The sequence below is a fragment of the Nitrospira defluvii genome, assembly GCF_905220995.1.
Classification (GTDB): Bacteria; Nitrospirota; Nitrospiria; order Nitrospirales; family Nitrospiraceae; genus Nitrospira_A; species Nitrospira_A defluvii_C.
This window is the reverse complement of record NZ_CAJNBJ010000016.1, coordinates 571,462-627,015: the sequence shown is the minus strand read 5'-3', so window position 1 is coordinate 627,015 and position 55,554 is coordinate 571,462. Positions and strand designations below refer to the sequence as shown.

Here is a 55,554-nt window from a genome sequence, read left to right as displayed (position 1 = left end):
ACGGTGCTCGGGGCGATTTTCTGGCTGGGGAAGACGGATTATCGCGGCATCTACGATCGGTATTACGTCTATACGAGGGAATCGGTCGCCGGGCTTAGCGTGGATTCGACCGTGAAATATCGCGGTGTGGATGTCGGACGGGTGAAAGCCGTGGTGCTGAATCCGGAGAATCCGGAAGAGGTACGGGTCACGTTGGACATCGTCGCCGGCACACCGGTCAAGACCGACACCCAGGCGGTCTTGGTGACGCAAGGCCTCACGGGGTTGGTGACGCTGAATTTGACAGGAGGCACGCGGGAGGCGCCTCCGCTGTCGCCGGACGCCGGGCAGGCTTATCCGGTCATCAAGAGTGTGCCGTCACTCTTCGGACGATTGGACGGCACGCTGGCGAAATTGTTGTCCGATCAGGGGCTGGCGAATCTGGTCGTCCATCTCAACGGTCTGGCCCAGAATGCCTCCTTGATCGTAGACGAGGAGAATCGTACGCTGGTCAAGCACGTGCTCAAGGATCTGTCTGAGGTGACCAAGGTCTTGGCGGCCCACAGCAGCCACCTGGATCGCGGCATCCAGGGCGCCACGCTGGCGGCCGAGCAGGCGGCGAAAGTCACGGAACGGCTTGGGACGCAGTTGCCGGCCGTGCTGGACCGCATCGGCAAGAGCGCGGTCGGACTCCAACAGCTGACGGAAGAGTTGTCCCGAACCAGTCGCTCGGTCGGCGACATGGTGGGGAGCAGTAAGCCGGGTGTCGAACAGTTTACCCGGCAGACCCTGGCCGATGCCGGGTTGCTGGTCACGGAGTTGCGGCAATTGACCGCCACCCTGAATCGCGTGGCCCAACAGATTGAACGACAACCGAATCTGCTGGTGCTTGGCCGTTCGTCTCAATCCAAGGGACCGGGGGAGTGAGGGGCGTATCGTGGCCGATCTTTACGCGCGAAGCAGGTTGATGGTGGTCTTGGCGGCATGCACGTTGACGGCCTGCGTGTTGCCCCGGCCGACGGACAGCCCGGTCCATACCTTCGTGTTGACGACGGAGGAGCCGGAACGGGGCCTTGTCGCTCCGCTTTCCCGAGCGAACACTCAAGGCGTCTTGCTCGTCGGCGTGCCGCAGGCAGCGGCCGGATTTGAGCAACCACGGATGGCCTATCTGGAGCGTCCGTCGGAAGTAAATTACTACGCCACCCATTTCTGGGTTGACGCTCCGTCCAGGATGTTGGCGCCGTTACTCATCCGGGCGCTCGAACAGTCGGGCTACTGGCGTGTGGTGGTGCCCATGCCGTCGGCCCTCCGTGCGGACCATCAACTGGATGTGTCGGGCCTGGTGGTGCAACAGGAGTTCCTGCAGAAGCCGAGCCAGAGTCGAGTGCGGTTGCGCGCGCAACTGACCGACCTGAAGACTCAGCGTGTGATGGGCGCCAGAAGTTTTGACAGGCTGGAACCGGCACCGAGCGAGGACGCCTACGGCGGGGTCCTGGCGGCGAACCGTGCGATGAGTGCGGTGCTGGCCGCGGTGAATGACTGGATTGCAGGTTGTCTGCGGGAAGGCGGCAAAGAGGTCTGTTGACCGGCCCTCCGTTGATGGTGGTGATGCCGCCGGATGGTCTGTCGGGAGACGAGATCGGGCATGCGCACCGCACTGAAAATCGGGTTCAGTTTCGGGCTCACATCCGGAGTGATCACGACTCTGGGGCTGATGGTCGGCTTGCATGCAGGCACCCATTCCATGCCCGCCGTCCTGGGAGGGATTCTCACGATTGCGGTGGCCGACGCCATGTCCGATGCCTTGGGGATCCACGTGGCCGAAGAATCGAAGAATCATGGGAATACCCATGACATCTGGGCGTCCACGGTTGCCACGTTTGCCGCGAAGTTCGTCATCGCCGGGACTTTCGCCGTGCCGGTGCTGTTCCTGCCGCTGGACCTGGCTCTCGTCGTCAGTCTGCTCTGGGGCCTGTCGCTGCTGGCCGTGCTGAGTTATGCGCTGGCGCTGGCGCAACGGGTGCCCCCGTGGAAGGTGATCAGCGAGCATGTGCTCATCGGGCTCAGTGTCGTGGCGATGACACATTATCTCGGAGAATGGGTGCGGGCGACGTTCGGTTGACGGATGCAGATGAAGGAAAGGCAGGACGGATGGATATACAGACGCAGTTACCGAAAGTGGGCGTCGGCCGACGGTGCGGGGCGATCCTGGCGAATCTGGGCGGCTACCGCGGTCTTCTCAGCGAGGAGATGTACGAGGAGCTGACGGCGCTTGCCAAAAGTGTGCAGGGAGCCAGAATTTGTCATGTGAATTCGACGGCCGCGGGCGGGGGAGTGGCGGAATTGTTGGCGCGGTATATCCCGATGCTGCAGGCGCTTGGGGTGCAGGCCGATTGGCGATTGATCCACGGAGAACCGGAATTTTTTGCCATTACCAAATCGTTCCATAACGCGCTGCAAGGCGGCCACTATGGTTTGGGAAAGGCCGAGCAGGATCTGTATCTCACGGTCAATGAGCGAAGCGCGAAGGCACTCGGCAACGACTATGATCTCTACATCGTGCACGATCCGCAGCCGGCCGCCATTCGCCATTTCGCAGGACCACGTGGCGCCAAGTGGATCTGGCGCTGCCACATCGACAGCTCGGCGCCGGACAAGGACGTCAGTCATTTTCTGAGACCTCTGTTGGAAGAGTATGAAGCCGTCGTGTTCACGATGGATCAATTCGTGTTGCCGCAACTGGCCTCCAAGCGCATCGCGTTCATCGCCCCCGCCATTGATCCGCTCGCGACCAAAAACATGGAGTTATCGGCTGACTTGTGCCGCCGCGTGATTGTGGACTCCGGTGTGGACCCGACCAGGCCGTTGCTGTTGCAGGTGTCTCGCTTCGATCCATGGAAGGATCCGCTCGGCGTGGTGCGCGCCTACCGTTTGGTCAAAGAGGAACTCCCGGGCGTGCAATTGGTGTTGATCGGCGCGATGGCCGGAGACGACCCGGAAGGGTGGGAAATTCTGGATCGGGTCGAAGAGGAGGCCGCGAACGATCCGGACCTCTTTGTCTTTACGAATCTGTCCGGTGTGGGCAGCATGGAAGTGAACGCCTTTCAACGTGGCTCGGATGTCGTGATTCAAAAATCACTGCGGGAAGGGTTCGGGCTGGTGGTGTCCGAGGCGCTGTGGAAGGAAAAGCCGGTGGTCGCCGGCAACACGGGCGGCATTCCGATGCAGTTCCCCGAACCGTTCCAAAAGCATCTGGTCGACAATGTGGAAGGCTGCGCGGAGCGGGCGCTCCATCTGCTCCAGCACCCCGGCGAACGTGGAGACTTCGGGCGGGCCGGGCGTGAGCATGTCCGCCAGCATTTTCTGATGCCTCGGTTAGTTCGGGACGAACTGCGCCTCATTCGTCAGGTATTGGGGACTACATGATACGCCCAGGCCGCACTGCGCTGGTCGCCTATTTTTCGATGGAGATCGGCCTGAATCCGTTGATGCCGACGTACGCGGGTGGCTTAGGGGTGTTGGCCGGGGACACCATTCGCTCCGCCGCCGACCTGGGCGTGCCGATGGTCGGCGTCACACTGCTGCACAGACGCGGTTACTTCTATCAGCGCCTCGATCGCGAGGGCCGGCAGTCCGAGGAACCGGTGGCCTGGACGATCAGCGATTTTGCCGAGCCGCTGGAGCCGCGTGTCACCGTCGAGATCGAGGGGCGACGGGTGCAGGTACGCGCTTGGCGACATGTGGTGACCGGCATGTCGGGGCATCCCGTGCCTGTGTACTTGCTCGATACGGACCTCCAGGAGAACAGCCCCTGGGATCGGACCATCACGGATTCGCTCTACGGAGGAGATGCCCACTATCGATTGTGTCAGGAAATGGTCCTCGGGTTCGGCGGGTTCGCGTTGCTGCAAGCCTTGGGGCACGACCATATCTATCGCTACCACCTCAACGAAGGCCATGCGGCGCTGCTGGTGCTGGCCATGATCGAGGCCGCGATCGGCGCGGAACCGCGAAACGGTGAGGTGCCGCCGGAGGTGATCGAGAAGGTGCGGGAGCACTGTGTGTTCACCACCCATACGCCGGTGCCCGCGGGCCACGATCAATTTCCTGCCGACCTGGCGCATCGGGTGCTGGGAACGCGGCGGTGCGAACTCGCGCAGGCCTGCCAACATCAGGGCGCGTTGAACATGACATTGTTAGCCCTGCGCGGGTCGCGGTTTGTCAATGGCGTGGCGATGCGGCATGGCGAGGTCTCCCATTCGTTGTATCCCGGCTATCCGATCCATTCCATTACAAACGGGGTGCATGCCGTGGCCTGGGCGGCTCCGGCCTTTCAGAGTCTGTACGACCGTCACCTTCCTGATTGGCGGTACGATCAACTGTCGCTTCGCTACGCCATTAGTATTCCCGGGACGGACATTTGGGCCGCCCATCGGGAGACCAAGCTGGCCTTGGTCGATGAGGTGAATCGCGAGACCAACGCAGGCTTCGATCGGGATGTGCTCACGATCGGCTTCGCCCGCCGCGCCACCGCGTACAAACGGGGGATGCTGGTATTTCACGATGTCGAGCGATTGCAGCGCTTAGGGAAGCAGGTGGGGCCGATTCAGTTCGTGTTTGCGGGCAAGGCGCATCCGCAGGACCAGGAGGGCAAGGAGATGATCCGGCGCATTCACGCCATGCGCGGGCAACTCTCCGTGGCCTACTTGGCGAATTACGATATGACCTTGGCCAGGCTGCTGTGCGCGGGGGTGGACGTGTGGCTGAACACGCCGTTGCCGCCGATGGAGGCCTCCGGCACCAGCGGGATGAAAGCGGCGATGAACGGCGTGCCCAGCTTGAGTGTGCTGGACGGCTGGTGGGTCGAGGGGCATATCGAAGGCGTGACCGGCTGGTCGATCGGGGAGAAGGTCGAGGCCTGCGGCTCCCCACCGGAGGAGATGCAGGCCTGTCATGCGGCCGCGCTCTACGACAAACTCGAACAGCAGGTGTTGCCCCTCTTCTACAAAGACCGGGACCGATTCATCGAGATCATGACACACACGATTGCGATCAACGGGGCGTTTTTCAACACGCAGCGCATGGTCGGCCAATACCTGCGCAATGCCTATCGGTTGGTCGATCAGGCTGTGAATGGAGCCTAGCGGGATGATCTACGATCGCGAGACCATGCAGTCCGACTACAATCACCTGTTGACCTTGTGGACAGCCGGTGTCCGTGATTACCACACGATGTTGTCGGACTATCTCACGGCCAATTCGATTTTCGTCGCCGTCATCGGGTTGCTGGTTTCGCGGGAGTCGCTGGCCCTGCCGTTTACCATCGTCATCGTCCTGCTGAGCACGATCGGGATTCTCATGAGCGTACAGATGGCGATCGTGCTGGGCCGGTTTTCCGGGCAGAATGCGCTGTGGGAATGGCAGTTGCGCGGCATCGAAACCAGACCGGAGTGGCTCAACCGGAAACCGGTGAGCACGTTGTATCGATTGCGCGAGCACCGTGAAACGATTGTCGATCAGAGCAACGAACCACGCTCGTTCGAACCCTCGTGGGCGTTCCGTCAGCACCGCCAATGGTGGGCGCATCGGGCCGTCAGCTTCCCCTGGTTCTTCGGCACGGTCTATGGTCTGTTTTTGCTCTGGGGGCTGACGCAGGTCGCGCGGTCGAGCATGCTGTCGCTCGAATAAGCAGCCCCCGCCTGTCCCATGGTGTTCCATGGCCGCTGGTTTTTCGCACCCGGTGGCAGCCGTCGATCGGCAGCTTCTCCACAGCCGGTTCGGGAACACAGGCCGTGACCGGCAACAGGGCTGTCACTGCCCAGAGAATGACGCCTTCCACACGACTCACCTTCCTCGCGCTCGATAGCAGGCGAATCTGAAACCTGGATGGAGTGTGAATGAAGAACGATTCATGAAGAATTCTTCATGCACCGTTCACCGTCGATTCATGTTCCTCGACCACAGTGGCATGGTCACTGGCGGATGACGCGTGTTCCGTCTTGCACAGATCCTACAGCGTGAACGAGCAGAACACACGCCGTTGGCTGGTCGCGCCGTGCTGGTGTCGGTCATTGGTGCAGGGGGAGCCATGGTCTTCCGGGGGATGTCTTGGCAGAATCTCTCCTGGTAAGGGCCTCGTCCCCGCCTCTGTCGAGTGGGCGAGTGCAAAGAGGTGACGGCATGCTCGTGCTGTTGGCGCTGGGAGGGATTACGTTCGTGGTGTGGATGGCGATGCTGGGGTTGTCCTTCCTCGACCAAGAACAGGTCGCATCATTGCGGATGTCTGTGAAGCGCGGCAAGGACGCCGTTCGAATCGGCAAGGAATGAGCTAGGTCACGGGGAGAGGCTGTACTCACTTCGCGGAGAGGAGATCATGGTGCGGGAGCCCGGAGAATCCAGCGGACGACGGTGGTCGATTGTGCTGGCGAGCCATGACGGCCTGGGGATGCAATCGGCGATCAGGCCGGGGCTCGAACGGAGGGTTCCCAAGGAATACGGCCGGTTTCTTGGGTCTCGCTCGAAGTTCCAGCATGCGCTCGATCGCACGATGCAGGTGACGAGTCCAACGCGTACGGTCGTCATCGTGGATCGTGGGCATCATGAGGCCTGGGCGCAGATCGGCGCGCGGGATCCCGGGATGGTGTTAGTGCAGCCCCGTCATCTCGGCACGGCGTCGGAGGTGTTTCTCTCGCTGACCTACATTCGGGCGCGTGATCCGGAAGGCACTGTGCTGATTTCTCCCTCCGACCACATCCTGCTTCCCGAGGAGCGGTTCCTCAGGGAGGTGCTGTATGCCGTGCGTGCGGCGGAGCAGCTGACTACGAAGCTGGTGTTGCTCGCGTCGAGGCCGGAGGGACCGCAAGCGGAATACGGATGGATCTTGCCCGATCACCAGCTGCTCAGGTTCGGCTCTCGCACGATCCGCGCCGTCAAGACGTTTATCGAAAGGCCGGAGCCGCCGTTGGCGCAGCTGGCCTATGCGTCAGGTGCGCTGTGGAATACTGGCATCATGGCGGGAAAAGTCGAAGCGTTCTGGAACGTGGGCCGGAAAGTGCTGCCGAACGTGATGGCCCTCTTCGAACGCCTGACCGAGGCGATCGATACGCGGAAAGAGGCTGAAGTGTTGCGGACGATGTATGAGCGTATGCCGTGCCTGAGTTTTTCGCGCGACCTGCTCGAGCATGCGCCTGGCGAGACGGCGATGATGGAGATGAGCGGGTTGTGGTGGAGCGACTGGGGGAAGATTCGTACGGATTCGCCGGGTGTAGAGTCGGTTGTGCCATGGTGACACGCCGTACTTGAGCGACAGTCACGGGGTGTATTGCCTCATTGTGAAGTGGGCTCTGCAGCAAATGGCAACAGTCCGGTGTGGGGCACGTCAACCTCTGTTTTCTACCCGCTTAGAAAATAAGCGAAACACCACGCGCAAGAGCGGGAGGGCCGTTGGCATTCGTCTTGCTGGAGTGAACCGCATTAGTCTCTGATCGTCGGTTTTCAGATCAACCACCATCCACGCGCACCGCTCCGTGATCGACCCGTCGCCGCTGCCTGCCGGAGACCGGTCGTCTCCATGGGAACAGTCGCTCAACCCGCTTCAGAGGAGCTATCATGACGAAGCCACTGATCACACGGATTCTCCTGGCGACCGATTTTTCGGATGGTGCGGCCTGTGCGCAGAACTATGCCCTCTATCTCGCTTCTCACTGGGGAGCCACGTTGGAAGTGCTGCATGTGATCGAAGCGTCCCAACGGTTCAGTCCCGAGGCGGAATCCCTTGCTGCGGTGATGCAGGTACGGGCTGAGGCGGCGCAGCAGTTGGCGGAGGTGCGAGAGGATCTCGCGCGGCGAGGCATGTCCGCCAGGGTACGGTTGGTGCTGGGGAGTCCGGCCGAGCACATAGGTTTGGCTGCGAAGGACGAGGGTGCAGAGTTGATTGTGTTGGGGGTTCGGGGGCGAACCAATGTGCTGTGCGGGCTCATCGGCAGCACGGCGGAACGGGTTGTGAGAGAAGGGCCTTGTCCGGTTCTTGCGGTGCCAGGGTTGCGTGAAGCAGCGGGCGAGCCGTCTGCGGCAAATAGTCGGGTGGAGATCCGGCATATTCTGGCACCACTGGATTTTTCGAGTCCTTCGCTGGATGCCGTCGAATATGCGATTCAGCTCGCGAACGGCCTCGGCGCCGCAGTCACCTTGATGCATGTGTTAGAACCGATTTCCTACGACTTGGACTGCGGGCTGGGCGTCGTCGAACAGGAGGCGCAGAAGCGAGGCCATTGGAACAAGCAACTGGCGGAACTCCAGACCTTCGTGACCTCGTTCGGATTGGCGGCTGATGTCGAGATTGCAGGGGGTATCGCGTCCGATGCGATTCTCGCCTCTGCGTTGCGCCATCGGTCCGATCTGATCGTGATGGGGACCCATGGCCGACGCGGCCTCTCGGTGGAACGATTCGGCAGTGTGGCGGATGCCGTCTTGCGGCGGGCGACATGCCCGGTCCTCACCGTGAAGACGCCGAAATTTGCGCCGGGCCATCGCCGGGTCGTGCCGCGAACCATGAGCGAGACGGACTTGAAGGGAGCACAGCATGAACCAGCGTGACATCTATATCACCGAATTCGATTTGGCGCGCCTGAGAGATGTCCTGAAGGCTCGTATCAGCGCCGGGGGACGGGACCGGGACCATCTTGAGAGTGTGGAGCATGAGCTTGACCGGGCCCATGTCGTTGACCCATCCGCCGTTCCCCATGATGTGGTCACGATGAATTCCCAACTGAGGATCGAAGACGTCGATACAGGCCTGGAAACTATCTATACGTTGGTATTTCCGTCTGATGCCGGCATCGAGGAAAAGAAGCTGTCGATCCTCGCGCCGATCGGGACCGCGCTGTTGGGGGCACGCGCCGGGGAGACGGTGGAGTGGGTGGTGCCGGCTGGGGCGCGGACCGTGCGCATCAAAGAAGTCTTGTATCAACCGGAAGCCGCAGGGGATTATCATCTCTAGCGGGAAGCGGAAAAAATCAGCCAGCGGCATCCTCGAGATCCGTGAAGTGTGAAGCGTGTCTCGCCAGGATCCGCAACCGGGCGGGCAATCATTTATCAGGAGGGCATGATGGAGGTTCGCAGTAAGGTGTATACGTATCGCACGACCGTGACCTGGTCGGAGCAGAAAAAGGGGGTGATCGCCTGCGACGGCAAGCCGGAGATCCAGGTGGCGACACCTCCTGAATTCAAAGGGCATGAGGGCATCTGGTCGCCTGAAGATCTCTATGTCGCGGCGGCGAACATCTGCCTGATGACGACCTTTCTCGCCGTGGCGGAACGGGCCGGACTGGCATTTGCTTCGTACCAATCCGAGGCGGAGGGTCGGTTGGAGCTCGTGGACGGGAAGTTCCAAGTGACGGTCATCACGCTGCGTCCGCGCATCACCCTGCATGCCGGAGGAGATGCGGTCAAGGCGAAAGAGTTAATCGAAAAGGCCGAGGCCAACTGCCTGATCTCCAATTCCATGAAAACGCGCGTGACTCTCGAACCGACCATCCTGTGATCTCCTGCCCTGTGGCATCTTGCGCCAGCCAGGCCTATGCGCTGGGGTGATTCTCTCCACACCCCGGCGCAGTCTACAGTCATCTGTGCGAAAACCGACGGCTCTCGCGAGGTTTGTCCTTTCCCTTCCTACACATGTGATTGGCATGGGGATCGCATCCCTTGCATCCTGCATAGTTTTGCGATCTGTGCGAGGGGTACCGTCGAAAGGAGCTCGCAATGAAAGTCCGAGCGGGAGCGATTGCTGTTCTGTCGGGGATCCTCTTCTCGGCGATGGTGGGCGGCGTGTGTGCGGGGGATGGGAATACCGGAAATGCCGGGAAGGGGAAAACGCTGTATGCGAATCTCTGCATCCGGTGCCACGGGGTGGAAGGAAAAGGGAACGGTGTGATGACGTTCACGCCGCCGGTTGCCGACCTCACCGCCCCGGCCGCCCAAAGCAAATTGGACGCGACGTTGTTGAAGACGATTCACGATGGTCGGAAAAATACGGCGATGGGAGCCTGGAAGTTCGTCCTCACTGATGAGGAGATCCGTGACGTGACGGCCTACATACGCGTGCTGGGGACCGGCGCCAACCGCACACTCCCGTAACACATGGATGGGGTACTCAATGAACTGGCGTGTCCTAGGTGTCGGAACTGCGGTGTTATGGATCATCACGGCGGGCGTGGTTGCGGCGTTGTTCGTCCAGGGCCACACAAGGCCGGCGACCGACGGACGGACGGAAATTCTGCTTGCGCCGGCGGAGCGGGACCTCGTGTTGGCGGAGATGCGGGATTTGTTGAAGGCGGTGCATGGAGTCGTCACGGTGTTGGGGAGCCCTAGTCCAAATCTCAAGGAGGCGGAAGGCGCGGCTCGCGGGGCGGGCATGGCGATGGCGGCGGATGTCAACCCTGCGATCATGCTGAAACTGCCCCTGGCGTTCAAGCAACTCGGTATGTCCATCCACAAGGATATGGACCATCTGGCCGACGGTATCGCGAAGGGAGAAACGTCCCAACAGATTCTCAATCGCCTGTCGAGTATGACGGCACGATGCACCACCTGCCATGACATGTATCGTTTTGGAACAACGAAGTAGCCTTCAGCGGTCAGTGTTCAGCTGCCAGCATCAGGTATGTACGTGGAGAATCGAGAAAGCCAGTTGAGTGAAAATTGAATCCATTCCCGCTGTGATGACTCATACCCATCGAGAGAGCGAGTAGCCGACAGTCCTTGATTCTGGATGCTGATGGCTGAACGCTGGGGGCTGAGAGTGTGATTGCAACGAGGGAGGTGTCGTGATGGCATGCAACGTTGGCGGAATTGAACGACCGATTCGGATTGTTCTGGGGATTCTCCTTATCGGGATCGGTGTCTTCGGCGGATTGACCGGGGCGGCAATGGGTGCGGTGCTCGCGGTCGGCGCGATCGCGCTCGTGACTGGGGTCATCGGCTTTTGTCCCGCCTGGACCCTCTTGGGCATCAACACCTGTCCCACGCAGTCGTCTCGCAAGAACGCCTGAGGTGGGGTGCGACGGGGAGCTGTCCGTATCGAACCGGAGGTGTGCGGTGACGGATGTGCCGCTCTCTCGGACGGTGAACGGGGTGGATGATAAAAAAGGATATCCAGCATGAAAGATGACGAGCCGCCCGGCGGCGGGTTTTCCACACCGGTGGGAAGTCGGCGGACCTTCTTTCATTGGGTTACGCTCGCGGCGGCGGGAGTCGTTGGGCTGGGGTTGGCGTTCCCGCTGGTAGGGGCGCTGGTCTCACCGGCCTTCCGCCGCCGCCGCCGCGAATGGGTCGATGTGGGTGACGTGGAGGGGGTGCCCGTCGGTCGCCCTACGCAGTTGGACCATATCACCACCATCCGGGACGGGTGGATGGAGACGACCTCTCAAAAGGCCGTCTGGGCGGTGAAGCAGCCGGAGGGAGGGGTGCGGGTGTTCTCGCCGATCTGCACGCATCTCGGTTGCGGGTATCGCTGGGATGACGCGGACAAGAAGTTCCTCTGTCCCTGTCATGGTAGTTCCTTCGATGTCAACGGACGGGTGACCGGCGGCCCGGCACCGCGGCCGCTGGATGTCCTGCCCTCCAAGGTGGAAGGGGGACGCCTTCTCGTCATGTATAAAGACTTCAAGTCAGGGCTGGCGGAGAGTGTCGAGTTGTGAGTGTTGAGTCGTGAGTGGTGAGTGATATGTGTTGAGTGGTGAGTTGAGATGCTTTCATCGCCGAGATCTGGGAGTTGAATGTCTTCTCGCCTATACGATTGGTTCGACCGTCGGTTGAACCTGAGACCGGTTCAGCGCACATTACTTGACGAGCCCATCCCGGGCGGGGCCAGTTGGATCTACGTATTCGGCTCCGTCACGCTCTTCCTGTTTCTCATGCAGGCCGCCACAGGCATGTTCCTCGCGCTCTACTACGCGCCGACCCCGGATCATGCCTACGACAGTATCCAATTCATCGAACGCGACGTCCTCTTCGGCTGGTTCGTGCGCGGCCTTCATCATTGGGGTGCGTCCGCCATGGTCATTGCAATCGGCCTCCACATGTTGCAGACGTTTCTCTACGGCGCGTACAAATCGCCCCGCGAAGTGATGTGGATGATGGGCGTTGTGTTGTTCCTCATCGTGATGACCTTTGCCTTCACCGGCTATCTGCTGCCGTGGGATCAAACGGCCTATTGGGCGACGCAGGTCGGCATCAACATGGTCGGGACGGTGCCGTTGGTAGGGGATCTCCTGTCTCGGGTCTTGCGCGGAGGGGAGACGCTCGGGGCCCTGACGCTGTCCAGGTTTTTCGCCACCCATGTCTTGTTTCTCCCGGCTGTGCTGATCGGGGGGATCGCGCTGCACCTCTTCATCCTGCGACGTGTCGGCCCTGCCGGTCCCTGGACCGACGACCGCGCCTCGCTGAGTAGTGAAACGTTTGCGCCGCGACAGGTGTATATGGATGCGGTCGTGATCGCCGGCGTGTTTCTGGCTGTCGCGATCCTCGCGGTCAGCGTGCCCCTGCCCCTGACGGATAAGGCCAACCCGTCCGATACGAGTTTTGTGCCCGTCCCTGAATGGTATTTTCTCTTCTATTATGAGCTGCTCAAGTACGTGCATGGGCCGTTGGAGCCGCTGGCTACCTGGATTCTGCCGCTCTGCGTCATCCTGATTATGTTCTTCTGGCCATTCATTGACCGCAACCCTGTGCGGAACCCGATCCGGCGGCCGGTGGCCTTGGCAAGCGGACTCCTATTCCTCCTCGTCGTATTCGGCCTGCTGGGCATTTCCATCAAGAATTTATATGCGGTCCCGAGAACTGATCCTGCCGTGGCGAGGGGCAAGGCGGTGTATGCCCAGTTCGGCTGCGCCGGCTGTCACCGCATTCATGGTGAGGGGGGAGCCGTGGCGCCGGACCTGACGACCGTCGGGTATACCAGACCCGATCGCGCCTGGCATCTCAAACATTTCCCCGATCCACAATCCGTGATGCCGGGGTCATTCATGCCGAAATTCCCGCTCACGGATGCGCAGTTGAATGATTTGACCAGCTACATGCTAAGTTTGACACGCGCGACCTCGTCATGAGCGTGCGCTCGGGGAAGGAGTTTCGTGTGGAAATGGTGAATTGACGGTGAGGAGGACCATGATGCGCTCAAGATCTGGATGGGGAATTGCGACGCTGATATCGCTGGGGCTGGTTCCGTTCACTATGGCCGTCTCCGGACAAGCAAACCCCGACGCGGGTAAAAAGCTCTATATGGCAAATTGCCAGAACTGCCATGGCCCGGAGGGGAAGGGCGACAGCGAGATGGCTGCCTATTTGGCCCCGCCTCCTGCCGATCTGACGGCCAAGGCAACCAAGGTCAAGACAGATGCGCAGCTACGTAAGATCATCATGGAAGGGCGGACGGGGACGGCCATGACCGGGTACGCCGCCTCGTTGAGCGAGGCGCAAGTCGACGATGTCCTGGCCTATATCCGCTCGCTGAAATCATGATGTTCAAGGAAGACGCGGCAGCGAGCATCGACCTCCACTGACGGCTTCAACGTGGCGTCCGGGGCGGCCCGGCTTCAGGCAGGCGTTTCTGCTGGTTCAAAGAAGAGGAGAGCACACCACTGTACTTGGTGGTCGTCCCTGGGCCGGAGGGCCATCTCGAAGGGAGGCTGTCATGTCGATCACACAGAGGCTTGCGGGAGGACTGGTTGCCGCGCTCGCCCTGCTCGGAGGCTGGGGCCCCAGCTTCGCCGGCGCACCATCGGCCGGCAGTGTCCCGGTTGAAGCGGTGATGGACTATCTCCATTCCGTGCTGGAGGCCAATCGGACATTTTATACCGTCCATGTCGTGGAGCGGATGCAGCGGAGGGGCGTGATCGAGTCCTCTGAGAAATGGCGCGAACTCAGCGCCCTCCCGCTTCCGGCCCAGTTTTTTCAAGAGGCATCGAGCCTGGCCACGCTGACCGGCAGTGCCGTTCGGTATCGCTTGATCAGTCTGAATCCGATCAACAAACAAAGCGGCCCTCATAGCGACTTCGAGCGGAAGGCGCTCGAAGCGGTCATGGCACATCCCGAGCAGCCGTACAAGGGCCAGGTGACCGAGGGAGGAGTGCGATATTTTCAGGCTCTGTATGCGGATCTAGCTGTCTCGCCCGTTTGTGTGAGTTGCCATAACGCCGATCCGCGCAGCCCGAAGCGTGACTACAAGCTGCGGGATGTACTCGGCGCGGTCCTGATCTCGATTCCGATGCCCGAGTGAGCGCCGCATCACGGCGCGTATCAGGACGGGATGGGAGAGGCTGCACGGAAAGATTCGGCGAACGAAGTGAACGTCGATCGGACTCCGGTCGAGCCTGTCTATGTCGCAGGGGGTGCCTTTTGGGCATCATGCCTTGAGTGTTGGTGGGGGAGCCACGCTCACCAATCCCTGCCGGTTGAAAACACTCTGGAGTATCTCCGGGTCGCCGTGGATCACGGGAAATCATCAATTGAGTTAGGACGCATGGCCGGAATGTCGCAGGTCAAAGCCAGAATGACGGCTGTGTCGTTGTGAGCCGCGCCCGGCACGTGCGAGACCGAATTGGCGACCATGGAGGCGCTGACGTATGCGCTTCGCGTGACGGGATACATGTCCGACCACAAGTGACGGAGGGCGAGAATCCGTGCCCAGCGGCTGCCCCAAATGTGGGCGCTGTCTACCTACTGTGTGTGCGAGGACCGGTGTGACAATATCCGTTCCGCGCCGCGATTGATGATAAGGTCTGAAATGTACGAGGCCGGGTTACAGCCAGATTTGTCCGGTCATGAATTCAACGCAGTCCTGATTGGCTCGTGACGATCATGGGCCGTCAATGCAAGCCAGTTGAAATCGGGGCGACAGACCAATGGTTCGATGGATGCGGAGGGGACGATGCGTCGATGTCTCATCCTGGCAGGGGGGTGGTGGCCATGAGCGGCTGGATCGGCGTCCAGGAATTTCATGGGAACCCTGACAAAGGTGAGGCAGCATACAAGGCACAGTGCGGGCGACGTCGTGATGCGACGGATGGATTCCCTCTCTCGATAGCCTGGACCTGACCAGCACCGCTGGGCGACAGGCGGTGAGCGCCTCAGGAAAATTCGTTCAACATTCTGAATCCTTTCCCTCCATTCTGACCCTAATAGGACAGTTTGAGGAAGGGCTATTGGACAGACGGCGCTGGGGCGTGATGCCGCAGGAGTACTACTGACGCTGGGGCTTTTGTCGCCAGCTGGGCCGGCTGAACCTACTCCATCCTACGAACTCAGCAGCGTTTAGCCGGTTGGTCGCGTGGACCGGCTGGTACACAGCTTGCGAGATTGGTACGTATGCGACATTTCATGCTCGGTAGCCTTTTGGCGATAGCGGTAGTCGGCGGGTGTGTCGGCTCTCAGGGGAGCGGCGGCGTTGGGCGTTCAGGCCTCGGGCAGGCAGAGTCAGGCGGAATTGATGCGGTCTTCAGTCACCCCTCCCCCGACTCCATCCCCGGGGGCCAGCGCGGAGAGCAGATCCGGTTAGGGTATCAGCTGGTCGTCCATACCCAGGAATTTGCCGCCTCCTACGTAGGGAACGGGCTCACTTGCGCCAACTGTCATTTGGATGCAGGACTTGATCCCAATTCGGCCTCCTATGTCGGCCTCTCGCGGGCCTATCCCGAATATCGTGCGCGGGCCGGGCGTGTCGTGACGCTGGCCGACCGCATCAATGAATGTTTCGAACGCAACTTGAACGGCAAGCCGATTCCGCAAGACAGTCACAAACTGCAGGCAATCGTCGCCTATATCGAATGGTTGTCGAAGGATGTCCCGGCCGACAGCCGGATGGCCTGGCGCGGGATCCCCACCATTCAATCACCCAAGCCGCCGGACGCAGTGAATGGAGTCAAGGTCTTCACCGCCCGTTGTGCGTTTTGTCACGGAGCCGATGGGCAGGGCACGATGGCGGGGCCACCCCTGTGGGGACCTCAGTCCTACACGCTCGGCGCGGAGCTGGCCCTCGTTCCGGTGGCGGCTGCGTTCATCAAGTCGAACATGCCAAGAACCAGGGGATGGGCTCTCTCGGATCAGGATGCGTATGACGTCGCGGCTTACATCAACGCGCAACCACGCCCGGACTTTCCCGACAAGGGCCATGATTGGCCGAAGGGGGGGAAGCCGGCGGATGTGCCCTACTAAGTAGACGCAGCGGGGCTCGCGATGCAGACCGCGGCCAAGTATTGGCCGAGATGTGCCGTCAGCGACCACCGATGAGACAACGCCGATAGATGGAGGAACGATAGGATGAAGCTCAGCGTGGCCTATCAGGGCGGCGCACGTTACGACATCCTCAGCGACCGGCATCGCGTCGTCACGGATCAACCGGTCGAAGATGGTGGCGCCGACGCGGGCATGAGTCCCGTGGAATTGTTTGTGGGCTCTGTGGCCAGCTGCGTAGGCTATTTCGTGGGTAACTTTTGCGCGCGACACGACATTTCCCGTGACGGCCTGAAAGTGGAGGCGGAGTGGACCATGGCGGAGCAGCCTCACCGTGTGGGGCAGATTCATCTGTCGATCAGGCTGCCTCACCGGATCACGCCGGAATTGAAAGAACGATTGTTGAAAGTCGCTCACGGATGCACCGTGCATCAATCTGTCGTGGTGCCGGTTCGGGTGGCGATCGAATTGAATCCTCATACGTAGAGGGTGATGGGGGTAGGATGAAAGGACAAGCATGGCGGTGACGAGGCGAGCGTTGCTCGAACGGGTGCTGCAGGGGATCGGAGTGGGTGTGGTGGCGGGTGGTGTCGACCGAGCGCTCGCCGACAGTCAGGTTGAGGCGACGGGGCAGGCGAGCGGCCCGCTCACCGTTCGTGTTTCCCGGCCGTTTGACGCGGAAACGCCAGTGCGAGAATTCACCTCCTGGCTGACCTCCAACGAACGGTTTTTCGTGCGCAGCCATTTCGGGCCACCCAGTGCGGAGGCCATTCAGCCGGAGTCGTGGCGTCTCACGGTGAAGGGACTCGTGAAGGATGAGTTGACCCTGACCCTGCCCGAGCTCAAAAAGTTTGACCCGATCACCATTACCGCCGTGTTGCAATGTAGCGGAAACGGTCGCGCGCACCATCGTCCCAAGGTTCCCGGTGTCCAATGGGAACGGGGTGCGGCTGGAAACGCGCAATGGACCGGCGTTCGGCTGCGCGACGTCTTGCAGCGTGCCGGCGTGAAGCCGCAGGGACTGCATGTGCAAATGCAGGGCGCGGATCGTCCGGCTCTGCCCACCGTGCCCCTATTCACGCGAAGTATTCCCATCGCCAAAGCGCTCCATCCGGATACGCTTCTTGCCTATGAGATGAATGGTCGTCCATTACCGCTCCTGCATGGGGCACCGTTGCGGGTGATCACCCCGGGCTGGATGGCAGAATCCTGCATGAAATGGTTAACGGAGATCACCCTGCGTGCAGACGAAACGCTCGGATATTACATGCAGCAGGCCTATCGCATACCGGAGACGTCGATCCAGCAGGGGTCCGGGTTGCCGGGGAGCGTGATGGTGCCGGTCGAGCAGATGCCGGTGAAATCGCTGATCGCCGCGCCCGGTGAAGGGGACACGCTGAAAACCGGTCCGGTGACCATTCAAGGGGTGGCCTGGGCGGGTGAATCGCCGATCACCAAGGTGGAAGTCTCGTGCGACGACGGAAAGACCTGGGAGCCAGCTCGTTTGGTGGGTGAAGAGCAGCCCTATGCCTGGCGGCAATGGCAATACCTGTGGAACGCGCGCCAGGTTGGACCGACGGCGATTCTCTGTCGGGCGACGGATGCGCAGGGGATTCAGCAACCGGAAAAGAGTCCGTGGAATCCCGGGGGGTTTCTGTGGAATGGGTGGGACCGCCTGTCTGTGATGGTGGCCGCATGAGGGGCGTGATGGAGGAGGCGCGAAGGGAGCGAGGGCGATGGTCTCCGGTGGTTGGGGGCCTCGTACTGCTCCTCGGCATCGCCGCCGGGACGGCGGCTCAAGAGGATGACAAGCATACGATTGAACCGGCGCAGGCTCGCCGGGCTGTGACGTTGATTCATGCCCGTTGCGCCGTGTGTCACACGACCGATCTCATCGTGCAACAGCGGTTGCCGCCGGATCGATGGCAGGTCACGGTCGAGAAGATGATGCATTGGGGCGCGGACTTGTCCAAGGACGAAGCCGCCGCCCTGCTTCAGTTCGTGACGACCCGCTACCATCCAGGTGCGCCGGACCATTTGCCGTCTATCGAAGAAGAGTTGGCGATGACGGCCCCGGCGGGAGGGCCAAGCACCGCGAGTGACGGTCCGCTGGTCGGGGTATCGGCACGAGGCGCGGAAATCTTTGCACGGAATTGTCAGGCCTGCCATGGCGAGGGCGCGATGGGAGGGGCAGGGCCCAAATTGGTCCGCAATAAAATCTTGAAGAACGAGGGAGCGTTTTGGGAGACGGTGCTCCATGGCCGAGGCCCGATGCCGGCTTGGAGCGCTGTCTTGAGTCATCAGGAAATCGCAGATATCCATGCCTGGTTGGCATCACGCTGACCGGCCGCGCAGTGGGGTGAACGAAAGGGGTGTTTCATGGGTGGAAGACGGACGGTGATGATCGGGTGCGCCTTGGTCATGCTGATGGGGCTGTTTTCATTTCCCCGCTTGCTCTTAGGCAGTGATCAAACTCGCGTCAAGGAGATGATCCAGAACAACTGTGCCGGATGTCACCGCCTGGAAGGGAAAGCGGAGTCGCGGTTCAATTTGAAGGCGCCCGATCTGATTTGGGCCGGGAGCAAATACCAACGTTCGTGGCTGCTTCGATACCTGACCGGGAAAGAGGCCCCGCTCTATCCTAAAGGGTACCGATGGGATTTGTCCGAGGGGCCGACTCGGCACCCGGTCGTCACTGAGGATGAAGCTCAGGGTATTGCGGAGTATTTCGAGCAACACAACAAGGATTCGCGGGTGAAAGTCGGCGCCTTTGATGTCTCGAAAATCAGTAAGTTCGACGCCACGTTCGGCGGGATGGCTTACAAAGCCCACGCCTGTCTCGGATGTCACCTGATCGAAGAGAACGGCAAACTGATCGGTGGGCCGCAAAGTATCTCGTTGGCAGCATCCGGGCAACGGTACAACATGGATTGGCTCTTCCGCTTCGGCCAAAACCCCCAGGATTTTATCACCCACACCGGGGAGTTCCTGGCCGATGCCACAGAGCCGCAACTGCGGGCGGTCATCGGTTTTCTGGCGGTGCAAGGGGTCAAGGACTTCAAGTATTACGAACCGTGGACGGCGCCTGAGTTCGGGATGGCGAGTGCCGATCGCGGGAAGGTGCTGTACAAAGAATATTGCGCCCAGTGTCATGGGTTCACCGGAAAAGGGGACGGTCCGGCCGCCTCGGGGCTTGAGCCAAAACCGGCGATCCATGCCAACATTCCCTTCGACAAGGTGCCGACCGACTATCTCTACAATGTGATCAACCATGGCGGCGCGGCCATGGGGAAATCGCCGAACATGCCCTATTGGGGCCTGACGATCGGGCAGCAGGGTGTGGCGGATGTGATGGCCTACTTGAAAGCCACCTTCAAAGGTGGAGCCGATGTGGCGCAAGCGACCGTCGGCGGTGAAGGGCCGAGCGGCGTCTGCCCGCAACCCAGGAAAACAGCGAAGGCACCGGCGGACTTCCTCTCCAAGACGAGTCCGTTGCCGCACTCGGACGCGACCGTCCAGGCGGGGAAAACGCTCTTCCTGCAGACCGCCCAGCCGGTGGCTTGTGCGATGTGTCACGGGGAGAAGGGGAACGGACAGGGTTTCATGGGCGCGGCATTAATCCCTCCGCCCAGAAACTTTACCTGCGGCTCGATGATGAAAGACCTTCCGGACGGGCAACTGTTCTGGATCATCAAGAACGGATCACCCGGCACCGGCATGATGTCCTTTGCCGGATTGCCGGATGAGCAGGTGTGGCAGCTCATCGCCTACGTGAGAAGTCTGGCCAAATAACACGGCCGGAGCAGGCAGCGTGTGGCGCATCGTCATCGGCGGTGCGCCATGTGCGTTGAGAGGAGGAATACTTGATGGCGACGTTTATCATTTCCGGCAGTCGTGGTACTGACGATCCCACGATGGCGACGTTACCCTTCATGGCGGCCAAGACGGCCAAAGAGCAGGGGCATGATGTGGTGCTCTGGCTGTGGAACGAGGCCGTAACGCTGGGGCGCAAGGGCACGGCCGATCATGTGACCGGTGTGAACCTGACCGCATTGAAGGATCTGCTGGCTGCGGTGCAAGCGGCGCAGATTCCCATCTGGGTCTGCGGGGCCTGCGCGGTTGCTCGTCAAATTAGCGGGACGGATCTCGTCGCCGGCGCCACGATCAAGGGCATGGCTGATTACATCAAGGCTGTGGCTGAGCGTGACCGGAACGTGGCATTCTGATCCAGCATGAAAGGACAGGGGGCGCGCATGGCAGGAAACGGACAAGGAAACGGAAAAGCCAAGGGCAGAAAAGACCGTGAACTGACGGAGCCGGACACGATGCTCGGGCCACAGGACCTGGAGGAGGACGACCTGGAGGTGATCCCCACCGCCGTCCCCCGGGTGGGCGACGGATATGAGGCGGCGCGTGACCCCGGCGGCGCCATGGCGGCGGGATTCATCGGTGAAGCGGGCCGGATCTTGAGTGAAGAAGATCTCCGGCGGATCAACACGCCGAGGGGCCTGATCCAACTGATCAAGAGCAAGAACATCAATCTGGACGAGGTTCGCAAGACGCTCTTATACGAACAGGAATTGCGGCAGCTGCAGGTCGAATTGGTCCGGCTCCAACGGTGGGTGCAGGCCGACGGTCAGCGCATTGCCATTCTTGTCGAGGGGCGTGATGCGGCCGGCAAAGGTGGGACCATCCGCCGTTTCACCGAACATCTCAACCCGCGTGCCATGCGGGTCGTGGCTCTCCCGAAGCCGACGGACGACGAACGGGGGCAATGGTATTTTCAGCGGTACATCCGGCAATTGCCCAACAAGGGCGAAATCGTCTTCTTCGATCGGAGTTGGTACAACCGGGCCGTAGTGGAGCCGGTCATGGGATTCTGCAGCAAAAAGGAACACCAGCGGTTCCTGCAGCAGGTGACGGAATTCGAGCACATGCTGTACGAAGATGGCGTCACGATCATCAAGTTCTGGTTTTCGATTTCCAAGGAGGAACAGGCAAAACGGTTTGAGGCCCGTCGGCAGAATCCGCTCAAGCAGTGGAAGCTGAGCCCGGTCGATGAAAAGGCTCAGGAGATGTGGGATTCCTATACGCGGTTCAAGGAAGAGATGTTCAGCAAAACCCATACGACGTTCAGCCCCTGGATCATCGTGAAGGCGAACGATAAGCAGGCGGCCCGCCTGGAAGGTCTGCGGTATGTCTTGAATCTCCTTCCGTACAGGGGGAAGGATGAAGCGCAGATTCGCCTCACGCCGGATCCCAACGTGATCACCCGTTTTCATCGGAAAATGGCGGAACTGGATTTCTGACTCCGGTCAGGTGCGTGGGCGATCTAAGATGTGCCCCCGGAGGGGAAGAGGCATGGTGGAGCGCAGAGGAAGTCTGGCGGTGACGGCGATGCTGTTTGTCGCGTTGCTCTGTGGTTCGTCCCTGGCGTGGGCGGCCGGGCATGATGTCATGCGGCCTCGCGTCCCGGCGGACAAGATGGCGGAAGCTCGGGCTCTGAGAAGCCCAGTGCCGGACGCACCTCAGACCATTGAAAAGGGCAAAGCGCTCTATGCGGGGAAAGGCACCTGTATCAATTGTCATGGAGCGGAAGGCGACGGGAATGGGCCGCTGGCGGCTCAGCTCAATCCTGCGCCTCGCAACTTCCAGCATCATGGATTCTGGCGCCATCGGACGGAAGGGGAAATCTTCTGGGTGATCAAACATGGGTCGCCGGGGACCAGCATGATCGGTTTCGGCGAGCAACTCACCGACGAAGAGATCTGGGCCATTCTTCAATACGAGCGGACCTTCCGACGTCATCATGGCATGCGCGGGATGCGCGGACGCGGCCCAATGGGGCACGGGGGCATGCGCGACTCCCGTGAGGGCGATCGTATGGATGGATCTGAGGAAGAATCCGCGCCGACACAGACGCCGTCGTCGCCGGAAAAAGAGTGAATGGGCCCCTGTGCGCCGGTTGCCCCGCTGTGCCTCCCCCCTGCTCCCTTCTGCACGCTGATCACGACTTCGAAGAAAACTCCCGCAACGAGCCCAGCGTACTGGCCGGGGATGCCGGCGCCATCCATTGCCACTGATGCGTTTTGCAACAGTGCAGCATCCCTGCGGTTCTGGAATTCCCCAGTCGAACCGCACAATAGGCATGTCGCCGCGCTGCGCAGGGAAAATCCTCGCCAAAGTCGACACTTGTCTCGGATGCAGGCCTTGGTGCCTGGCACGTCCTCTGCTTTCTCCAAGAGCGGGTGGTAACCGCGCATGCCGATGCCCGATTCATATTTTAGCCGGGAAGGAGACAGCACCATGGCCGATCAGAGTCACAATTGTTCAGGAGCCGGGATGTCGATCGCGTTTCTCAGCGGCGCCGTGCTGGGTGCAATGGCCGCCATTCTCTATGCGCCAAAATCCGGAGTAGAGACGCGGGCGGCATTACGTGGGTATGCGCGCCGCACGGAGGAAGAGATGTTGGAGAAGGCACGGGAGATTCGCCAAGACATTTCTCAGACTGTGGATGAGGCCAAACGCTATCTCCGGGAGACGGAAGCCACGATTGCTGCGGCTGTGGCGGCCGGAAAAGAAGCCTTCAAGAAGGAGCGGGCGGATCGAGCTTGAGATGGTGGCTGTACGATTTCACGGACGTGGGGGGCAAGGCGCCAAGACGGCCAGCCGCATTCTCGGCACGGCAGCGTTCGTGAGCGGGTATGTGGCGCAAGACTCCCCGATCTACGGCGCGGAGCGAAGAGGGGCGCCGGTCGCGGCATTCACGCGCTTCGGCCGGGAACCGATCCGCGAGCGGGGGGCGATTGCGCATCCTGACGTCATCGTGGTGGCCGATGCCTCGTTGCTGGACGATGCGGTGGCGCGCGTGTTGGACGGAGCGACCGGGCAGACGGTCCTGTTCGTGAATTCGTCGCTGAGTGCGGAGGCGCTACGCGCCCATGTGTCCTTGCCTGAGTACGTGACGACGCGGGATGTGACGGGGGTGGCCCTGCAACAGCTGGGAGCGCGTGAGGCGATCAGTGCCCTGCTCGGCGCAGTCGCCGCGCGATTGGTGGGGTTGGAGTGGGAGCCTGTGCGCTCGGCGATCGAAGGCGAGCTTCGCGATCTCGGCCTGGCCGAGCCGGTGATCGAACGGAATCTGACGGTGGCGCGGCAGTGCTACGACTCGGTTGAGTCGGCCAGATTGCCTCAAGGCAGAGGGCAGGCCGTCAACGCCGCGTCTTTGCACCATCCGACCTATGAAACACCGACGAAGGGCACAGCCAGGATCGCCGCGGCAGGAAATTCGGTGTTACGCGAAACCGGCGGCTGGCGAACATTTCGACCGGTGTTGATCCCAGACAAGTGCAACGGATGCTGGCTCTGTTTCGTCTATTGTCCGGACGGGGTGATCACGATGAATCGGGAGGATCGGCCGGTCGTGGACTATGACCATTGCAAAGGCTGTCAGATTTGCGTGCACGAATGTCCGACGCACGCATTGATTGCGGAGCGGGAACAGGAAGGCGGGGTCGCATGGACAGCCAAATGATGACCGGGAACCTGGCAGCTGCCTGGGGCGCCCGGTTGGCCGACGTGGATTATATTCCGGCGTTTCCCATCACGCCGCAGACGGAAATCGTCGAAGCCTTGGCTAAGTGGTGTGAGCAGGGGGAGTTGGCCGCGCGATTCGTGAGCATGGATTCCGAACATTCCATGATGACGGCGGCCGGTGCGGCGGAAGTCACGGGCGCGCGAGTTTTTACCGCCACCTCTAGTCAAGGGTTGCTGCATGCGTTCGAGGTGCTCTATTCCATTTCGGGGTGGCGTGCCCCGCTCGTGCTGGTCAATGTCTCGCGGGCCCTGGCCGCGCCGATTACCCTGGAGTCCGACCACAATGACGTGTTGGCCGCGCGCGACGCCGGGTTTCTGCAGATTCATGCCGAGACCTGCCAAGAGGTGTTGGATTCGATTCTGATGGCCTATCGGATTGCGGAAGATGAACGGGTGATGTTGCCGGTGATCGTGAACCTGGACGGGTTTACCCTGTCGTTCACCCGTGAGCCGGTCACGGTGCCCGATCCGGCTACCGTACGACGGTTTTTGCCGCCCTTCCGCCCGTCTCATCTCGGGTTCACGGCCTCGTCGCCGCATGCGTTGGGTGTGGCCGTGATCGGCGGTACCACGTATGCGTATTTCCGGCATCAGGTGCATCTCGCTGCCCAGAATGCGCTCGAAGTGCATCGGGAGGCGGCGGATTCGTTCCAGGTCTTGTTCGGTCGTCGGTATGACCTGGTCGAAGGGTACCGGTTGGATGATGCGGAAGACGTGCTCGTGATGACCAATGCGGGGGCAAGCAAAGGGAAGGCGGCGGTCGATGTTGCCAGAGCGCAGGGGAAGCGGGTAGGTCTCCTTCGACTACGGGTGATTCGCCCCTGGCCGGCTGATGCCATTCGACAGGCCTTGCGTGGGCGACGGGCCGTGGCTGTGCTGGATCAGAACCTGGCGCCGGGGCAGGGCGGGATTCTCTATCAAGAAATCGCCGCCTGTTTGTACCACGAGACCGCCAGGCCACGGGCCCTGTGTTCATTCATCGGCGGGTTGGGAGGCCAGAATCTTTCGGCCGGCGAGTTTCAAACCGTGTTTGAGCAGACGGCGCAGGCCGGAGTCACCGGAAGGGGCTGCGGACCGGTGTTGCTCTACAGTACTGAGGAACATCAGGAGATGACGCAATTGCAGATGGTGGCGGCAGGCGGCCTGAAACCTGAAACCTGAAACCTGAAACCTGAAACCTGAAACCTGAAACCTGAAACCTGAAACCTGAAACCTGAAACCTGAAACCTGAAGAAGGAACCCTGCTGACGTTTCTGGTGAGACGAGAAGTGAACAGCGAGAGAGGCTTCACGAGAGACCGTATGTGGCAGCGCGAGACGTTCAAGAAGATCAAACAGATTCCCCGCGAAGAGCACGTCCTTCCCGGCACGGTCCTGTGCGCCGGATGTGGTGGCCTCGAAGCGCTGCGACTCGCGGCGAAGGTGCTGGGCGATCATGTCGTCTACGTGAATGCCGCCGGCTGCTTTACCATGTTGGCGGCCTACCCCTACACATCGTTCAAGGGATCATGGTTGTATACGACCATGGGTTCGGCGCCGGCCGGCGCGCAGGGGATTCGCGATGCCTTGGATGTGCTGATCGCCAAGGGGAGAGTGCCCAAGGACGAAGATGTGAAGGTCATCGTGTTGGGAGGTGATGGCTCCACGTACGATATGGCGCTGTCGTCGACCTCCGGCGCCATGAATCGCCAGCTTGATTTTTATTACATCTGTTACGACAACGAAGCGTACGGCAACACCGGCATGCAGCTGTCCCCCGCCACCCCCTTTGCCGCGCGAACGGCGACATCACCCTGCGGTCTGCAGCATCCCACCGCGACAATCCAGGAGAAGAAAGACATCTTTGAGATCTGGCGGGCGCATCGGCCGCCCTACATCGCGACGGTCGCCCCACGGTATCCGCTGGATTTAGAGGAGAAGTTTGCGCGTGCCGCCGCCTTCACTGGACCGAAGATGTTTCTTGCCCTCGCCGCCTGCCCGACCGGCTGGTTGTACGACCCCGGAGAAACGCCGGAAGTCGCCAAGTTGGCTGTGGAGACCGGTCTCTGGCCGCTGAAGGAGGCCATCAACGGGGTGGTCACCCACACCTATATTCCGAAGCGCAAGCCGGTCGAGGCCTATCTGCAACTGCAGGGACGGTTTCGGCATTTGTTCGAGCCGACGGTACAAACAGAGGCCATTCGGCACATTCAAGAGCAGGTGGATGCCTACTGGCGGCAGGCGACAGAGGAGCAGGCATGAGTCGAGGGCGAATGACTTCAAAGGCGTCGTTATCGTGCCTGGTGCTGCTATTCCTCCTTGCGAGCGGCTGTGCAGAACATCAGCCCGCACCCGGCATGAGTGGAGTGACGCCGGTGCATCTGCCGGATGTGCGAACGCCCATTCCGTTGGAGGCAGACGCTCGACAGGAACATCGCGCCGTGATGCTCCAGCATCTGGAAACGATTCAGGCGATCGTGGCGGCGTTGGCGGACGAGGACTACCGGCTGGCCCAAGGATTGACCGAAACGCATTTGGGATTTTTTATGCATCGGCATGCGATGGCTCGACAGCAGCCGGAGAATTTTCCTCCCGCCTATCATGATCTCGCGATGGCGCATCATGAAGCCGCCGAGAAGTTGGCCGATGTGATGCCGACGAAAGATCTGAAGCGAATCCTGCCCGAGTTCAACAACGTGCTCAAAGCCTGTGTCGCCTGTCACTTGGAATACAGACTCCGTCATTCATAACGAAGGAGAACGGCATGTCGGATGCGAAGATCAGTGTCACGTTTGAGCAGGACCATGACCGGCTGGACGCGCTCTTCACTACCTTCCAGCAACAGAAGCGCACGGATTTCGCCAAGGCCAAGGAGGCCTTCGTCGAGTTCAAGTTCGGCCTGCAGCGGCATATTGTGTGGGAGGAAGACGTGCTCTTTCCCAAGTGGGAGGAAAACTCCGGCATGGCGGAAGGCGGTCCCACGCAAGTCATGCGCACCGAGCATCAGATGATCGGTCAATGTTTGGAGGCCATTCATGAGAAGGTGCAGGCACAGAATCCCGACAGCGATCGAGAGGAGCAGCGGTTGTTGGAGATCCTGAAATCGCACAACATGAAGGAGGAGCGGATTCTTTATCCCTCGATCGATCAGGTGATCAGTGAGGCGGAGCGCGCGGAACTCTATCAGGCGATGAAGGCGATTCCCGAAGAGCGGTATCGAACCTGTTGCGGGAGCGGGCGGTCATGAGCGGCCGCGGTGGTGTGGCGCTGGGTTGTCTTCTGGCACTGCTCTGCATGGCCGTCGCGCCCGGAGGGAATGCGTTCTCCCCCGATCGAGCAGGAGAGAATTCCCCGTCGAAGGAACCGTCGGTGGTGTGGACGGCGGCCGATTCGAGCGGAATGACGGCGAATCCTCACAGCGATTTGATTTTTCGGGCGACCGGCGCAACCACGTGCATGGATTGTCATCGTGCCGGAAAAGACGGCCTGATGATGTCGCAGGTGCAAGACAATCGGTTGGTACAGGAACTCAAGGCCAAGGCGAAGGGTGTTCACGGACCTGGTCGTTTTGCGGACTGTTTGCGCTGTCACGCCGGCGGCAACAAGGGAGTCGAGAAGTATCGAAAGTAATCGGTGCGTGATGAAACGCGGGTATCAGCCATGACAGGTGTGCGGTCGCGCCTGTTCGCGGTGGTCGCGGCGACGGCCGGTGCGGTCGTCAGTGCCCTCGCCTTTGAGGCGCTACTCAGTCTCGACAAGGTCACGCCCTTCGGCCATACGCAGTACGGGCACGGCGTCGGCTGGGCGGGCTTGGCCGTCACGTTTCTGGTATTTGTCTATCCGATTCGAAAACGGTTCAATCCTTCGCGTCGATGGCCCCGTGGGTGGTTTCGAGTCCACATGGTGGCGGGCGTCCTGGGGCCGCTGCTCATTTTTATTCACTCCGGCGCCCACTATCATGCGATCGTTCCGATCCTGGCCATGGGGTCCATGGTGATCGTCGTCTTGAGTGGAATCGTGGGGCAACTGGTGCACGCCGTGAGTCTGAGGGCGCTCAACGAGGAACGTCACCACCTTCAGCATCAAGGCCTCTCTGAGAGTGATGTGGACGCGCAGTTGCACGGGATGGCGTCCCAGGAGGAAGCCTTTCGTCTCTGGCAGGCCATTCATGCACCGATGACGCTGATGTTCTTGGTCTTCACCGTCCTGCATGTGGTGGGGGCGTTGTTCTTTGCCGGAATGTCGTGACTCATGCGCTACCTTCCGCTTCCGAGCACGGCGATCCCGGCGGTGGCGTTGGCGACCCTGGTGTTGGTGATATGGATAGGGTGGGGGACGGTGCGGAGCCCCGCCGCGTTCTGGGCTCCTGGCGACCTCAGCCGCTACCATGTGGATCGGGGTGGGTGCACCAATTGTCACGAGCCGTTTCGAGGGCCCAGTCCCGCCCGTTGCATCGCTTGCCATACTGAAGGGTATTTTGAGGCCCGAGCGACGCCTGCCGTGGCCGGGTGGCATCGCGCGCTGGTCGTTGAACGGCAGGCCTGCACCGGTTGCCATTCGGAGCATCGCGGAACGCTGGCTCAGATTACCGAGCAGACGCGTACCAATCCCCATGGAGAATTTATCTTTCGCGCGACCGGGACCAACTCCTGCTCGGCCTGTCACGAATTTGGAAGCAGGATAGCCACCCATCCGACACTGCGAGACGAGCCGATCGTCCGGCAATTGTATGAAAAGGGGCGCGGGGCCCATCGACCGGGCCGGATCGGGGACTGCCTCTCCTGTCATGGCGGGGGTAGTTCATAAACCTGAAGTTAGCGAGATGCCCATGCAGCTGAATCTTGACCAGGCGTTCCCGAGTGAACAGGCGCTTCGTGACATGATCGCGCAGCGCAAGGTCTGTTTCGACCATGATCCGTTCTACGTGAAGACGGGTGGGGGGCAGGTCGTCCAGATCGGTTTTCAGCTCAACCTGTACGGGGCGTTCGACAATCCCGCCCAATTGCCGCTGGGGGATGATGAGGAGCATCGGGCGATCCTCGGCGATTTACAGCGGCTCTGCCGGGTGTTCTTCCAGACGCTCGACCTGCTCAAGCCCTGCGAGCATCCGCAACCGCCCGCTCACCGCATCGTGTTTTCACCGGAACGAAAGAATCGCGCGGAAGTCTGTCTCCAGATTCCCATTTTTGACCTGGCGCATTACGCCGATAGGTCCGCTCGTCAGGTGCAGGAGCTCTTAGCGACGGCCGAATGTTTGTTGACGCATGTCGGCGCGAGACGGCGAGTCTGGGACGACGACGTGAGTAAACCGGCGTCGTCCTCCAGCGCTGGTTGTGAAGGCCGTCAGGGTGCAGAGGGAAGCTAGGTCTGCCGAAGCCGGATCGAGGTGAACCGGTCTCTGCAATAGCCATATTTCCCTATGGCATGTAGGATTGCCTTGTGGGATTTTGTGCGGAAGACCATGACGAAGCCACGCTTTGAATAGCGTCCAGACCGTCCGGTTTGCCTATCGAGCGTCCGCGATTCGTATCATCGGTGCCGGTCATTGGCGAAAGGGGAAGGCTGTCTATAAGCACGAGAATAAAATATAGAGATGAGTCTCTGGGAGAAATTCGGGTCGTCCCGGATTTTCTGCCCTCGCCTGCCGAATTGGCTTTTCGTGATGAAGGTATCAAGGTGACCCTAGTCTTGAGCAAAAGGAGTGTGGACTTCTCCAAGGCTGAAGCCTCCCGGCATCACACGCAAAACCAGCCTCTGATTCGCCGCTTGCTCGATGCGTATGTCGAGAGGCAGCCGCAGGACGCTTCCTCACGATCGCCGCGGACCGCTCGCCCGCCTGGGGCTCGCAAGCGCAGCGCGCTGTAGCGCTCATCTATCGGACCATAGAACCAAGCAAGGCTGCTCGATATGACGCGGTGGTTATGCTCCCCAAGAACCGCCCTTCTGTGAATTCAAAGTTGATCGAGCCCATCCCTTCGATGTGAGTCGTTGTCCGCCCTCATAACTCCTATTCTTGTTTCGTGCCTTGCGCTATACTCCAGGCATAGGAGTGTCCTGTATGCCCAAGATATTTCCGACCCCTCCTCCTGGATTCGACGACCTCACAGTTGAAGAACGAATCGACTTCGTGCAATCGCTCTGGGACCGAATTGCGACGACACCCGAGCAAGTGCCCGTGCCTGAATGGCACCGGCGGATTATTCGAGAGCGCCTGAAGGCATACCGGGAGCATCCCGTAGCTGGTCGGTCCTGGACGGAGGTTCGAGCGGATATTGAACGCAAGTTGCGGGAGCGCTGATCCGCTGGATGGCACAGCGGCTGGTCCTCCAACCTCAGTCCGACTCACTAAACCCCATATTCCCTTTGTCAGGAAATTGACGATAGCAAGGCTAAATATCGTCCTCCTGGCCTGCTAACTGATCTTTATGGCTTGGGCGAGTCGATGAACTTGTACCTTGACTCCAAGGATTTGATAAATATTCTGCAAAATGGAATTCCGTCCTTATCAAGTGAGCTTAACGAGATTCTTCGCAAGGGTGGCCATTCCCTGACCCTCTCTTTTTATTCGGTCATGGAGATATCTGCGCCGCTTACTAGTGCTTTTTCGAACGCGAGTGTCACGACACTGTTAAATCAGCTAGAAAGAATGCCACTCACCTATATCCGTTCAGATATTGAAGCGCTCGAGTTGAATGAAGCACTAGACGCATACAGAGGCCACCGCGAATACAAAGGAATAGACGCATTCGCTAATCGTTTTGATCAAATTGTAGATTTGCATGCCCAGCCTGCAACGGGCATTTTCATGAATTATTCACTGGCAGAAACAGTTTGGGACTTAAAATGCCACGATTCTCTTAGGGGGCTGGAGAGCTATGCCAACCGCATGAGGCAAATCATTGCTGCCGATCGCAGCATGCCAAAAACTCCTGCCGCGAAAGCTCACTTCAAGAAGGTGATCGAGAATAAACTAAGGCTTCACAATCTTTCATGGGTGGGCGTGGATCTGTCGGGTTTTGCACAATGGATATACGCGAGCCCTGCTCGTTGCCCGGCCATTCGTATTGGCTATGAAGTGTGGCGCAAGATAGTCAAAAATAGAACTGATTCCTTGGAGGATTCAGATATGGAGGATTACCAGCATTTGACCAATCTGCCGTATGTGGATGCCATGACGTTAGATAGAAGAATGTTTAGCTATGTATCGCAAGCCTTGTCGAGTGCGAATATTGTCTACAAAGATCGTATTTTTAGATCGGCCCAAGAAGTTCTGACTAAGCTCAATGGTTTCCATGCGTGACCTGCCACTTCGCAGGAACGTCATGAGGGGGATGTGTGAAGTGGAAGTGAAATTCACTCATTGCACGCCATTTTTTTTAGAGAAAGCTATGACCTATCAAACAATCGATCCATCGACCTGCCGGACTGATAAAAGGCGTGCGCGATTTCTTTCGTGACGCTCTTTTGCTATTCGAGCGAGGCCGCAAATTTATTTCCCTGCCACCCTGATCCTCGCATCCACAATGCTGTAGCCTTCCCCTGGCGCAAGGGCGAAAATTGGATTCAGGTCGAGTTCCACGATCTCCGGCACCTCTTCGACCAGCCGTGAGAGGCGAAGCAGCAGGTCCTGAATCGCGTCGACGTCGGCCGGCGGGTGCCCGCGATAGCCTTGCAGTAGGCGATAGCCCTTGATGCTGCGAATCAGGTCGGCGGCATCCAGTTCCGTCAGCGGTGTGATCCGGAAACGCACATCTCCAAGAATTTCGACGTGGATCCCGCCGAGGCCGAAGCCGATCAAGGGACCGAAGGAAGGATCCTGAACCATGCCGGCCATGACTTCGACGCCGCCTTTCACCATCGGCTGGACGAGCACTCCTTCCATCGCGTTCGTATGCTGCTCTTGAGACAGTCGCGCGGCGATGTCGTCGTACGCGCGGCGGACCTCGGCCTTGCCGGTGAGGTTGAGATGCACGCCGCCGATCTCGGTTTTATGGACCAGGGTGTGCGAGGCTAGCTTCACGGCGACCGGAAAACCGATCTGCGCAGCGAGTGCGGCGGCCTCCTCGGCGCTGGTCGCCACTCCGCCCGGAGGCAGCGTGATCGCCATGGCTGATAAGACCGCGCGTGTCTCCGCTACCGTCAACCAGCCGCCTCCCCTGGTGGCCAACACGTCTCGGCAGATGGTGTGAACGGCCGGGAGGTCCAGATCGTCGAAATCAGGCACCATGCCAAGCGGGCGATCGCGCCACTGGACGTACCCGACGATGGTGCCTAAGACGCGCGCGGGCAGTTCAGGGAGGCCGAACGTCGGGATGGTTTCCCCAGGCAGGGATAATCGGCGCTCGCGATCGGACTCCACCATCCAGCCGACGTAGACCGGCTTCTTGATCGGCTGTGCCGCCCGCGCCGCAGCAATCCCTCGTGTGATGCCCTCCGCGATGGGATCGACGTCGGCGCTGGTCACCGCGATGTAGAGAATGATCAAGGCATCGATGTCGTCGGAGGTCAGGAGCGTGTCGATGGCTTGACCGTACTGCTCCGGGCTGGCCGAGGCGATCAAATCGACCGGGTTGCGTAACGACGCAGAGGCAGGCAGGAAAGGCGAAAGCCGCGTGATCGTAGCCTGAGACAACTCCGGCACCTCCAGGCCGGCTGCTTCACAGGCATCTGCGCAGAGAATGGCGGGCCCGCCTGCGTTGGTCAGGATGCCGACCCGTTTGCCTTTCGGCAAGGGCTGCTCCGACAGCGCCGCCGCGAGCGCGAACATATCTTCCAGCGTGTTCGCGCGCAGGATGCCGGTTTGTTGAAACAACGCGTCGACCGCGACATCGTTGGCGGCCAGCGCGGCTGTGTGTGAGCTGGCGGCACGTTTGCCGGATGATGTCCGGCCCGCTTTGAGTGCGACGATCGGTTTGTTGCGGCTGACTCGCCGCGCGATGTGCGCGAACCGTCTGGGGTTCCCGAACGATTCCACATACAACAGAATGACGGTTGTGGCGTGATCACTCTCCCAGTACTGCAACAGGTCGTTCACGGAAACATCGGCCTTGTTGCCGACGCTGACGAAGGTCGACAGGCCGAGTTGCAATCGTCGTGACGCCGCGAGCAGAGCCAGCCCCAAGGCGCCGCTTTGGGATGACATCGCAATCGAGCCGGCGAGCGGAAAGGTGGAGGTGAAGGTGGCGTTGAGCCGCACCGACGGGTCTGTATTCAGGATGCCGAAGCAGTTGGGCCCGACCATGCGCATGCCATGCTGCCGGACCTTGTCCAACAATTGCGCTTGCAGCCGACGCCCCTCTTCGCCGACTTCGGCGAACCCCGCGGTGATGACCACCAGGGCGCGGACTCCGGTCGCCGCGCAGTCGTCCACCACGGAAAGGACCGCGTCTTTGGGCACAGCGATGACGGCGAGATCGGCCGGTTCCGGCAGGGCGTGGAGCGAAGGAAAGGCGTCGACGCCCGCGATTGTGGACGCATGCGGGTTGACGGCGTAGCAGCGTCCGCGGAATCCATTGCTCTGTAACGCGTCGAGGAGGCGATAGCCGATACTCTGCGGGGAGCGTGACGCGCCGATCACGGCGACGGCGCGAGGGTGGAACAGGGGGCGCAGCGAAGCGGTCGTCGCGACCCGTTCGCGCCATTCCGATTGCCGGACGCTGTGATCGGTCGGGGTGAGCGACAGTTCGACCTCCATGTCGCCGCCTTCAAGATGTTCCTCCATGGTGAAGCCGGACGTGGCGAACACCTCCCGCATCGCCAGGTTGTCGGCATGGGTGATGGCCCAGAGTTTGGTAAATCCGTGCCGGACGGCGAGCAGGGCCAGACGTTCGAGCAGAATTGTGCCGAGCCCGTGCCCATGGAGCCGGTCGTCGACGGCCATGGCGACTTCTGCCTCATGCGGGTTTCGCGCATGGTACGACCCTGAAGCGATAATGCTCAGCGTATCGTCCTGGCGCCGGAGAGCGAGCAGTGTGAGGCTCCGCTGTGGCTGTGAAGAATCGCAGAGTGTGCGGATCACCTCGGCGGGCGGGGCGCTTTCCGAGAAGAAACGGTGGCGTGTGGCTGCGGGGGAGAGGCGTTCGACGAAGCGTTGCAACTCGTCGGCGTCGCCGGGTTGCGCGATCCGCAGCAAGGCCGTGGTTCCATCGCTCAGGATCGTGTGCCCCGAGTCGGGTCCATCGTCCCGTAGGGGGGGTATGTGGCGTGGGCGAAGACGTTGCATCGAATCACCTCGTCAGCAGGCTCGGTTTCACAATCAGTAGCAATCCCAGTGCGATCATGACCGCGCCGCTGAGGAGTTTCAACCACCGGCCTTCGCGTTCCTCCAACTTGCGGCGTCCCAAGGTGACGACCGCCAGCGTGACCATCAGCGCATCGTCGGCGATGTAGGCGAGATTGTAGAGTCCGAGGTAGGCGTAGTAATGCCAGGCAGGCAGATGATAGGTACTCAACACCTGGGTGTAGAGGGCGGGGAATCCGGCCGTGCAGAGTAACTCGACGAGGTTGACCAAGCCCGCCAGCACGATCACGCCCGCCATGGCACCCAGTCGATGTTCAGCCTGGACGATGCGGCGGATTCTCGCATAAAGCCCCGGCTTGGCGGAGTCCGGAATGCTGAAGGAGAGTCCCCGCCGGAACGCGAAAAAGTCTTTCACGTTCACCAGACCGATCCCTATCGCCAGGGCTCCCAATATCAACTGGACGGCATGGGACAGGCCGATCAGTAGAAACAGGTTCAGCCAGGCCGCCATAAAGGCAAAATAGATGAGTCCGCTCACCAGCACGAAGGTGCCGGAGATGAGCACCATGGCGACGCGGTCGCGCAGGGTTGCCAGCAGCGACAGGAGGAACAGGAGGACCCACATCGCACAGGGATTGAAGCCGTCGAGCAGGCCGATGGCGAGCGTGAAAAGTGGAAGGCCCAACTCAGCGACGCTGACGCGGCCCACCCACGGTAACACGATGCTCTCCGCCTCAGCCGTGCTCTGGGCTTTGGCCTGGCACTCCGGCTGGGCGGGGCGGCAGGCGGCAAACGGTTCGACGGCGGGCATGCCGGGGGGACGATTGAGCATGGCGAGCAGGCGGGCGCCGGTGGTCTGATCATCCTGGTACCCGACAATCAGTTCCCCGTTCAGGTAGAACGCCGGCACGCCGACCACTGGGAGGGCCTGGTCCTGCGCGAGCCTGTCCAGTCGTGCCAGAGCGTCGCGGTCGAGCGCGATGTCGTGAAACAGGATGCGGAGGTCGGGATGAGCCCGTCGAAGCTGTTCGAGAAACTCTTTGGCCGCCTCGCAATGCGGGCAGCCGGTGCGTACGAACACTTCCAGGTCTGGCGCCGGTTCGGATGTCAGGCCGAGTCCCTGACTGATGAACAGACAGAAGAGTAGCACGAGCAGGCCGGTGCCCGAGCGTCCATACCGAACCATGCGGCCTCCGGCCCGTCGGCTAACTCACAAATTCGGGTGCCGCGACGGAACGGATATAGGACAACACGTCCAGCATTTGTTGATCCGTCAATTTGCCTCGATAGCCGTGCATGGGGCTGAACAGGGCCCCGTTCGCAATCGTGATCAGCAATTCCCAATCAGTTTTCGCCCGTGAGTTGACCGACTGAAAATTCGCCGGCCGCACGATCAGATACTGCCCATCCGGTCCGTTCCCGTCCAGTTTGTCACCATGGCATCGCAGGCAGTTTTTTTCATAGATGGCCTGGCCGTCGCGAGGATTGCCGCGATTGGTTTGTCCGGCGGCCCAGGTGCTTCCCAAGATCACGAGGCAGAGGGCACAGAGAATGCTGAAGGTTTTCATGCGGGGGCTCCTTTATGATTCGACTATGATTCGATGTCCTCCGAAAGACTGCCAGTCACCTCATCGTACCATCAACACGGGACAGGGGACCTGGTGAAGCAGCGCGTGAGAAATACTTCCCAGAAGAAACCGCTCCAGTCCTTTCCGTCCGTGTGAGCCGATGATCAACAGGTCTGCCGACTTGGCGCGTTCCGTCAGAATATCCGTGGGATCGCCCACGCTCACCTGCGTCCCGACCGTATATCGGTTGTTCATCACCGAGGCGGCGAGATGTTTGACCAAATCCTCCGCCGAACGTACGGCGATGCCGGTCCAGTCTTGAAGCGGAAACAGGCTGAAGGGGTCGGTGGCGGGAATGGGCCGCACCACGCTGATAATGGTGAGATCCACCGGGTTTCTAAACGGGTGTGCGAGCAGCCAGGATTTGATGCGCTCAGCGTCCTCATGTCCTTCGACCGCCACCGTGACTCGCTTGACCGGTCCCTCCCGTTCCTTCACGATCAACGTCGTACAATCCGCGTGCAGCGCGACGCGATGGGAGACACTGCCCAGGACGAATTCGCCGACGCGCCCGCGTCCGCGCGCGCCGAGCACGATCAGCTCGGGCCGAAGATCCCGCGCCTTGTCCAATATCAGCGATGCCGGTTTGGCGAATTCACAGACGCGCGTGATCGAGACCCCTTCCGTGGGCAACAGGGTGGTGGTGTGATCCAGCAGCTGCTCGCCCGCCTTCTTCATGGCATCGCGGAATTCGTCGTAGCCCTGCATGCTGCTCACTTCCGCGACGATGGGATATTGAAACATCCCGAGGTCGATCCCATGCACCAGAATGACCTCATGCAGATCGTAGAGATACGAGGCTTCTCGAACGGCCGCAAACGCCTGCTCCGACCAGTCCAGTGCGATCAGAACGCGCATAGGCCTCCTTTCAAAACAACGGATGCGGTGACGTGCCGAAGGGCATCAACCGCGGGGAATCGCCGACGTTGCCTCGAATGCGCCACTGTCCCTCTTCGAACGTCATGTAGTGAACTTCCTCATACCAACTGTCGATCGGGACGCGTAAGCCGCCGGTCTTGGAGAGTCCGGACAAGCTGCCCGTGCAGGTGACTTCGATGATGGTCTTGGAGCCGCTGCCGACCTTGGTCAGCCGGGAAAAGTGATGGGTATCGGTGAGGTCCTGGAATTCATCGAACAGATTGGCCCACACCTTCCGCATGTCGGGCTTCTTGAGTCCGTGATAGTCGTACTGCTCGGAATAGAGGGCCATCACGCCATTGAGGTCACGTGCGCGGATCGCCTCATCTGCTGCTCGAAAGGTGCGCATGACCGCCTCTGTCGTCGCCTGATCCAGTTCAGCCGCGGCTTCCGGCAGTATCCGTACCTCGGCCCTTGCTGCCGGCAGTATGGCGAGTAGAACCAGGATTCCCCCAGTCAGTAACGCGCTCCATTGCATTCCTCTCCGTCGCCGTTCCCCCATGACCACCTCGCCTCGACCGGTCCAATCGCTGTGTGCACCCGATGCGTCCTCTTTACGCCGAGGGCCTAACCGGTCCACGTGATCCGGACAAAATCTTCGTCCTGGTCGTACTGAATGTCCAATTCGCCATGGTGTGCATGTTTGAGCGCTTCGCCGATGCGCCGCGGCAAATGGGCATCCGTGGTGAGGACGACCAGCCCCTCGGCCCGGTCCTCGATCGTCATGATGCGAGCCATGGGGTAGGCTTTCTTTTCCTGCGCTTCGGTATTGTGAATCAGCCCCAACACCTGATCGCGATGCTGGGTCTTATATGGGCCTTTCAGGGTCACGAATCCCTTCGGATTTTTGTCCTGGATGCGCAGGCATGCGGGACAGGTGATCTGCTCGGCGCCTGCCGGTTTGGCCTCCCAAGTCCAGCGCCCCTTCTGGTAGAGGGCGCCGCACGTCGTGCAGACCGTCGGCTCCTTCAACTTGCCCGGCATCTTGTACGAATCGTGTTTGTATTCCTCAACATATCGATCGCGGCGCGCGCTGTGGCCGCCTTCTGTCTGTTTGTTCATCGCAATAGGTCCCTTTCCTGGCCGGCGCGCCGATTGATGGCGCAGTTCCGGCTCTTATGACTTGCTCACAAATGCTTCTTCCGCGAGGTTGAGATACTGCAAGACTTCGCGGTCTTCGATCTGTTCGAAATCCCGGTAAAAATTCCCCACGGCATAAAACGGGTCCGGTGTTCGGAGAATCACCAACTGATCCACGATCGCCCGCGCCTGTTCCACGGTGCTGTGCGGGCCGACCGGAACGGCCCCGATGACGCGGCGAGGATGCGCCTGGCGCACCGTCGCGACCGACGCAAAGAAGGTAGCGCCGGTTGCCAGTCCGTCATCCACGAGAATCACTGTCCGGTCCTTGAGTGAGGGGAATGGCCGCCCCTGCCGGTAGAGGGCCACACGCCGGGCGACTTCCTTTTGTTGCGCCTGCACGGCGGCGGCAAGGTCTCGATCTGTCAATGATAGGCCGGAGAGCGCCTCCCGATTCCAGTAGACCGCTCCCGTCTCGCTGACCGCCCCCAGCGCATATTCCGGATTACCGGGCGCGCCGATTTTGCGCGTGATCAGCACATCCAGAGGCAGATGCAGGGCCAGGCTCAATTGATAGGCTACTGCCACCCCTCCGCGCGGAAGCGCGAGCAGGATCGCCGCCGGATCATTCCGGTATGCGGCCAGTTCCTGTGCGAGCAGTTCGCCGGCTTCTTCACGGTTCTTGAACATGTCGCGTGCCCATTCTTCGCCTGTGTTGCACGTCCGCGTCAGCCATGGGCTGTCTACCAGAGTCCACTGGTCACTCCCACGCCGATCAAAAAGAGAGCCGCAAGGATCACGAGGAGCACCAACCATCGGTGATGATGAGATGTCCCCTCCGGATGCCAATGCATTTCCCAGGGAATATCCAGATACCGAGGATGTTTGAACATGGCCTGCTCCTTCCGTTCAGGAGACCTTGACCTCGATGGATTTGGGTTTGGCTTTTTCCGATTTCGGCAGATGAACCTTCAGCACGCCGTCTTTGTACTCCGCCGCGACCTTGCTGCCATCGGCATCTTCCGGCAGCGTGAAGCTTCGCAGAAAACTGCCGTAGGCGCGTTCCACCCGGTGGTACTTCTTGTCCTTTTCTTCCTTCTCGTATTTTCGTTCACCGGAAATGGCGAGCACATTGTCCTGCACGGTCAGCTTCACGTCTTCCTTTTTGATCTCCGGCAGCTCGGCTTTGATCAGATATTCCTTGTCGTCCTCCGTGATGTCGACCAGCGGAGCCCATTCTGCCACCGAGATGGCTTCCTTTTGTCCTTCGACCTTGCCCTGGGGGCGGCCCCAGAGCGCCGACAGACGCTTCTCCACATCCTCCAGTTCCTTCCAAGGGTTCCACTGTGCGCGAAACGGTTCCCAGCGTGTGAGTCCACTCATGATGCCGTCTCCTTTGTGCAAGCCTGTGGGTTGTGCATCTGCGCCTGACGATCATAGATTCGCTCGTCACGCGCAACTGCTTCCAGGCTATTGCAGGCCCGATGCCAGGGAGAAATCCTGCGATGGTCGCATCAGGGAGTGGCGAAAGTTCACTCGCTTAGGGCAAACGGCGAGGCGGGCTCTTGGTCGTCGGCGCCTGAGGGTGGGGCGATACGGGACAGCAGCGGGGAGCGGCAATGGTGCCAATTACCTCATTGATTCCAGTCCGACCGTGCTTACATGGATAAGTGAAGGGAGGTGGAGCCAGGATAAGGTCGACATCCCCGCTTCCGTGCAGCGAAGAGTTGGTTCGGGGGTTGCGCCTGTGCCGGTTTCGGGGTCAGTTCTGAAGGGACGCGCTTCCATCTCGGTGCCAGTATGAGGCACGGCTCCAGTGGGAGCCCGATGAACGGGAGGCGCGGGACATCCGGCGTGAGCGTTGTGCCGGGGTGTTCGGATGGATCTCGCTCGGTCGGCAGGCCTGATCTCCACACGGAAGCGGGTTTTGTATTGTCATGCCGCCGGTCGTGTGGTCGCTAACGCAGAAACGCCTTCCGTAGTTTGAGCAGAAATGCATCGGCGAGATCAGGGCGCGCCTGTTGAGTGCAGGTGCGCAGACGGCGGGCGGCTTCTTCGCTCCAATATTCCCCCAGATCAATGACTTCACCGGGCCGGTACTGTCCCGACTTGATCCGACGGACGACTTCGCCGACCGGAGTTTCTGAAATCCTGATGCTGAAGCTACCGCGTTCCAGTAATTCGCAGAGATTAAACAGCACGCGCACGTAGGCCGCGGCGTATTTCGCCGGCCGGCCGTCTTTTTTCTCCAACATTTTCTTGCGCTGGTTCTCGCAGTAGTTGAGAAAGGAGTCATAAGCGGTTTGTGCGGACCAGAGACGAGGGAAGAGTTGCCGTAGCTCCGTGCCCCAGTCGTCCATCGTGACGACCGGGGCGACCAGCGTTTCCAGCACCAAGGGGTGACCCTGCAGTGCGAGCTGGAGAAAGTGCCCGATCTCCCAGGCGGTCTCGTCGTCCTCCTCCTTCATCATCCTCGTGCCTTGGTATTTGAAACCCACACGAAACAATTCGGCGGTGGGCAGCACGAAGACGCTGCGAAAATCCTTGTCGCTGTCCGGTCCGGCCAGGCCGTGCGCATGCGACCCGACGACGACTTTCAAGATGCAGGTGTCGGTCGGTGGCGAGTGAGGATTGGTCATGTTCGCGATGCGGCAACCTGGGCGATGCAACCGTTTAAGGTCATGTATTTGGGATAGTCGGTTTCAGGGATCTCGATGTGGAATGCCTTGTGGAGCGCCACGACGAAGTTGAGGAAGTCCATCGAGTCGAGGTCGAGCTGGTCTCGAAAACTGACATCGGGGTTGAGGCAGGCCAGGTCTGCCTCGGGGGCAATCTCGCCGAGGAGACGGAGGATTTGCGCGCGGGCGTCGGCGTCGGATGGTGTGGTCGTCATAGCGATTGAGGCGTTTGTAACAGACGATCAATTTCAGCCAGAAACAATCCGCCGCGATGGCCGTCGCTGACACGGTGATCCGCCGACAACGACACGGTCACGACCGGTCGTGGGACGACCTGCCCCTCGGCCACCCAGGGCCGTTCGACCACCTTGCCGAATCCCACCAACGCCACTTGCGGAGGATAAATGACTCCGAAGACGGTTTCCACCCCTTGTTCGCCAAGGCTGGTGACGGTCATGGTGGGGTCCGACAGTTCCGAACTGCGCAGCGAACCGGCGCGGGCCCGTTTGACCAGGTCCTGGAAGCGTTGCATCAAGTCGCCGAGGCCGGCCCGGTCGGCATCATGCAGCGCCGGCGCCACGAGGCCTCCCTGGCGCAGGGAAATGGCCGTGCCGATGTGAATCCGTTCGCTTCTGACCGCCTCACCCTCTTTCCACAGGGCATTGAGTTCGGGTACGTGTCTCAGTGCGAGGGCGACCGCCTTGATGAACAGGACACTCACTAACAGCCGTTCCGTCACCGGGCGGCGCCCATTCTCCGTTGTGAGCCATGCCAACGCGCGGCTCATGTCGATGGTGGTGCTCAGATAATAGTGCGGGATCTCGCGTTTGGAACGAGCCATGGCTGCGGCGATGGTTTGCCGCATGCGCGCCTGACGCTCAGCCGCGGTGGCTGCGGTGCCGACGCCCGCGGCGATTGTGGCAGCGCGGGTGACATCGTCCAGCGTGATGGCCCCTTCCGGCCCTGTTCCCTGAAGGCCTGTCGGGTCAATCCCTCGCTCGGCGGCCAGCTTTCTGGCTGCGGGAGAAATGCGGAGGCGGCTGCCTGGCGACGGTGCGGGGGCAGTCTTGGCAACGGGCAGGGTTCTGGGAGGAGTGACCGGCTGCGGAGCGATGTTCTGTGGCTGGGCCGAAGTGGTCGCCGGTTGCCCTTCTTCGCGAATGATCGCCATCACGGTGCCGACGGGTACCTTGTCTCCGGGTTTGCTCAGCAACTGTTCGATGATCCCGCTGGCATGGCATTCGACCTCGATGGCCGCTTTTTCCGTATCGACCTCCGCGATGATCTCGCCCTTGGCAATCCGGTCGCCGATCCGCTTTTTCCATTGCACCAAGGTTCCCTCGGTCATGTCTGCGCCGAGGGTGGGCATGACAAATTCAGCCATGAGAGAGACTCCGTGAAGCGTGAAGCGCGAAAGGTGAAGCGTACAATGGCCCCGGCGATGAGTGACGGAGAAACAGCCGAGCCATTGCCTATCCCAGCAATCTACGAACCGTCTGCACGATTTTGTCTGCTGACGGCAACGCTGCCTCTTCCAGATGTTTCGGATAGGGAATCGGGACCTCCTCGCTGCATACGCGCGCGACCGGGGCGTCCAAATCGTAAAACGCCTGTTCCATGATCACGGCGGAGACTTCCGCGGCGAAACTGCCGGTGCGCCAGGCTTCGTCGATCACGACCGCCCGATGAGTCTTTCTCACAGATGTCAGAAGGGTGTCGCGATCAAGCGGGCGCAGGACCCGCAGATCCACGACTTCAGCCTCGATGCCTTCCTGCGCCAGTTGTGTGGCGGCGGCCAACGTCTTCCAGAGGCTGCCACCGAAGGTGAGTAGGCTGACATCCCTGCCGAGTCGACGGACGGCCGCATGAGAGATCTCGACCGCAACCGGGCCCTCTTCCAGAGGACCTTCCATGGAATAGAGATAGGCATGTTCGAAGATAAAGACCGGGTCCGGTTGTTCGAGGGCGGTGAGCAGCATGCCACGCGCATCCATGACGGTCGCGGGCGTCAGGACCGTGATCCCGGGAATATGTGCGTACCAGCCCTCCAGACTGTGGGAATGTTGCGCGGCTACCTGCCGACCGGCACCAGTGGCCATACGGACGACGAGCGGCACACTGAATTGTCCGCCAGACATGTGCCGGAGCGTCGCGGCATTGTTCATGATTTGATCCAGTGCCAGCAGGCTGAAGTTGACGGTCATGACTTCCACGATCGGGCGCATGCCCCCGAGCGCCGCGCCGATGCCCGCGCCCACGAACGTGCTTTCGGACAGCGGCGTATCCCGAATCCGTTCAGGGCCGAACTCGTCGAGAAACCCTTTGCTGCACGCATAGGTGCCGCCGTACTTGCCGACGTCCTCTCCCATGAGGAATACGCGAGGATCGCGCTGCAAGGCCTCCCGCATGCCGCTTCGCACCGCTTCTCTGTAGGTGATGTTCATGAATCCAATTATACCCACATAGCATTCAGCGATTGGCGTTCAGCTTCTCGTTGATGCTGACTGCTGATCGCCGACCGTTCAGCTGTACACATCCTTGGTGAGATCTTCGACCGGCTCCCAAGTCCCAGCCTCCGCAAAGGCCACTGCGTCGGCGACCTCGGCCGCAATCGATGTCTCCAGTTGCTCCCCATCCTCATCGTGCAAGAGGCCGGCGGCGCGCAGCGTCTGTTGAAACACAGCAATCGGGTCTCGCTGTTTCCATTCGTTCACTTCATCTTTGGTGCGATAGAGTTCGGCGTCATACATGGAGTGGGCACGGAAGCGGTAGGTTCGGTACTCCAGAAAACAGGGCCCGTTGCCCTGTCGCACGAACTCGACCGCGCGCCCCGTGGTGTCCTCGACTGCCAGGACATCCATGCCGTCGACCGTGTGGGCGGTCATCGCGTAGGCTCTCGCTTTTCCCGCAATGTCCGGTTGCGATTGGTGTCGGGCCAACGCGGTGCCCATGGCATAGAGGTTATTCTCGCAGAGAAACAGCACCGGCAGCTTCCACAGGGCCGCAAGGTTCAAGGATTCGTGAAATTCGCCTTCGGCCACGGCGCCATCGCCGAAATAGCAGGCGGTGACGCGCGCACGGCCTTGCAGCTTGTCGGCGAGCGCCAACCCCACCGCCACCGGCAAGCCGCCGCCGACGATCGCCAGCCCGCCGTAGAAGCGGCGTGACGCGTCAAAGAAGTGCATGGAGCCTCCGCGTCCGCGCGCGCAGCCGGTGGCCTTGCCGAACAACTCGGCCATCAATGATCGCATGGAGGTACCACGGACGAGCGCGTGGCCGTGTTCGCGATAGGTGGCGACGATGGCATCGTCATTCGTCAAGGTAGGAATGGAGCCGGCGGCCACGGCTTCTTCTCCGATATACAAGTGGAGAAACCCGTGGATCTTTCCGAGTTGGTAGAGCTCCGCCGCCCGCTCCTCGAACCGGCGGATCCGCAACATCTGCCGCAGCAGCTCCACGCCCCGCTCGCGTGTCATCGACGCCGTCATGCGCCACTCTCCAACGTCGAGGTATCGCCCTCGGGCAAGCCGAGTTCACGCGCCTTCAACAGACGCCGCATGATCTTGCCGCTTCTCGTCTTCGGCAGGGTCGGCAAGAACGCGATCTCCTTCGGGGCCACCACGGCACCGAGGCGGGCCCGCGCAAAGCCGAGCAGTTCGCGCTTGAGGGCATCGTTCGGTTCGTATCCGTCTTTCAGTGAGACAAAGGCCTTCACGAGTTCCATGGCGACGGGGTCCGGTTTACCAATCACTGCGGCTTCGGCCACGGCCTTGTGCTCGATCAGGACACTTTCGACTTCAAACGGACCAATGAGATGTCCCGAGGTCTTGATGACGTCATCCGCCCGGCCCACGAACCAGAAATACCCGTCCTTGTCCTGCTTGGCCACGTCGCCGGTGAGATACCAGCCGCCTGCAAAACATTTCTTGTACCGTTCCGGTTCATGCCAATAGCCACGGAACATCGACGGCCAACCGGGCCGTAGTGCCAGTTCCCCCTGTTGACCAGGCTCGGTGATCGGCTCCACCTCTCCTGAATCGCTTCTTCTCACGATGGCGGCTTCGATGCCGGGCAGGGGACGTCCCATGGAACCGGGGCGAACATCCATGGCCGCATAATTGGCGATCATGATGCCGCCGGTTTCGGTCTGCCACCAGTTGTCGTGAAACGGGCGGCCAAAGGCCTGTTCACCCCACACGACCGCTTCGGGATTCAGCGGTTCTCCCACACTGGCCAGAAAGCGCAGTTTCCCCAAGCGATACTGTCTGACGAGGGGCAGGCCGACTTTCATCATCATCCGGATGGCGGTCGGTGCGGTGTACCAGACCGTGACACCCTGGTTTTGCAGGATGCCATACCATCGTTCGGCATCGAACTCAGCTTCGTCCACGATGCTGGTCAAGCCGTTGGTGAGCGGGGCGATGATGCCGTAGGAGGTGCCGGTCACCCAGCCGGGATCAGCGGTACACCAGAAGATGTCGTCGGGATGAAAGTCGAGCGCCAGTTTGCCGGTGATGTGATGGGCCACCACGGCTCCATGCACATGGAGCGCACCCTTCGGTGTGCCGGTCGTCCCGCTGGTGAAATGCAGGAGCGCCGGATCTTCGGAATCGGTCGCGCCGATCCGATAGTGGCCTGAGGCCTGCTCAAGGAGCTGATGGAAGTTGGCTGTGCCCGTTCGTGGCGGCGTCGGCTGCTCGTCGCCGATCAGCAGCACCTGTTCCAGGTGGGGCAGGGCCTCTCGAATGGCGGCCACCTTTCGTTGATAGAGGGAGGCCGTGGTCACGAGTACCTTCGCCTGGCCGATGGCCAGCCTGGCGCGGATCGGTTCCGGCCCGAAGGCGGAGAACAACGGACAGAAGATCGCGCGGTGTTTGAGCGTGCCCAGTGCCGTGATGTACAGCTCCGGGATGCGCCCGGTGAGTGCATAGACCCGGTCGCCCTTGGCGACGCCGAGCGCCTGTAGCACGTTCGCAAAGCGGTTCGTCAGCTCATCCAGCCGGCGATAGGAGTAGTCGTCGACGGTGCCGCTTTTACCCAACCATCTGATGGCTGTCCGTTGCGCCAGCGGTCCGGCCGCATGACGCGTGACGGCTTCATGCGCGATATTCAGGCCCTGTCCGGCCGGGAGCCCATCTAGCTCGGCGCGTGCCCGGTCCCATGAAAAGCCTCTGCGCACAGTGTCATAGTCGTGGAGGTTCGGGATGACGTCCCAGTCGCGTCTCGATTTGATGATAGGGTTCCAAGGCATGCTGTTCTGGATGCTCCGAGCACGGGTTCTGCAAGGCGTAGACCATCAATGAGCGTCCGTGCGGCACAACCAAACGTGGGAATTCGCGCCGATTATGCTGAGCGAGCCCCGATGGTGGCTGCGGTAGCTGTAGCATTATTCATCAGAGGTGGAGAATGGCCGTGGACAATCGCGCCAAGCATGAAGGGCCCCGGGTGCTCATCATGGGGGCTGCCGGGCGAGATTTCCATAATTTCAATGTGCGGTTCCGTGACAATCCCGACTATCGAGTGATGGCCTTTACCGCGGCGCAGATCCCGAATATCGCCGATCGGTTGTATCCGGCATCGTTGGCCGGGAGCCTGTATCCCAGCGGCATTCCGATTTATCCCGAGCAGGAACTCGACCGGTTGATTCGCCTGCATCATATCGAGCTGGTGGTTTTTGCCTACAGCGACATTGCTCATGAGTCTCTGATGCGGCAGGCTTCCGTTGTGCTGGCGGCCGGCGCCGATTTTTCGCTGTTGGGGCCACGTTCGACCATGTTGTCCGGAAAAAAGCCGGTGGTGTCGGTCTGCGCGACCAGGACCGGTGCCGGCAAGAGTCCCGTGGCGCGCCGGGTTGTCGCGATTCTCCAACGGGCGGGATTGCGGGTTGCCACGGTGCGGCACCCGATGCCCTATGGCGATCTGGTGAAGCAGGCGGTGCAACGATTCGACTCATTGGCCGATCTGGACGCGGCAGGCTGCACCATCGAGGAGCGTGAGGAGTATGAGCCGCATGTGGCGCAGGGTTGTCCGGTCTATGCCGGGGTCGACTATGGGAGAATTTTGCACGAGGCAGAAGGCTGGGCGGACATCATTGTCTGGGACGGGGGCAACAATGATTGGTCGTTCTTCGTGCCCGATCTGGAGATCGTGTTGCTCGATCCGCATCGAGCCGATGAACAGGACTTTTTCCCGGGCGAGGTCAATCTGCTTCGCGCGGATGTGGTCGTGCTCACCAAGCTGGATACCGCCACGTCGACGCAGGTGGCCGCAGCCCGTCGATTGATCGAGCGCTTGAATCCGCGGGCAACCCTGGTGGAGACGGTCATGCCCTTGAGCGGGGATGAGTCCGGCCTGATTGCGGGGAAGCGTGTGCTGGTGATCGAGGACGGGCCCACGCTGACCCATGGCGGCATGGCATTCGGTGCCGGCTACCTGATGGCTGAACGGCATCGGGCCCGTGCCATCGTCGATCCCAGACCCTCTGCCGTCGGGAGCCTCAACGGGACGTTTCAGCAATATCCGCATATCGGACCCGTCCTCCCGGCGATGGGCTACGGGCCGCAGCAGATTCGGGACCTGGAGGAGACCATTCGATCAGTGGACTGCGACCTCGTGGTGATTGCCACGCCGGTGGATTTGCGGCGGCTGATCCGGATCGCGCAGCCGACGGTGCGGGTGCGGTATGACGTAGAGGATCATGGGCGGCCGACGCTGGCCGACGTGTTGCAAGGGGTGATCAGGAAGGCGAAGGGGGCCTGAATCCTTTTTGTCCGTTCATGCTCAAATGAGCAGTGAAACACTTCATCACGACCAACAGAAAGGCGAGACCCTCTATGGTGACTCATTCCACATATATCGCGCAGGATCGGTGCCTTCGGTGCGGCGGGTTCATGGTGCCGGAGGAGATTCGCGAGGTCAATCAGCTGGGATGGCGTTGCGTGATGTGCGGCGAGCACATCGATCCCCTCATTCTTGAACATCGACGGCAGATGGCCACTCCCGAAGGCGCGAGGCAACTGATTGCGAAACGTGAGAAGGCCAAACTGAACTAGGCGGTCCGCACGATCATGGCGCAGAGGCCTTTCGCCGCCGGTGGCGGTTCGTCGCCGAGACGAGCAGTTGCTTGATGCGATAGGCGGGCTCCACCAGTCCGAGCCCGAGAAAACTCGGTGTCAGGAGCGGTTCTGACGTCTTCTTGCCTTGTACGTAGAGATCCACCTGTTTGCCGCCGGCCAGCAGTGGCAAGCTTTGAATCCTGGCTTGGGTGACGATGCCGAGGAGGGCGACGTTGCCCTCTTCGGCTCGATGGCCCTCCCGATCCATGTTGTCCGGAAGCCGAAACACCGGGCCCCCGCTGTTTCCGGGAAAGACGTGACTGTCGATCAGAAACACTTCGGAGCCGGGGCGGGTCGGCGAGACCCAGGAGACGATGCCCTGCCTCACAATCGCTCGCGGGGAGTCGGGTATATCGAATGCAGCGGGATAGCCCAGCACCATCACCGGCGCGCCTTCATACAAAGCTGCGGTTGTGGCAATATCCATCCAGGCGATGGCGGAGGAGCTGCCCGATGGTGGTGTCCGCAGGTGCAATGGCAGCGGGAGGCAGGCGAGATCCACTGATCGATCCGGATGCGGAAACCAGCAACGTCGGCCCGCCTTGATGAGTTGAAGCGGGATTTCGACGACCGGCGCTGCGCCCCGCGGATGCCTGTCCGGGAAGACCATACCCAGCGTGGACGGTCTCCACTCCTCATGGGGATCGGCGAAGACGTGTTTAGCGGTGACCAGCCACGTGACAGGACTGCGCCTCGAGTGAAGGGAAAATAGCACGCCGGTACCGACCACGGCGAAGAACGATTTTCGCGACACCCGTCCCCCACGTGAGCGGATCTCTGCCTCCTGTACACAACCCAGTGCGACTGTCGCTGCCCGCCAACGGTCGATCCAGCCAGCCATCCTGTCCCGCCTCCATGATCTATTTCGGTCGATAGGCACCGCTTCGACCAGCAAAGGCAGTGCCTGGCATGGAGCGCTTCTCTGTCGGTCCCGGTCTAGGGGCAGCTGAATCTTCGCTCTCAGGGGAACCTGGGAGGCGTCGGCTCATGGAGGCGTTCTGCGACAGCCGCATGCCGCCGACTGGGGAAGAAGGCAACTGTTGCCCTCGCGAAGTCCTACTACCCAGACGCATGGCTATGCCCTAGCCACTCGATCGCGTTCCTGGCCTGTTGGCCTATGCATTGCTTTCTCTCATCCTCATAAAGAATTTCCTGCTTTCCCGATGTCCCCCCGTAAGGTGCCGGCTGTCCCATGTATTGACAGGCCCCGGATATGCTTCTGGGCGGGGAAGGAATCAGATCGCCGGGTGGAAGAGATGCGGAAGACAGCGTTCAAGAATTTACCCAAGCTTGAGCTGAGACGCTACCGGAAGTTCACGCTGAAGAAGGCGCAGGATCAGGCCATGGAGATGGTTGCCCGGCGGCGAAGATTCTATGGGCAGGATGGCGTCTGGCATTGGTTTCAATCGTGGCGGAGCAAGCATGGCGGTGCATAACGGCGAGATTGCGGCGATCTTTGAGGAGATGGCCGACCTGCTCGAAATCGAAGGCGCAAACCCGTTCCGGGTCAGGGCCTACCGTTTTGCCGCGAGGACGATCCGTGATCTTCCCGGCGAGGTGGCCGAGATGGTCGCGCGGGGAGAAGATCTCACTAGCCTGCCTGGTATCGGCGACGATTTAGCCGGGAAAATCCTGGAAATCATCCGGACCGGCACCGTCGCCGCCTTGGAGGCCCAGCGCAGCAAGACCCCCGCGACACTGACGGAGCTGCTGCGTATTCCCGGGCTTGGCCCCAAGCGCGTCCAGGCCCTTGTCTGCGCGCTGAACCTACGGGGCCTGTCCGATTTGCAGCAGGCGGCGCTGGAGGGGCGTATACGCACCCTTCCCGGATTCGGGGAAAAAACCGAACAGCATATCCTCGAAGCGTTGGCCGCACGGACCGGGAAAGAGTCTCGCATGCAACTGGCCGTTGCCATGCCCTCTGCCGAGGCATTGGTGGCCTATCTCAACCAGTGCCCAGGGGTCGGCCGCGTTGTGGTGGCCGGAAGTTATCGGCGCGCAAGGGAGACCATCGGTGATCTCGATATTCTCGTGACGGCCAATACGGGGCGGGCCATCACGGACCGATTTATCCGGTACCCCGAAGTGCGGGAGGTGTTGGCTCACGGCGAGACGAAGGCCAGTGTCCGCCTTCAGAACCACCTGCAAGTGGATGTGCGGGTGGTTCCTGACGAGAGTTATGGGGCCGCGCTGCTCTATTTCACCGGCAGCAAGCATCACAACGTTGTGCTGCGGCAGTTGGCCCAGGAACGAGGGTTCAAGCTCAATGAGTATGGGGTATTTCGTGGAGCGGTCCGCGTCGCCGGTGACACGGAAGAGTCGGTCTATGCCGCAGTCGGCCTGCCGTGGATTCCCCCGGAACTCCGAGAAAACCGTGGTGAGTTCGACGCGGCGAAAGCAGGCCGGCTTCCGACGCTCGTGGAACTGCAAGATCTGGTGGGGGATCTACACGCCCATACGACTGCCACGGACGGTCGGCATGGTCTGAAAGAGATGGCGGACGCGGCTCGGCGTCGAGGACTCCGGTATCTCGCGATTACGGACCATTCCCGCCGCTTGACGATGGCCAGGGGCCTCAATCCCGCCAGGCTCTCCGCGCAAATGGATGAGATCGACCGGTTGAACAGGGACCTCACGGACATTCGCCTGTTGAAAGGGATTGAGGTCGATATTCTCGAAGACGGCTCGCTCGATTTGCCGGATGACGTGCTCGGTCGCTTAGACCTGGTGGTCGGCGCGGTTCATAGCCGCTTCAATCTCTCCAAGCAGAAACAAACCGACCGCATCCTGAAAGCCATGGACCATCCGCATTTTTCTATTCTGGCCCATCCCAGCGGCCGCCTCATCGGTCGCCGTGAGCCCTATGATGTGGATATGTTGCGCATCATCCGGAAAGCCCGGGAGCGCGGCTGCTTCCTGGAGGTAAACGCCCATCCGGAACGGTTGGACCTGACGGACCTCCATTGCCAGATAGCGCGGGAGGAGGGAGTGCTGCTGGCCGTCAACAGCGACGCGCATAGCACGGGTGACCTTGATGACAGGAGGTACGGTATCGGACAGGCCCGGCGAGGCTGGCTCCAGAAGTCGGATGTCCTCAACACGAGATCCTACGCGGAAGTGACACGATTGTTGAGGCGCACCATGGAGACCTGACGGTGCCGGACGGCTAATGTGGGGGCCAGTCGCGTGACGGTGACGAGATCGGAGGAGGAAAGATGATGACGGAACGAGCCGACCTGTTGGCGAAGGCGTCGAAGCCGGCGGAAGAGGCGTTGCGCCTGCATGCCTACTATAAGGGGAAAATGCAGACGATGCCCAAGTGCGCGATCCGCAGCCTGGAGGACTTTTCCGTCTGGTACACGCCCGGAGTGGCCGCACCCTGCAAGGCGATTCAAGCTGATCCAGACCGGATCTACGACTATACGAACAAGGGGAACATGATCGCCGTTGTCTCGGACGGGACGCGCGTGTTGGGGCTGGGCGACATCGGCCCTGGAGCCGGATTGCCGGTCATGGAAGGCAAGGCGATGTTGTTCAAATATCTGGGCGGTGTGGATGCCGTCCCGATCTGTCTCGACACGAAAGATCCCGATGAACTCATCAGGACCGTCCGCTTACTCAGCCCATCCTTCGGGGCCATCAACCTGGAGGATATTGCGATGCCGAAGTGTTTCCGGATTCTGCGCGAGCTACGGGCGATCAGCCCGATTCCTGTCTGGCATGATGACCAGCAGGGGACCGGGACTGTGCTGCTGGCGGCGTTGATGAACGCGCTGACCGTGGTGGGAAAAGACATGGGGCAGGTACGCATTGCCATGATCGGCATGGGAGCGGCCAACGTGCCGACCTATCGATTTCTCACTGCTTGCGGCGCCGATCCCGCCAGAATTGTCGCCTGTGATGCGGGAGGCATCCTCGGCACATACCGGCGCGAGTATGAGCTAGATTCGGCGTTCAGCGAGCAATGGAACGTCTGTGTTCGGACCAATCCAGCCGGTTTGCGTGGCGGCATCGCCGAGGCCTTGCGGGGAGCCGACGTATGTGTGGCCTTTTCGGCCGGCGGTATCATCAAGCCGGAATGGGTAAAAGATATGGCGCGGGATGCCATTGTGTTCGCCTGCGCCAATCCCATCCCCGAGATCTGGCCCTGGGAGGTGAAGGAGGCTGGCGCGCGAATCGTCGCCACAGGCCGCAGCGACTTCCCCAATCAGGTGAATAACTCCCTCGTGTTCCCCGGCATTTTTCGCGGTGTGCTCGACGTGCGGGCGCGGGCCATTACCGATGAGATGGCGATCGCGGCGGCCCATGAACTGGCTCTGTGTGCCCGGGAGCGCGGGATCCACGAGGAGAGCATTCTCCCGACGATGGAGGAATGGCAGGTGCCGATGCGGCTTGCCGTGGCCACTGCGACCAAGGCCCAGGAGCAGGGACTGGCGACGGTAGCCAGGACTCGCGACCAGGTGCACATTCTGGCTGAATCGAAGATCCGTTCCGCGCATGAAGCCATGCGTGTGTTGCTGCGCGAGGGGCTCATCGTCGCGCCGCCGGCAGCGAGGGGGTGACGAAAGCGCTGGTGGCCGAAACTGGTCCGGCCCTGTGGGACCAGGCGCAGGGTTGAGTGGTAATAATCGGTATTCAATAGAACGGAAAACGTCCGATGAGCTCGGGCCTCGAAAGGCCGCCCCCGGCCAAGTGCGGAAGTTCGGCAGCGAGATCGCGGCGGCATAAAGCGGCCTTCAGCCCTGTCGCATTGATGGATTGGGCTTAAAGACAGTGCAATAGCCTCGCCGGATCCCGGCGAGGCTGGAGGGGTTGATGCCAGAACGGCACAGCGGGCATTTGGACCACGCTATTCCACGTCCGCTTCAACGCCTTGTTGGGCGGCCATCGAAGGATCCCAGTACGGAAGCTGCGAATATCCGGGCTCGTCGATCACAATCGTCACGCTCTGCTCGGCCCGCGTGACTGCTACGTAAAACTTCGACGCCGGAACTGGATCCAAGTGCGTGCCAGATTGGATGAAAGACTTGATTCCAGCGGTCGGAACAATCAGAACGCGTTGGCATGTCATGCCCTTCGCAAGCCGAAAGTTCACATAGTTGAGATCGAACGCCTTGCCCGAGTGAGCGCTGTCACGCAGACACCGCGGACGAAATCTAGCCACATACTCGGCGACGTGCTTGGAGTGAATGAGAAAGACGCCATCGTGCTTGGTCACGGTCTTGTTTAGCGACTGCGTCTGCGGAAACGACCAGCTCGAGTCGAATATTGAGTCGGAGAACGTTGCAATTTCAGGGTGACAACGCCAAGTTGTATTGTTCTCGATGATCTGCAATTCACCGCGATTCTCGCGTTCACGAAACCACCTCACCGCTGACGCGTATGCGTACCTCTTGTTCTTTGGACTTCGCGGGTTAGTTGAAAGTACAGCCTGCCGGATGTCACCGACCATATGAACGATGAGGGCAGAGCGTAGCAGAACGTCGATGATCTCCCAGTCGTGGCCACTAAGGTCCTGCACTTCGTCGATGAGGATTTCATCGTAGATGCACTCTAGCCTGCGCAGGAGTGCACCGCCACTGGCATGGACCAGTTCATGCGCCAAACGCCCAAGTTCGCATGAATAGACATAGCCATTGGAATCTAGAAAGCGCCTGGGCCCCTTCGCCATTCTGTGGGGCCGTCCTTCGAAGTTGAAGCCAAAGACCCTGCATCCAGCGAACTGAAATGGAAGAAACGGCCGTGCGAAATCTCGCAGGAGGAATGTGAACCAACCCATCACCAAGATTCCGGGATGATCGCCTGCAAGGCTAGCTAGACGACTACGCAACTCGGCTTGGTTTGTCTGAGTGTAGGTGAGGACCAGTGCGCGCCGGTCGTGTGGTAGCGAAGCGCAGTGTTCGACGATTCCCTGTGTTTTACGTGATCCTGCGACGGCAAGCGTGAGGAAGTTAGCCATGAATGAAGGAGGCTGCTTCAAGCAAATAAGTCGGGGGAATTATCGATTCTTCGGCAACTGCTATTCGAATTGCCGTCTCGGTCTTCTCGCGGCTCATCCATGTTTCTATATCTGCACGGTCGGTGATCTTCAATATCTTCCGTAGCTGCGACTCGGTATTGTAGTGGATGAGTTGAGGCTCGAGCGTGTGTCCGTGATCGACCGATCCAATGAATACGGCACGTCGATCGTCCGCTAGCCATTCCTGAATGGGAGTTCTCAGTTCGTCCGGGGCAACACCGTCGTTGTCACGAACTGCTGCAACGGTCTTGTCGAGCGCGGCGCACAGTTCCAGGCATCGACCAATCGCCAGTCCTCGCATGCTGATCACATCGATACCCAGCTCTATCGGTCGCTTCTGATACTTATCTTTGAAGATTCGCTCAAAGATGATCTCATCTGAAGGACCCTCAACAAGAACGATTTTATCAGCAAGGACCATACGAAGCGTGTCATAACCCGGGAGCTTTCGGAAATAGGCCACCGTCTCGGGCTTCAGTTCTGTCAGTCTGAGAGGCTTGGCGCCGCCGAGAAGGTGTAGACCGTCCAGTCCTAACCGATTGATGACGAAGGAGCTATGGGTCGCAACAAAGAGCTGCTGGTGCTCGCCTGCGAGCAATTCCATCCTCGAAATGAGTTTTGTGAGACTCGTGTGCGTAAGATGGTTTTCCGGTTCTTCTACCATTACGAAGTTCGTTCGTTCGGAGTGGCGGCTCATGGCCAGAGCGATCTTGACCGAAGCCTGCTGACCCTGCCCCGACATGGAGAAAGGAATGTTGTTGATATGCGGCGTTACAGCCCCTTCCCAAGATGTTCTCGCGCTTTGGTCCATCGCAAGTACGATCGGATTGTCATGAAGGGACGCGTGTGTCTCGGCCATCCTTTCGTTGACATTCTTTAGTGCGGTCTCAGACATCGACGCCTTGATCTCCCTGTAAGCGACCGAGATCGCAGCCCGCTCTGCTGGCTGCAAGGCGTCGTTGAGAATGTGGCGCATGTGGTAGTCAACGCCCGTGGACGAGCGCACGGTACGAGAGTCGATGATCGCAGTCGTGAGCTGTGGCGGCCGATTCGTAATCGGCTCATCAGCGAATGACCGCCAGTCGATGGAGTAGTACTCAACTGGCAAGAGCGGCGAGACGTTTTTAGCCCATTCATCGAGATCTTTGGAGTACGCGGGATCGTGAAGAACTCTTATTGATATGCCCGGGCACGCATTGGTGGGCTTATCCGTATTGATAGCGCCGCACAGCTTCTGCAGCTCGTCTCGATTCTCCAAGAAGAGTTCGATGCGAATCTCCGGCCAAGCAACCGGATTCCCCAACTTGCGCTGGCGAACGAACTCCTCGATCAGCTCGCTGTTGAACCAATAGGGATTGAGTTCCTCGGAAGCCGAGCGGCCGTTTATGCGACCCGTCAGAGCGAGACCTATGGCCTCCATCAGAGTCGACTTCCCGCTTTCGTTTGCTCCGACGATGAGGTTCAGCTTCGGGTTCGGTTCGAGTGTGAGGTCCTTGTAGATTCGGTAGCCGTGTATCTTGATCTTCGTGATCAATGATCTCCTCCTCTCGCTAGGGGCGCGGCTTGTCTAGCGCATCGGCGGTCTGCTTGAACAGTGTACGCGTACCTCAACTACCCCCTGGCTGCCAGACGTGTTGTTCTGCGGCGGGCCACCGCGAAGTTTGCATCGGCACGATGCTGGAACCCCGTCCGCAGCAACAAAGGATTAGTTGTCGTACGCTTCATCGAACCTCAGGAAAATGGCGGTGTTGACGCGCTCGATCCAATCTAAGGCCTGAACCAAGTTTGGATCATCGGCCTCGATGCGCCTCAGCCACAGTCGGAAGGGCTTATTGGTAAAGCGTAGGGTTGGGGATACAAAACGAACATCTGCAGGCTGGAAGAAAGGAAAAGTCGAGTAGGTACCGTCGGCGTTGCGCGAGAGACAGAAGTCGATAGATTCATTCCAAGATCCGTGAATAGATTCCGACATCATTCCATACGTGCAGGCGTACAGATCGACGTGCTCCACTTGGGCGAAGATCTCGTAGAAGCTCTTGCCGCTGAGCTTCCAACGGTTCTTTTTCTGCTCGTCAAAGTCCTGCACGGTCAGTTTC

61 protein-coding genes and 1 pseudogene (2 of these 62 cut by a window edge) are annotated in these 55,554 nt (G+C 60.4%); 43 read left to right on the top strand and 19 right to left on the bottom strand.

Annotation, left to right across the window (positions count from 1 at the left end):
• From KJA79_RS14615 to KJA79_RS14430, 38 genes are all read left to right on the top strand, one after another.
• Positions 1–906, top strand: partial view of an MlaD family protein gene (locus tag KJA79_RS14615; RefSeq protein WP_213042784.1) — the 3' portion only. It extends 57 nt beyond the left edge of the window; the window shows 906 of its 963 coding nt (coding positions 58–963); the start codon falls outside the window, past its left edge; it ends in the stop codon at positions 904–906.
• Between the two features lie 10 nt (positions 907–916).
• Positions 917–1,564 (top strand): ABC-type transport auxiliary lipoprotein family protein, encoded by a 648-nt coding sequence (locus KJA79_RS14610; protein WP_213042783.1) that lies wholly within the window; start codon positions 917–919, stop codon positions 1,562–1,564.
• Between the two features lie 60 nt (positions 1,565–1,624).
• Positions 1,625–2,101 carry a VIT1/CCC1 transporter family protein gene (locus tag KJA79_RS14605; protein WP_213042782.1) on the top strand — a complete coding sequence of 159 codons (477 nt, stop codon included), beginning with the start codon at positions 1,625–1,627 and terminating at the stop codon, positions 2,099–2,101.
• A 29-nt stretch (positions 2,102–2,130) separates the two neighbouring features.
• Positions 2,131–3,405, top strand: coding sequence for a glycosyltransferase (locus tag KJA79_RS14600; protein WP_213042781.1), 1,275 nt, complete (start codon positions 2,131–2,133; stop codon positions 3,403–3,405).
• Positions 3,402–5,123 carry an alpha-glucan family phosphorylase gene (gene glgP, locus KJA79_RS14595; protein WP_213042780.1) on the top strand — a complete coding sequence of 574 codons (1,722 nt, stop codon included), beginning with the start codon at positions 3,402–3,404 and terminating at the stop codon, positions 5,121–5,123. Before KJA79_RS14600 ends, glgP begins: the two co-directional genes overlap by 4 nt.
• Before the next feature lie 4 nt (positions 5,124–5,127).
• On the top strand, positions 5,128–5,667 hold the full coding sequence (locus KJA79_RS14590; RefSeq protein WP_213042779.1) for a hypothetical protein: 540 nt from the start codon (positions 5,128–5,130) through the stop codon (positions 5,665–5,667).
• A 492-nt stretch (positions 5,668–6,159) separates the two neighbouring features.
• Positions 6,160–6,306, top strand: coding sequence for a hypothetical protein (locus KJA79_RS14585; RefSeq protein ID WP_213042778.1), 147 nt, complete (start codon positions 6,160–6,162; stop codon positions 6,304–6,306).
• Between the two features lie 46 nt (positions 6,307–6,352).
• Entirely contained in the window at positions 6,353–7,267 is a 915-nt protein-coding gene (locus KJA79_RS14580; RefSeq protein WP_213042777.1) for a sugar phosphate nucleotidyltransferase, read from the top strand.
• Between the two features lie 320 nt (positions 7,268–7,587).
• Positions 7,588–8,574, top strand: a complete 987-nt coding sequence (locus KJA79_RS14575; RefSeq protein WP_213042776.1) for a universal stress protein — start codon at positions 7,588–7,590, stop codon at positions 8,572–8,574.
• Positions 8,561–8,977, top strand: coding sequence for a nucleoside diphosphate kinase regulator (rnk, locus tag KJA79_RS14570; RefSeq protein WP_213042775.1), 417 nt, complete (start codon positions 8,561–8,563; stop codon positions 8,975–8,977). Before KJA79_RS14575 ends, rnk begins: the two co-directional genes overlap by 14 nt.
• A gap of 105 nt (positions 8,978–9,082) precedes the next feature.
• Positions 9,083–9,520 (top strand): OsmC family protein, encoded by a 438-nt coding sequence (locus KJA79_RS14565; RefSeq protein WP_246507671.1) that lies wholly within the window; start codon positions 9,083–9,085, stop codon positions 9,518–9,520.
• Between the two features lie 218 nt (positions 9,521–9,738).
• Positions 9,739–10,113: a c-type cytochrome gene (locus KJA79_RS14560; RefSeq protein WP_213042774.1), complete on the top strand. Its 375-nt coding sequence runs from the start codon at positions 9,739–9,741 to the stop codon at positions 10,111–10,113.
• 19 nt (positions 10,114–10,132) lie between these two features.
• Positions 10,133–10,603 (top strand): cytochrome c, encoded by a 471-nt coding sequence (locus KJA79_RS14555; protein ID WP_213042773.1) that lies wholly within the window; start codon positions 10,133–10,135, stop codon positions 10,601–10,603.
• Between the two features lie 202 nt (positions 10,604–10,805).
• A complete protein-coding gene (locus KJA79_RS14550; protein WP_213042772.1) occupies positions 10,806–11,027 on the top strand; it encodes a YgaP family membrane protein in 222 nt (73 codons plus the stop codon).
• A 108-nt stretch (positions 11,028–11,135) separates the two neighbouring features.
• The gene (locus KJA79_RS14545; RefSeq protein WP_213042771.1) at positions 11,136–11,675 is read left to right on the top strand and encodes a QcrA and Rieske domain-containing protein; all 540 of its coding nucleotides are present in this window, start codon (positions 11,136–11,138) and stop codon (positions 11,673–11,675) included.
• Between the two features lie 78 nt (positions 11,676–11,753).
• Entirely contained in the window at positions 11,754–13,085 is a 1,332-nt protein-coding gene (locus tag KJA79_RS14540; protein WP_213042770.1) for a cytochrome b N-terminal domain-containing protein, read from the top strand.
• Between the two features lie 58 nt (positions 13,086–13,143).
• A complete protein-coding gene (locus KJA79_RS14535; protein WP_213042769.1) occupies positions 13,144–13,497 on the top strand; it encodes a c-type cytochrome in 354 nt (117 codons plus the stop codon).
• A gap of 172 nt (positions 13,498–13,669) precedes the next feature.
• Complete coding sequence (locus tag KJA79_RS14530; RefSeq protein ID WP_213042768.1) at positions 13,670–14,254, top strand: Tll0287-like domain-containing protein; 585 nt, start codon at positions 13,670–13,672, stop codon at positions 14,252–14,254.
• Between the two features lie 1,088 nt (positions 14,255–15,342).
• Positions 15,343–16,188: a c-type cytochrome gene (locus KJA79_RS14525; RefSeq protein ID WP_213042767.1), complete on the top strand. Its 846-nt coding sequence runs from the start codon at positions 15,343–15,345 to the stop codon at positions 16,186–16,188.
• A gap of 105 nt (positions 16,189–16,293) precedes the next feature.
• Entirely contained in the window at positions 16,294–16,692 is a 399-nt protein-coding gene (locus KJA79_RS14520; RefSeq protein ID WP_213042766.1) for an OsmC family protein, read from the top strand.
• A 31-nt stretch (positions 16,693–16,723) separates the two neighbouring features.
• Entirely contained in the window at positions 16,724–17,905 is a 1,182-nt protein-coding gene (locus tag KJA79_RS14515) for a sulfite oxidase (RefSeq protein ID WP_213042765.1), read from the top strand.
• On the top strand, positions 17,902–18,549 hold the full coding sequence (locus KJA79_RS14510) for a c-type cytochrome (RefSeq protein WP_213042764.1): 648 nt from the start codon (positions 17,902–17,904) through the stop codon (positions 18,547–18,549). The genes KJA79_RS14515 and KJA79_RS14510 overlap by 4 nt, the downstream gene beginning before the upstream one ends.
• A gap of 36 nt (positions 18,550–18,585) precedes the next feature.
• Positions 18,586–19,998, top strand: a complete 1,413-nt coding sequence (locus KJA79_RS14505) for a c-type cytochrome (protein WP_213042763.1) — start codon at positions 18,586–18,588, stop codon at positions 19,996–19,998.
• 74 nt (positions 19,999–20,072) lie between these two features.
• On the top strand, positions 20,073–20,432 hold the full coding sequence (locus KJA79_RS14500; RefSeq protein ID WP_213042762.1) for a DsrE family protein: 360 nt from the start codon (positions 20,073–20,075) through the stop codon (positions 20,430–20,432).
• Between the two features lie 204 nt (positions 20,433–20,636).
• Entirely contained in the window at positions 20,637–21,515 is an 879-nt protein-coding gene (gene ppk2 / locus KJA79_RS14495) for a polyphosphate kinase 2 (RefSeq protein WP_425518119.1), read from the top strand.
• Between the two features lie 52 nt (positions 21,516–21,567).
• Complete coding sequence (locus KJA79_RS14490) at positions 21,568–22,152, top strand: c-type cytochrome (RefSeq protein WP_213042761.1); 585 nt, start codon at positions 21,568–21,570, stop codon at positions 22,150–22,152.
• Positions 22,153–22,512: 360 nt separating this feature from the next.
• Positions 22,513–22,821: a YtxH domain-containing protein gene (locus KJA79_RS14485; protein ID WP_213042760.1), complete on the top strand. Its 309-nt coding sequence runs from the start codon at positions 22,513–22,515 to the stop codon at positions 22,819–22,821.
• A 1-nt stretch (position 22,822) separates the two neighbouring features.
• Positions 22,823–23,740: a 2-oxoacid:acceptor oxidoreductase family protein gene (locus KJA79_RS14480; RefSeq protein ID WP_213042759.1), complete on the top strand. Its 918-nt coding sequence runs from the start codon at positions 22,823–22,825 to the stop codon at positions 23,738–23,740.
• Positions 23,725–24,963 (top strand): pyruvate synthase, encoded by a 1,239-nt coding sequence (locus tag KJA79_RS14475; RefSeq protein ID WP_213042758.1) that lies wholly within the window; start codon positions 23,725–23,727, stop codon positions 24,961–24,963. Before KJA79_RS14480 ends, KJA79_RS14475 begins: the two co-directional genes overlap by 16 nt.
• 140 nt (positions 24,964–25,103) lie before the next feature.
• Positions 25,104–26,042: a thiamine pyrophosphate-dependent enzyme gene (locus KJA79_RS14470; protein ID WP_213042757.1), complete on the top strand. Its 939-nt coding sequence runs from the start codon at positions 25,104–25,106 to the stop codon at positions 26,040–26,042.
• On the top strand, positions 26,039–26,530 hold the full coding sequence (locus KJA79_RS14465; RefSeq protein WP_213042756.1) for a cytochrome c: 492 nt from the start codon (positions 26,039–26,041) through the stop codon (positions 26,528–26,530). Before KJA79_RS14470 ends, KJA79_RS14465 begins: the two co-directional genes overlap by 4 nt.
• Positions 26,531–26,544: 14 nt before the next feature.
• On the top strand, positions 26,545–27,027 hold the full coding sequence (locus KJA79_RS14460; protein ID WP_213042755.1) for a hemerythrin domain-containing protein: 483 nt from the start codon (positions 26,545–26,547) through the stop codon (positions 27,025–27,027).
• Entirely contained in the window at positions 27,024–27,410 is a 387-nt protein-coding gene (locus KJA79_RS14455) for a hypothetical protein (RefSeq protein WP_213042754.1), read from the top strand. The genes KJA79_RS14460 and KJA79_RS14455 overlap by 4 nt, the downstream gene beginning before the upstream one ends.
• 30 nt (positions 27,411–27,440) lie before the next feature.
• Positions 27,441–28,028: a hypothetical protein gene (locus KJA79_RS14450; RefSeq protein ID WP_213042753.1), complete on the top strand. Its 588-nt coding sequence runs from the start codon at positions 27,441–27,443 to the stop codon at positions 28,026–28,028.
• A gap of 3 nt (positions 28,029–28,031) precedes the next feature.
• Complete coding sequence (locus KJA79_RS14445; protein ID WP_213042752.1) at positions 28,032–28,586, top strand: cytochrome c3 family protein; 555 nt, start codon at positions 28,032–28,034, stop codon at positions 28,584–28,586.
• A gap of 22 nt (positions 28,587–28,608) precedes the next feature.
• Positions 28,609–29,145, top strand: a complete 537-nt coding sequence (locus KJA79_RS14440; RefSeq protein WP_213042751.1) for a hypothetical protein — start codon at positions 28,609–28,611, stop codon at positions 29,143–29,145.
• 693 nt (positions 29,146–29,838) lie between these two features.
• A complete protein-coding gene (locus tag KJA79_RS14435) occupies positions 29,839–30,078 on the top strand; it encodes an addiction module protein (protein WP_213042750.1) in 240 nt (79 codons plus the stop codon).
• A 144-nt stretch (positions 30,079–30,222) separates the two neighbouring features.
• Entirely contained in the window at positions 30,223–31,080 is an 858-nt protein-coding gene (locus KJA79_RS14430) for a hypothetical protein (RefSeq protein WP_213042749.1), read from the top strand.
• 189 nt (positions 31,081–31,269) lie between these two features.
• Here the strand turns inward: KJA79_RS14430 and KJA79_RS14425 are convergent, their stop codons facing one another.
• From KJA79_RS14425 to acsA, 15 genes and pseudogenes are all read right to left on the bottom strand, one after another.
• Positions 31,270–34,002 carry a bifunctional acetate--CoA ligase family protein/GNAT family N-acetyltransferase gene (locus KJA79_RS14425; protein WP_213042748.1) on the bottom strand — a complete coding sequence of 911 codons (2,733 nt, stop codon included), beginning with the start codon at positions 34,000–34,002 and terminating at the stop codon, positions 31,270–31,272.
• A 907-nt stretch (positions 34,003–34,909) separates the two neighbouring features.
• Positions 34,910–35,206 (bottom strand): annotated as a pseudogene (locus KJA79_RS23345) (glutaredoxin family protein); the annotation flags it as partial.
• 19 nt (positions 35,207–35,225) lie between these two features.
• On the bottom strand, positions 35,226–35,588 hold the full coding sequence (locus KJA79_RS14415; protein WP_213042746.1) for a c-type cytochrome: 363 nt from the start codon (positions 35,586–35,588) through the stop codon (positions 35,226–35,228).
• Between the two features lie 60 nt (positions 35,589–35,648).
• A complete protein-coding gene (locus KJA79_RS14410) occupies positions 35,649–36,506 on the bottom strand; it encodes a universal stress protein (RefSeq protein WP_213042745.1) in 858 nt (285 codons plus the stop codon).
• Between the two features lie 10 nt (positions 36,507–36,516).
• Entirely contained in the window at positions 36,517–37,044 is a 528-nt protein-coding gene (locus KJA79_RS14405) for a nuclear transport factor 2 family protein (RefSeq protein ID WP_213042744.1), read from the bottom strand.
• 89 nt (positions 37,045–37,133) lie between these two features.
• Positions 37,134–37,628: a BCAM0308 family protein gene (locus KJA79_RS14400; protein WP_213042743.1), complete on the bottom strand. Its 495-nt coding sequence runs from the start codon at positions 37,626–37,628 to the stop codon at positions 37,134–37,136.
• Between the two features lie 54 nt (positions 37,629–37,682).
• Positions 37,683–38,336: a phosphoribosyltransferase gene (locus tag KJA79_RS14395; RefSeq protein WP_213042742.1), complete on the bottom strand. Its 654-nt coding sequence runs from the start codon at positions 38,334–38,336 to the stop codon at positions 37,683–37,685.
• Between the two features lie 53 nt (positions 38,337–38,389).
• A complete protein-coding gene (locus KJA79_RS14390) occupies positions 38,390–38,539 on the bottom strand; it encodes a hypothetical protein (protein WP_213042741.1) in 150 nt (49 codons plus the stop codon).
• Between the two features lie 16 nt (positions 38,540–38,555).
• Positions 38,556–39,029, bottom strand: a complete 474-nt coding sequence (locus KJA79_RS14385) for an Hsp20/alpha crystallin family protein (protein ID WP_213042740.1) — start codon at positions 39,027–39,029, stop codon at positions 38,556–38,558.
• Between the two features lie 575 nt (positions 39,030–39,604).
• Positions 39,605–40,285, bottom strand: coding sequence for a nucleotidyltransferase domain-containing protein (locus tag KJA79_RS14380; protein ID WP_213042739.1), 681 nt, complete (start codon positions 40,283–40,285; stop codon positions 39,605–39,607).
• Positions 40,282–40,539 (bottom strand): acyl carrier protein, encoded by a 258-nt coding sequence (locus KJA79_RS14375; RefSeq protein WP_213042738.1) that lies wholly within the window; start codon positions 40,537–40,539, stop codon positions 40,282–40,284. The genes KJA79_RS14380 and KJA79_RS14375 overlap by 4 nt, the downstream gene beginning before the upstream one ends.
• Entirely contained in the window at positions 40,536–41,708 is a 1,173-nt protein-coding gene (locus tag KJA79_RS14370) for a dihydrolipoamide acetyltransferase family protein (RefSeq protein WP_213042737.1), read from the bottom strand. Before KJA79_RS14370 ends, KJA79_RS14375 begins: the two co-directional genes overlap by 4 nt.
• Before the next feature lie 88 nt (positions 41,709–41,796).
• Positions 41,797–42,768: an alpha-ketoacid dehydrogenase subunit beta gene (locus KJA79_RS14365; protein WP_213042736.1), complete on the bottom strand. Its 972-nt coding sequence runs from the start codon at positions 42,766–42,768 to the stop codon at positions 41,797–41,799.
• A 78-nt stretch (positions 42,769–42,846) separates the two neighbouring features.
• Positions 42,847–43,812 (bottom strand): pyruvate dehydrogenase (acetyl-transferring) E1 component subunit alpha, encoded by a 966-nt coding sequence (pdhA, locus tag KJA79_RS14360; protein ID WP_213042735.1) that lies wholly within the window; start codon positions 43,810–43,812, stop codon positions 42,847–42,849.
• Positions 43,809–45,575, bottom strand: a complete 1,767-nt coding sequence (gene acsA / locus KJA79_RS14355; protein WP_213042734.1) for an acetate--CoA ligase — start codon at positions 45,573–45,575, stop codon at positions 43,809–43,811. The genes pdhA and acsA overlap by 4 nt, the downstream gene beginning before the upstream one ends.
• Before the next feature lie 155 nt (positions 45,576–45,730).
• Between acsA and KJA79_RS14350 the strand changes: the two genes are divergently transcribed.
• Together KJA79_RS14350 and KJA79_RS14345 are read left to right on the top strand one after the other, a co-directional pair.
• On the top strand, positions 45,731–47,083 hold the full coding sequence (locus KJA79_RS14350) for a cyclic 2,3-diphosphoglycerate synthase (RefSeq protein ID WP_246507668.1): 1,353 nt from the start codon (positions 45,731–45,733) through the stop codon (positions 47,081–47,083).
• Positions 47,084–47,157: 74 nt separating this feature from the next.
• Complete coding sequence (locus KJA79_RS14345) at positions 47,158–47,376, top strand: hypothetical protein (protein ID WP_213042733.1); 219 nt, start codon at positions 47,158–47,160, stop codon at positions 47,374–47,376.
• A 13-nt stretch (positions 47,377–47,389) separates the two neighbouring features.
• On the opposite strand, the gene KJA79_RS14340 is transcribed toward KJA79_RS14345, so the two are convergent.
• Positions 47,390–48,280, bottom strand: a complete 891-nt coding sequence (locus KJA79_RS14340; protein WP_213042732.1) for a S1 family peptidase — start codon at positions 48,278–48,280, stop codon at positions 47,390–47,392.
• A 415-nt stretch (positions 48,281–48,695) separates the two neighbouring features.
• Between KJA79_RS14340 and KJA79_RS14335 the strand changes: the two genes are divergently transcribed.
• The 3 genes from KJA79_RS14335 (at position 48,696) to KJA79_RS14325 (ending at position 52,001) form a co-directional block, all read left to right on the top strand.
• Positions 48,696–48,875, top strand: coding sequence for a hypothetical protein (locus KJA79_RS14335; protein WP_213042731.1), 180 nt, complete (start codon positions 48,696–48,698; stop codon positions 48,873–48,875).
• Positions 48,862–50,592, top strand: coding sequence for a DNA polymerase/3'-5' exonuclease PolX (gene polX, locus KJA79_RS14330; protein WP_213042730.1), 1,731 nt, complete (start codon positions 48,862–48,864; stop codon positions 50,590–50,592). Before KJA79_RS14335 ends, polX begins: the two co-directional genes overlap by 14 nt.
• A gap of 65 nt (positions 50,593–50,657) precedes the next feature.
• Positions 50,658–52,001, top strand: a complete 1,344-nt coding sequence (locus KJA79_RS14325) for an NAD(P)-dependent malic enzyme (RefSeq protein ID WP_213042890.1) — start codon at positions 50,658–50,660, stop codon at positions 51,999–52,001.
• A gap of 287 nt (positions 52,002–52,288) precedes the next feature.
• Here KJA79_RS14325 and KJA79_RS14320 read toward each other — a convergent pair whose 3' ends face one another.
• From KJA79_RS14320 to KJA79_RS14310, 3 genes are all read right to left on the bottom strand, one after another.
• Positions 52,289–53,398, bottom strand: coding sequence for a UvrD-helicase domain-containing protein (locus KJA79_RS14320; protein WP_213042729.1), 1,110 nt, complete (start codon positions 53,396–53,398; stop codon positions 52,289–52,291).
• Entirely contained in the window at positions 53,391–54,992 is a 1,602-nt protein-coding gene (locus tag KJA79_RS14315) for an ATP-dependent nuclease (protein WP_213042728.1), read from the bottom strand. Before KJA79_RS14315 ends, KJA79_RS14320 begins: the two co-directional genes overlap by 8 nt.
• Before the next feature lie 171 nt (positions 54,993–55,163).
• Positions 55,164–55,554: the final stretch of a DUF5677 domain-containing protein gene (locus KJA79_RS14310; protein WP_213042727.1), read on the bottom strand. The gene runs 539 nt beyond the window's last position; the window shows 391 of its 930 coding nt (coding positions 540–930); the start codon falls outside the window, past its right edge; it ends in the stop codon at positions 55,164–55,166.

Coding starts and splice junctions, on each gene's coding strand:
- KJA79_RS14490 (WP_213042761.1), top strand. CDS start 21,568: ATGGTGGAGCGCAGAGGAAGTCTGGCGGTGACGGCGATGCTGTTTGTC.
- KJA79_RS14320 (WP_213042729.1), bottom strand. CDS start 53,398: ATGGCTAACTTCCTCACGCTTGCCGTCGCAGGATCACGTAAAACACAG.
- acsA (WP_213042734.1), bottom strand. CDS start 45,575: ATGCCTTGGAACCCTATCATCAAATCGAGACGCGACTGGGACGTCATC.
- polX (WP_213042730.1), top strand. CDS start 48,862: ATGGCGGTGCATAACGGCGAGATTGCGGCGATCTTTGAGGAGATGGCC.
- KJA79_RS14600 (WP_213042781.1), top strand. CDS start 2,131: ATGGATATACAGACGCAGTTACCGAAAGTGGGCGTCGGCCGACGGTGC.
- KJA79_RS14585 (WP_213042778.1), top strand. CDS start 6,160: ATGCTCGTGCTGTTGGCGCTGGGAGGGATTACGTTCGTGGTGTGGATG.
- KJA79_RS14365 (WP_213042736.1), bottom strand. CDS start 42,768: ATGAACATCACCTACAGAGAAGCGGTGCGAAGCGGCATGCGGGAGGCC.
- KJA79_RS14500 (WP_213042762.1), top strand. CDS start 20,073: ATGGCGACGTTTATCATTTCCGGCAGTCGTGGTACTGACGATCCCACG.
- ppk2 (WP_425518119.1), top strand. CDS start 20,637: ATGGCGGCGGGATTCATCGGTGAAGCGGGCCGGATCTTGAGTGAAGAA.
- KJA79_RS14385 (WP_213042740.1), bottom strand. CDS start 39,029: ATGAGTGGACTCACACGCTGGGAACCGTTTCGCGCACAGTGGAACCCT.
- KJA79_RS14400 (WP_213042743.1), bottom strand. CDS start 37,628: ATGAACAAACAGACAGAAGGCGGCCACAGCGCGCGCCGCGATCGATAT.
- KJA79_RS14350 (WP_246507668.1), top strand. CDS start 45,731: ATGGCCGTGGACAATCGCGCCAAGCATGAAGGGCCCCGGGTGCTCATC.
- KJA79_RS14435 (WP_213042750.1), top strand. CDS start 29,839: ATGCCCAAGATATTTCCGACCCCTCCTCCTGGATTCGACGACCTCACA.
- KJA79_RS14475 (WP_213042758.1), top strand. CDS start 23,725: ATGGACAGCCAAATGATGACCGGGAACCTGGCAGCTGCCTGGGGCGCC.
- KJA79_RS14410 (WP_213042745.1), bottom strand. CDS start 36,506: ATGCGCGTTCTGATCGCACTGGACTGGTCGGAGCAGGCGTTTGCGGCC.
- KJA79_RS14345 (WP_213042733.1), top strand. CDS start 47,158: ATGGTGACTCATTCCACATATATCGCGCAGGATCGGTGCCTTCGGTGC.
- KJA79_RS14325 (WP_213042890.1), top strand. CDS start 50,658: ATGACGGAACGAGCCGACCTGTTGGCGAAGGCGTCGAAGCCGGCGGAA.
- KJA79_RS14505 (WP_213042763.1), top strand. CDS start 18,586: ATGGGTGGAAGACGGACGGTGATGATCGGGTGCGCCTTGGTCATGCTG.
- KJA79_RS14405 (WP_213042744.1), bottom strand. CDS start 37,044: ATGCAATGGAGCGCGTTACTGACTGGGGGAATCCTGGTTCTACTCGCC.
- KJA79_RS14460 (WP_213042755.1), top strand. CDS start 26,545: ATGTCGGATGCGAAGATCAGTGTCACGTTTGAGCAGGACCATGACCGG.
- KJA79_RS14525 (WP_213042767.1), top strand. CDS start 15,343: ATGCGACATTTCATGCTCGGTAGCCTTTTGGCGATAGCGGTAGTCGGC.
- KJA79_RS14550 (WP_213042772.1), top strand. CDS start 10,806: ATGGCATGCAACGTTGGCGGAATTGAACGACCGATTCGGATTGTTCTG.
- KJA79_RS14520 (WP_213042766.1), top strand. CDS start 16,294: ATGAAGCTCAGCGTGGCCTATCAGGGCGGCGCACGTTACGACATCCTC.
- KJA79_RS14515 (WP_213042765.1), top strand. CDS start 16,724: ATGGCGGTGACGAGGCGAGCGTTGCTCGAACGGGTGCTGCAGGGGATC.
- KJA79_RS14530 (WP_213042768.1), top strand. CDS start 13,670: ATGTCGATCACACAGAGGCTTGCGGGAGGACTGGTTGCCGCGCTCGCC.
- KJA79_RS14545 (WP_213042771.1), top strand. CDS start 11,136: ATGAAAGATGACGAGCCGCCCGGCGGCGGGTTTTCCACACCGGTGGGA.
- KJA79_RS14340 (WP_213042732.1), bottom strand. CDS start 48,280: ATGGCTGGCTGGATCGACCGTTGGCGGGCAGCGACAGTCGCACTGGGT.
- KJA79_RS14370 (WP_213042737.1), bottom strand. CDS start 41,708: ATGGCTGAATTTGTCATGCCCACCCTCGGCGCAGACATGACCGAGGGA.
- glgP (WP_213042780.1), top strand. CDS start 3,402: ATGATACGCCCAGGCCGCACTGCGCTGGTCGCCTATTTTTCGATGGAG.
- KJA79_RS14605 (WP_213042782.1), top strand. CDS start 1,625: ATGCGCACCGCACTGAAAATCGGGTTCAGTTTCGGGCTCACATCCGGA.
- KJA79_RS14335 (WP_213042731.1), top strand. CDS start 48,696: ATGCGGAAGACAGCGTTCAAGAATTTACCCAAGCTTGAGCTGAGACGC.
- KJA79_RS14440 (WP_213042751.1), top strand. CDS start 28,609: ATGCAGCTGAATCTTGACCAGGCGTTCCCGAGTGAACAGGCGCTTCGT.
- KJA79_RS14540 (WP_213042770.1), top strand. CDS start 11,754: ATGTCTTCTCGCCTATACGATTGGTTCGACCGTCGGTTGAACCTGAGA.
- KJA79_RS14430 (WP_213042749.1), top strand. CDS start 30,223: ATGAACTTGTACCTTGACTCCAAGGATTTGATAAATATTCTGCAAAAT.
- KJA79_RS14455 (WP_213042754.1), top strand. CDS start 27,024: ATGAGCGGCCGCGGTGGTGTGGCGCTGGGTTGTCTTCTGGCACTGCTC.
- KJA79_RS14465 (WP_213042756.1), top strand. CDS start 26,039: ATGAGTCGAGGGCGAATGACTTCAAAGGCGTCGTTATCGTGCCTGGTG.
- KJA79_RS14395 (WP_213042742.1), bottom strand. CDS start 38,336: ATGTTCAAGAACCGTGAAGAAGCCGGCGAACTGCTCGCACAGGAACTG.
- KJA79_RS14415 (WP_213042746.1), bottom strand. CDS start 35,588: ATGAAAACCTTCAGCATTCTCTGTGCCCTCTGCCTCGTGATCTTGGGA.
- KJA79_RS14575 (WP_213042776.1), top strand. CDS start 7,588: ATGACGAAGCCACTGATCACACGGATTCTCCTGGCGACCGATTTTTCG.
- KJA79_RS14485 (WP_213042760.1), top strand. CDS start 22,513: ATGGCCGATCAGAGTCACAATTGTTCAGGAGCCGGGATGTCGATCGCG.
- rnk (WP_213042775.1), top strand. CDS start 8,561: ATGAACCAGCGTGACATCTATATCACCGAATTCGATTTGGCGCGCCTG.
- KJA79_RS14470 (WP_213042757.1), top strand. CDS start 25,104: ATGTGGCAGCGCGAGACGTTCAAGAAGATCAAACAGATTCCCCGCGAA.
- KJA79_RS14590 (WP_213042779.1), top strand. CDS start 5,128: ATGATCTACGATCGCGAGACCATGCAGTCCGACTACAATCACCTGTTG.
- KJA79_RS14510 (WP_213042764.1), top strand. CDS start 17,902: ATGAGGGGCGTGATGGAGGAGGCGCGAAGGGAGCGAGGGCGATGGTCT.
- KJA79_RS14560 (WP_213042774.1), top strand. CDS start 9,739: ATGAAAGTCCGAGCGGGAGCGATTGCTGTTCTGTCGGGGATCCTCTTC.
- KJA79_RS14445 (WP_213042752.1), top strand. CDS start 28,032: ATGCGCTACCTTCCGCTTCCGAGCACGGCGATCCCGGCGGTGGCGTTG.
- pdhA (WP_213042735.1), bottom strand. CDS start 43,812: ATGACGGCGTCGATGACACGCGAGCGGGGCGTGGAGCTGCTGCGGCAG.
- KJA79_RS14580 (WP_213042777.1), top strand. CDS start 6,353: ATGGTGCGGGAGCCCGGAGAATCCAGCGGACGACGGTGGTCGATTGTG.
- KJA79_RS14555 (WP_213042773.1), top strand. CDS start 10,133: ATGAACTGGCGTGTCCTAGGTGTCGGAACTGCGGTGTTATGGATCATC.
- KJA79_RS14450 (WP_213042753.1), top strand. CDS start 27,441: ATGACAGGTGTGCGGTCGCGCCTGTTCGCGGTGGTCGCGGCGACGGCC.
- KJA79_RS14380 (WP_213042739.1), bottom strand. CDS start 40,285: ATGACCAATCCTCACTCGCCACCGACCGACACCTGCATCTTGAAAGTC.
- KJA79_RS14535 (WP_213042769.1), top strand. CDS start 13,144: ATGATGCGCTCAAGATCTGGATGGGGAATTGCGACGCTGATATCGCTG.
- KJA79_RS14565 (WP_246507671.1), top strand. CDS start 9,083: ATGATGGAGGTTCGCAGTAAGGTGTATACGTATCGCACGACCGTGACC.
- KJA79_RS14390 (WP_213042741.1), bottom strand. CDS start 38,539: ATGTTCAAACATCCTCGGTATCTGGATATTCCCTGGGAAATGCATTGG.
- KJA79_RS14480 (WP_213042759.1), top strand. CDS start 22,823: ATGGTGGCTGTACGATTTCACGGACGTGGGGGGCAAGGCGCCAAGACG.
- KJA79_RS14375 (WP_213042738.1), bottom strand. CDS start 40,539: ATGACGACCACACCATCCGACGCCGACGCCCGCGCGCAAATCCTCCGT.
- KJA79_RS14425 (WP_213042748.1), bottom strand. CDS start 34,002: ATGCAACGTCTTCGCCCACGCCACATACCCCCCCTACGGGACGATGGA.